Source organism: Flagellimonas profundi, from assembly GCF_017313275.1.
GTDB lineage: Bacteria > Bacteroidota > Bacteroidia > Flavobacteriales > Flavobacteriaceae > Flagellimonas > Flagellimonas profundi.
The window spans coordinates 276932-334602 of record NZ_JAFLNM010000003.1; the positions used below are offsets into that span (position 1 = coordinate 276932).

The 57671-nt window shown below is 41.3% G+C and carries 55 protein-coding genes and 1 riboswitch (2 of these 56 running past the window's edge); of the genes, 15 read left to right on the forward strand and 40 right to left on the reverse strand.

The features are described from left to right. From J0654_RS14700 to J0654_RS14720, 5 genes are all read right to left on the reverse strand, one after another. Window positions 1-1272: the 5' portion of a UDP-N-acetylmuramoyl-L-alanyl-D-glutamate--2,6-diaminopimelate ligase gene (locus J0654_RS14700; protein ID WP_207029868.1), read on the reverse strand. Its footprint begins 192 nt before the window's first position; 1272 of the gene's 1464 nt are visible here — the first part of the coding sequence; it begins with the start codon at window positions 1270-1272; the stop codon falls past the left edge of the window. Next, window positions 1269-3278 (reverse strand): penicillin-binding protein, encoded by a 2010-nt coding sequence (locus J0654_RS14705; RefSeq protein ID WP_207029869.1) that lies wholly within the window; start codon window positions 3276-3278, stop codon window positions 1269-1271. Before J0654_RS14705 ends, J0654_RS14700 begins: the two co-directional genes overlap by 4 nt. Beyond that, window positions 3278-3595, reverse strand: coding sequence for an FtsL-like putative cell division protein (locus tag J0654_RS14710; protein ID WP_207029870.1), 318 nt, complete (start codon window positions 3593-3595; stop codon window positions 3278-3280). Before J0654_RS14710 ends, J0654_RS14705 begins: the two co-directional genes overlap by 1 nt. Before the next feature lie 90 nt (window positions 3596-3685). Continuing rightward, window positions 3686-4588: a 16S rRNA (cytosine(1402)-N(4))-methyltransferase RsmH gene (rsmH, locus tag J0654_RS14715; protein ID WP_207029871.1), complete on the reverse strand. Its 903-nt coding sequence runs from the start codon at window positions 4586-4588 to the stop codon at window positions 3686-3688. Beyond that, complete coding sequence (locus tag J0654_RS14720; RefSeq protein ID WP_207029872.1) at window positions 4581-5036, reverse strand: division/cell wall cluster transcriptional repressor MraZ; 456 nt, start codon at window positions 5034-5036, stop codon at window positions 4581-4583. Before J0654_RS14720 ends, rsmH begins: the two co-directional genes overlap by 8 nt. Before the next feature lie 265 nt (window positions 5037-5301). On the opposite strand from J0654_RS14720, the gene J0654_RS14725 reads away from it, so the two are divergent. The 5 genes from J0654_RS14725 (at window position 5302) to J0654_RS14745 (ending at window position 8985) form a co-directional block, all read left to right on the forward strand. Then, window positions 5302-6066 (forward strand): alpha/beta fold hydrolase, encoded by a 765-nt coding sequence (locus tag J0654_RS14725; RefSeq protein ID WP_207029873.1) that lies wholly within the window; start codon window positions 5302-5304, stop codon window positions 6064-6066. 108 nt (window positions 6067-6174) lie between these two features. Next, window positions 6175-6792 (forward strand): ribosome biogenesis GTP-binding protein YihA/YsxC, encoded by a 618-nt coding sequence (gene yihA, locus J0654_RS14730; protein ID WP_207029874.1) that lies wholly within the window; start codon window positions 6175-6177, stop codon window positions 6790-6792. Window positions 6793-6879: 87 nt separating this feature from the next. After that, window positions 6880-7608 carry a pirin family protein gene (locus J0654_RS14735; RefSeq protein ID WP_207029875.1) on the forward strand — a complete coding sequence of 243 codons (729 nt, stop codon included), beginning with the start codon at window positions 6880-6882 and terminating at the stop codon, window positions 7606-7608. Between the two features lie 132 nt (window positions 7609-7740). Next, window positions 7741-8406: an SH3 domain-containing protein gene (locus J0654_RS14740; protein ID WP_207029876.1), complete on the forward strand. Its 666-nt coding sequence runs from the start codon at window positions 7741-7743 to the stop codon at window positions 8404-8406. Window positions 8407-8505: 99 nt separating this feature from the next. Continuing rightward, entirely contained in the window at window positions 8506-8985 is a 480-nt protein-coding gene (locus J0654_RS14745) for a hypothetical protein (RefSeq protein ID WP_207029877.1), read from the forward strand. Between the two features lie 29 nt (window positions 8986-9014). On the opposite strand, the gene gldC is transcribed toward J0654_RS14745, so the two are convergent. Together gldC and gldB are read right to left on the reverse strand one after the other, a co-directional pair. Further along, the gene (gldC, locus tag J0654_RS14750) at window positions 9015-9350 is read right to left on the reverse strand and encodes a gliding motility protein GldC (RefSeq protein WP_207029878.1); all 336 of its coding nucleotides are present in this window, start codon (window positions 9348-9350) and stop codon (window positions 9015-9017) included. Further along, the gene (gene gldB, locus J0654_RS14755) at window positions 9351-10340 is read right to left on the reverse strand and encodes a gliding motility lipoprotein GldB (protein ID WP_237686013.1); all 990 of its coding nucleotides are present in this window, start codon (window positions 10338-10340) and stop codon (window positions 9351-9353) included. Window positions 10341-10406: 66 nt separating this feature from the next. Here gldB and nadE point away from each other — a divergent pair, with 66 nt between their 5' ends. Next, window positions 10407-11195 (forward strand): NAD(+) synthase, encoded by a 789-nt coding sequence (gene nadE / locus J0654_RS14760; protein WP_207029880.1) that lies wholly within the window; start codon window positions 10407-10409, stop codon window positions 11193-11195. A 157-nt stretch (window positions 11196-11352) separates the two neighbouring features. Further along, window positions 11353-11982 (forward strand): response regulator, encoded by a 630-nt coding sequence (locus J0654_RS14765; protein ID WP_207029881.1) that lies wholly within the window; start codon window positions 11353-11355, stop codon window positions 11980-11982. 65 nt (window positions 11983-12047) lie between these two features. On the opposite strand, the gene dnaG is transcribed toward J0654_RS14765, so the two are convergent. Further along, on the reverse strand, window positions 12048-14021 hold the full coding sequence (gene dnaG, locus J0654_RS14770; RefSeq protein ID WP_207029882.1) for a DNA primase: 1974 nt from the start codon (window positions 14019-14021) through the stop codon (window positions 12048-12050). A 132-nt stretch (window positions 14022-14153) separates the two neighbouring features. Between dnaG and J0654_RS14775 the strand changes: the two genes are divergently transcribed. From J0654_RS14775 to J0654_RS14790, 4 genes are all read left to right on the forward strand, one after another. Next, the gene (locus J0654_RS14775) at window positions 14154-15983 is read left to right on the forward strand and encodes a Xaa-Pro dipeptidyl-peptidase (RefSeq protein WP_207029883.1); all 1830 of its coding nucleotides are present in this window, start codon (window positions 14154-14156) and stop codon (window positions 15981-15983) included. Window positions 15984-15986: 3 nt separating this feature from the next. Continuing rightward, window positions 15987-16694: a hypothetical protein gene (locus J0654_RS14780; RefSeq protein WP_207029884.1), complete on the forward strand. Its 708-nt coding sequence runs from the start codon at window positions 15987-15989 to the stop codon at window positions 16692-16694. Between the two features lie 85 nt (window positions 16695-16779). Beyond that, window positions 16780-17313, forward strand: coding sequence for a flavodoxin domain-containing protein (locus J0654_RS14785; RefSeq protein ID WP_207029885.1), 534 nt, complete (start codon window positions 16780-16782; stop codon window positions 17311-17313). Between the two features lie 8 nt (window positions 17314-17321). Next, window positions 17322-17633: a phosphoribosylpyrophosphate synthetase gene (locus J0654_RS14790; protein WP_207029886.1), complete on the forward strand. Its 312-nt coding sequence runs from the start codon at window positions 17322-17324 to the stop codon at window positions 17631-17633. On the opposite strand, the gene J0654_RS14795 is transcribed toward J0654_RS14790, so the two are convergent. Beyond that, window positions 17634-18263, reverse strand: coding sequence for a 2OG-Fe(II) oxygenase (locus tag J0654_RS14795; protein WP_237686014.1), 630 nt, complete (start codon window positions 18261-18263; stop codon window positions 17634-17636). It lies immediately after the preceding gene. Between the two features lie 105 nt (window positions 18264-18368). Between J0654_RS14795 and J0654_RS14800 the strand changes: the two genes are divergently transcribed. Continuing rightward, window positions 18369-18626: a zinc-ribbon domain-containing protein gene (locus J0654_RS14800; RefSeq protein WP_207029887.1), complete on the forward strand. Its 258-nt coding sequence runs from the start codon at window positions 18369-18371 to the stop codon at window positions 18624-18626. Here the strand turns inward: J0654_RS14800 and J0654_RS14805 are convergent. The 13 genes from J0654_RS14805 to rsgA all read right to left on the reverse strand — a co-directional run bounded on the left by J0654_RS14805 (window position 18600) and on the right by rsgA (window position 33762). Continuing rightward, a complete protein-coding gene (locus J0654_RS14805; protein WP_207029888.1) occupies window positions 18600-19754 on the reverse strand; it encodes a hypothetical protein in 1155 nt (384 codons plus the stop codon). The two genes, J0654_RS14800 and J0654_RS14805, sit on opposite strands and share 27 nt — an antisense overlap. Window positions 19755-19839: 85 nt before the next feature. After that, entirely contained in the window at window positions 19840-20571 is a 732-nt protein-coding gene (locus J0654_RS14810; RefSeq protein ID WP_207029889.1) for a hypothetical protein, read from the reverse strand. Between the two features lie 5 nt (window positions 20572-20576). Then, complete coding sequence (locus J0654_RS14815; protein ID WP_207029890.1) at window positions 20577-21152, reverse strand: RNA polymerase sigma factor; 576 nt, start codon at window positions 21150-21152, stop codon at window positions 20577-20579. A 111-nt stretch (window positions 21153-21263) separates the two neighbouring features. Beyond that, window positions 21264-22238, reverse strand: coding sequence for a polyprenyl synthetase family protein (locus J0654_RS14820; protein WP_207029891.1), 975 nt, complete (start codon window positions 22236-22238; stop codon window positions 21264-21266). A gap of 225 nt (window positions 22239-22463) precedes the next feature. Beyond that, on the reverse strand, window positions 22464-23504 hold the full coding sequence (gene rlmN, locus J0654_RS14825) for a dual-specificity RNA methyltransferase RlmN (RefSeq protein ID WP_207029892.1): 1041 nt from the start codon (window positions 23502-23504) through the stop codon (window positions 22464-22466). 73 nt (window positions 23505-23577) lie between these two features. Further along, window positions 23578-24627 (reverse strand): tRNA preQ1(34) S-adenosylmethionine ribosyltransferase-isomerase QueA, encoded by a 1050-nt coding sequence (queA, locus tag J0654_RS14830; protein ID WP_207029893.1) that lies wholly within the window; start codon window positions 24625-24627, stop codon window positions 23578-23580. Between the two features lie 87 nt (window positions 24628-24714). After that, complete coding sequence (locus J0654_RS14835; RefSeq protein WP_207029894.1) at window positions 24715-25944, reverse strand: 3-phosphoshikimate 1-carboxyvinyltransferase; 1230 nt, start codon at window positions 25942-25944, stop codon at window positions 24715-24717. Window positions 25945-26013: 69 nt separating this feature from the next. Further along, on the reverse strand, window positions 26014-26340 hold the full coding sequence (locus tag J0654_RS14840) for a nucleotide pyrophosphohydrolase (protein WP_090293531.1): 327 nt from the start codon (window positions 26338-26340) through the stop codon (window positions 26014-26016). Between the two features lie 49 nt (window positions 26341-26389). Beyond that, entirely contained in the window at window positions 26390-28300 is a 1911-nt protein-coding gene (locus J0654_RS14845) for a DUF3857 domain-containing protein (RefSeq protein ID WP_207029895.1), read from the reverse strand. Between the two features lie 73 nt (window positions 28301-28373). Further along, entirely contained in the window at window positions 28374-30389 is a 2016-nt protein-coding gene (locus J0654_RS14850) for a transglutaminase family protein (RefSeq protein WP_207029896.1), read from the reverse strand. Then, window positions 30386-32287 (reverse strand): DUF3857 domain-containing protein, encoded by a 1902-nt coding sequence (locus tag J0654_RS14855; RefSeq protein ID WP_207029897.1) that lies wholly within the window; start codon window positions 32285-32287, stop codon window positions 30386-30388. Before J0654_RS14855 ends, J0654_RS14850 begins: the two co-directional genes overlap by 4 nt. A gap of 83 nt (window positions 32288-32370) precedes the next feature. Beyond that, on the reverse strand, window positions 32371-32823 hold the full coding sequence (gene dtd / locus J0654_RS14860; RefSeq protein ID WP_207029898.1) for a D-aminoacyl-tRNA deacylase: 453 nt from the start codon (window positions 32821-32823) through the stop codon (window positions 32371-32373). Then, a complete protein-coding gene (gene rsgA, locus J0654_RS14865; protein ID WP_207029899.1) occupies window positions 32824-33762 on the reverse strand; it encodes a ribosome small subunit-dependent GTPase A in 939 nt (312 codons plus the stop codon). Between the two features lie 94 nt (window positions 33763-33856). On the opposite strand from rsgA, the gene J0654_RS14870 reads away from it, so the two are divergent. After that, entirely contained in the window at window positions 33857-34297 is a 441-nt protein-coding gene (locus J0654_RS14870; protein ID WP_207029900.1) for a hypothetical protein, read from the forward strand. A gap of 73 nt (window positions 34298-34370) precedes the next feature. Here the strand turns inward: J0654_RS14870 and J0654_RS14875 are convergent, their stop codons facing one another. From J0654_RS14875 to J0654_RS14895, 5 genes are all read right to left on the reverse strand, one after another. Next, entirely contained in the window at window positions 34371-35045 is a 675-nt protein-coding gene (locus J0654_RS14875; protein WP_207029901.1) for a head GIN domain-containing protein, read from the reverse strand. A gap of 133 nt (window positions 35046-35178) precedes the next feature. After that, entirely contained in the window at window positions 35179-36261 is a 1083-nt protein-coding gene (locus J0654_RS14880; RefSeq protein ID WP_207029902.1) for a bifunctional 3-deoxy-7-phosphoheptulonate synthase/chorismate mutase type II, read from the reverse strand. Between the two features lie 8 nt (window positions 36262-36269). Beyond that, window positions 36270-37130: a prephenate dehydrogenase gene (locus J0654_RS14885; protein ID WP_207029903.1), complete on the reverse strand. Its 861-nt coding sequence runs from the start codon at window positions 37128-37130 to the stop codon at window positions 36270-36272. Between the two features lie 3 nt (window positions 37131-37133). After that, window positions 37134-38276: a pyridoxal phosphate-dependent aminotransferase gene (locus J0654_RS14890; protein WP_207029904.1), complete on the reverse strand. Its 1143-nt coding sequence runs from the start codon at window positions 38274-38276 to the stop codon at window positions 37134-37136. Further along, on the reverse strand, window positions 38276-39103 hold the full coding sequence (locus tag J0654_RS14895) for a prephenate dehydratase (protein ID WP_207029905.1): 828 nt from the start codon (window positions 39101-39103) through the stop codon (window positions 38276-38278). Before J0654_RS14895 ends, J0654_RS14890 begins: the two co-directional genes overlap by 1 nt. Window positions 39104-39479: 376 nt before the next feature. On the opposite strand from J0654_RS14895, the gene gldA reads away from it, so the two are divergent. Both gldA and J0654_RS14905 read left to right on the forward strand, forming a co-directional pair. Next, window positions 39480-40373, forward strand: a complete 894-nt coding sequence (gldA, locus tag J0654_RS14900) for a gliding motility-associated ABC transporter ATP-binding subunit GldA (protein WP_207029906.1) — start codon at window positions 39480-39482, stop codon at window positions 40371-40373. Window positions 40374-40468: 95 nt separating this feature from the next. After that, a complete protein-coding gene (locus tag J0654_RS14905; protein ID WP_207029907.1) occupies window positions 40469-41920 on the forward strand; it encodes a pyridoxal phosphate-dependent decarboxylase family protein in 1452 nt (483 codons plus the stop codon). On the opposite strand, the gene J0654_RS14910 is transcribed toward J0654_RS14905, so the two are convergent. From J0654_RS14910 to J0654_RS14970, 13 genes are all read right to left on the reverse strand, one after another. Further along, complete coding sequence (locus J0654_RS14910) at window positions 41917-42987, reverse strand: serine hydrolase domain-containing protein (protein ID WP_207029908.1); 1071 nt, start codon at window positions 42985-42987, stop codon at window positions 41917-41919. The two genes, J0654_RS14905 and J0654_RS14910, sit on opposite strands and share 4 nt — an antisense overlap. A 75-nt stretch (window positions 42988-43062) precedes the next feature. Next, window positions 43063-43836, reverse strand: coding sequence for a head GIN domain-containing protein (locus J0654_RS14915; RefSeq protein ID WP_237686015.1), 774 nt, complete (start codon window positions 43834-43836; stop codon window positions 43063-43065). 34 nt (window positions 43837-43870) lie between these two features. Continuing rightward, window positions 43871-44971 (reverse strand): acyloxyacyl hydrolase, encoded by a 1101-nt coding sequence (locus J0654_RS14920; RefSeq protein ID WP_207029910.1) that lies wholly within the window; start codon window positions 44969-44971, stop codon window positions 43871-43873. A 169-nt stretch (window positions 44972-45140) separates the two neighbouring features. Further along, window positions 45141-46094 carry a methylenetetrahydrofolate reductase [NAD(P)H] gene (metF, locus tag J0654_RS14925; protein ID WP_207029911.1) on the reverse strand — a complete coding sequence of 318 codons (954 nt, stop codon included), beginning with the start codon at window positions 46092-46094 and terminating at the stop codon, window positions 45141-45143. 3 nt (window positions 46095-46097) lie between these two features. Next, window positions 46098-48776, reverse strand: coding sequence for a methionine synthase (gene metH / locus J0654_RS14930; protein ID WP_207029912.1), 2679 nt, complete (start codon window positions 48774-48776; stop codon window positions 46098-46100). A gap of 9 nt (window positions 48777-48785) precedes the next feature. Further along, window positions 48786-49787, reverse strand: coding sequence for a homocysteine S-methyltransferase family protein (locus J0654_RS14935; protein WP_207029913.1), 1002 nt, complete (start codon window positions 49785-49787; stop codon window positions 48786-48788). A gap of 70 nt (window positions 49788-49857) precedes the next feature. Then, window positions 49858-49997: riboswitch (SAM riboswitch) on the reverse strand. A gap of 141 nt (window positions 49998-50138) precedes the next feature. Then, window positions 50139-50900: an SDR family NAD(P)-dependent oxidoreductase gene (locus J0654_RS14940; protein WP_207029914.1), complete on the reverse strand. Its 762-nt coding sequence runs from the start codon at window positions 50898-50900 to the stop codon at window positions 50139-50141. Window positions 50901-51038: 138 nt separating this feature from the next. Then, on the reverse strand, window positions 51039-52100 hold the full coding sequence (locus J0654_RS14945; protein WP_207029915.1) for an NAD(P)/FAD-dependent oxidoreductase: 1062 nt from the start codon (window positions 52098-52100) through the stop codon (window positions 51039-51041). Window positions 52101-52148: 48 nt separating this feature from the next. Next, on the reverse strand, window positions 52149-52925 hold the full coding sequence (gene cobA / locus J0654_RS14950) for a uroporphyrinogen-III C-methyltransferase (protein ID WP_207029916.1): 777 nt from the start codon (window positions 52923-52925) through the stop codon (window positions 52149-52151). Then, window positions 52918-55008: a HEPN domain-containing protein gene (locus J0654_RS14955; protein WP_207029917.1), complete on the reverse strand. Its 2091-nt coding sequence runs from the start codon at window positions 55006-55008 to the stop codon at window positions 52918-52920. The genes cobA and J0654_RS14955 overlap by 8 nt, the downstream gene beginning before the upstream one ends. 79 nt (window positions 55009-55087) lie before the next feature. Beyond that, window positions 55088-55711: a phosphoadenosine phosphosulfate reductase domain-containing protein gene (locus tag J0654_RS14960; RefSeq protein ID WP_207029918.1), complete on the reverse strand. Its 624-nt coding sequence runs from the start codon at window positions 55709-55711 to the stop codon at window positions 55088-55090. A 408-nt stretch (window positions 55712-56119) separates the two neighbouring features. Beyond that, complete coding sequence (locus tag J0654_RS14965; RefSeq protein WP_207029997.1) at window positions 56120-56527, reverse strand: RrF2 family transcriptional regulator; 408 nt, start codon at window positions 56525-56527, stop codon at window positions 56120-56122. Between the two features lie 56 nt (window positions 56528-56583). Further along, window positions 56584-57671, reverse strand: the 3' portion of a protein-coding gene (locus J0654_RS14970; protein WP_207029919.1) for a trans-sulfuration enzyme family protein. 79 nt of this gene lie beyond the right edge of the window; only the last 1088 of its 1167 coding nucleotides appear in the window; its start codon lies off the right edge, out of view; its stop codon occupies window positions 56584-56586.

Sequence of the window (57671 nt, forward strand, 5' to 3'; positions counted from 1 at the left end):
TTGAGCCTCCACTCCTGCTTCCATCTCTTCAATAATGGTAGTAGGCGATTCTGTTCTCGGGTTGTCGGATGTAAAAATGGCCTGGTCGCTCATTTCTGAAGCGATATGACCCATAACCGGACGCTTAGACTTGTCACGGTCACCACCACACCCCACTACGGTGATGACGTTTTCATTTCCAGTCCTCAATGCATTGATTGTAACCAATACATTTTTAAGTGCGTCCGGCGTATGGGCATAATCAACAATAGCCGTTATTTTATCTTTTGATATGTAATATTGAAACCTGCCATCCACGTTCTCCAACTCGCTCATCAGTCTGAGGATTTCCATTTTTTCGAGACCCAGAATATCGGCAGTGGCGTAAATGGCTAGTAAATTATAAGCATTAAAATCCCCAATAAGTTTGGTCCACAACTCATTGTCGTCAACCTTTAACAATTGACCGTTGAATTGCTTTTCCAAGATCTGTGCCCTGTAATCAGCAAAGGATTTTAAAGCGTAGGTATATTTTTTGGCCTTAGTGTTCTGTAACATCACCAAACCATTTTTATCGTCTATGTTGACCAAGGCAAAAGCAGTCTTGGGCAATCCATCGAACAATTTTTTCTTGGTATCCCGATATTCGGCAAAGGTTTTATGGTAATCCAAATGATCATGGGATAAATTGGTGAAGATGGCCCCTTCAAAAAATAGTCCTTTTGCTCTTTTTTGATGGATCCCATGCGAACTCACTTCCATAAAACAGAACTCCACCCCAACATCGTTCATGATGGACAAGTATTTATTGATGGTAAGCACATCCGGAGTGGTGTGGGTAGCTTTATATTCTTTATCATCTACCAATACTTTAATTGTAGAGATCAACCCCACTTTAAACCCGGCCTTTTTAAAGAGATTATACAAGAGCGTGGTTACCGTGGTCTTGCCATTGGTACCGGTAACACCAACCAATTTTAGATTTTTGGAAGGGTTATCGTAAAAGTTGGAAGCGATCACAGCCAAGGCACTATTGCAATTATCAACCTGCAAGTAGGTGACCCCATTGACCATAATTTTTGGAAGCTCCTCGCACACAATGGCCCTTGCTCCGGAATCCACTGCTTTTTGGATGAATTTATGTCCATCGGTAACGGTACCACGAATAGCAACGAACACATCATCCATTTCGACCTTCCTGGAATCGAAATGAACATTGTTCACCATTACGTTGGTATCTCCGCTCACCGCTGAGAGACTTACTCCATACAATATGTCCTTCAGTAACTTCATGAAAGCTCCAACACTATTTTTTTGACCTGTTTGATATTGGTCCCTTGGTTTACCGATTGATTTTTAACCTTTCCATTGCCGTGCACCTCCACTTCGATTCCCAAATTTTCCAAAAGGGAAACGGCATCCATTCCACTCATGCCCTTTACATTGGGCACGGTATTATATTTTTTCTGGACTTTGGCATAATACTGCTGGTAGTCTTTATCCAAATCCTTGTCTTCCATAATTCTGCCATCTACCTCATCCACCATTGGTGAAATGGCGTGTATTTTTTGTGCCATGGACTTAAAAACAGGACCGGACACGTCAGCCCCGTAATACCCTTCATCCTTGTCTGGTTCATGAATGACCACTATGCAGGAATATTTGGGGTTATCCGCAGGAAAGTACCCTGCGAACGAGGAGATATAAGCCAATTTATCCGGGTTTTTCTCCACGTAGTTTTTTTGTGTAGTTCCCGTTTTACCTGCCATGGAAAAATTTTTGGAATACATCCTATGCCCCGTACCATAATCCCTCTCCACTACGTCTTTCAACAATTGCTGAGCCTTTTTAACGGTCTCATCGGAACAAATGGAGGGATTCAAAACTTCTTTGCCAAATCGCTTCAATACCTTGTTGCCCTCTCGTACTTCTTGAATCAATCGAGGTTTTACATATTCCCCATCATTGGCTATGGCATTGTAAAAGGCCAAGGTTTGAATCGGTGTCAGCGACACTTCGTAACCGTGCGACATCCAACCCAGAGAAATTCCTGACCAACCTTTATCCCCAGGGTAACGAATTACAGGGTCACCTTCACCAATAATAGGTAGACCTAATTTTTTATGAAGTCCCATATTCATAAGGCGGTTCACAAATTTTTCAGGTTGTTCCTTATAGTTTTCATTGATGATTTTTGCAAAAGCCGTGTTGGATGAAACCGCAAAAGCTTTGGCTACCGTAATTTCACCATAACCGCCCCATTTGGAATCCTTTACAACACCATCATAAATACGGTATCTTCCGTTTTCGGTATCGATGACCGTACTGGTGTCCACAACCTTATCTTCCAAAGCGGCCACCATGGACATCAATTTAAAAGTAGAACCAGGCTCATGGGATTCACCTACCGCATAGTTCAGTTTTTCATAATATTTTCCTTCGGAAGTCCTGCCCAAATTGGAAATCGCCTTAATTTCACCGGTTTCGGTTTCCATCACTACCACACAACCGTGGTCGGCCTTATATCGTTCCAATTGCTTTAACAATTCGTGATGGGCGATATCCTGAATATTGACATCGATGGTCGAAACCACATCCAATCCATCTTGCGGCTCCACTATATTGTCCAGACCTACAGGCTTCCACTGCCCCTTGGCTATTTTCTGCTTTAATCGTTTACCTTCCTTGCCGCGCAAATAAGATTCTCCAAAGGCACCGTCCAATCCTACGCGGGTGTAGTATCCGTTTTCGTCCACACGCTCGTAACCAATGCTTCTGGCGGCCATTTTACCCAAAGGATATTCACGAACCACACGATGTGTTTCAATAAAGCCTCCTTTATAAGGTCCCAGGTTGAACAATGGAAATTGTTTGATCCGTACATAATCCAAATACCCCACATTACGGGCTACCAACTTGTATCGATTACCATTGGCTCTCGCTTTACGGAACAATTGTCTGTAATAGGACGATGGCCTATCGAACAATTTGCCCAAGGAATCGGATAGTGCGGCCACATGGTTCTCAAAGTTTTCCTGAGAAACGGTCTTAGCGTCAAACCTGATTTCATATTTAGGAACGGATGCCGCCAACAAACTACCATCTTCGGAATATAGGTTTCCACGATTGGGCTCAATGGTAAACATCTTTTCGGTCTTGCTCAGCGCAAGCTCCTTATATTTTTCGCCCTGCACCATTTGAATATCCACCAACTTGACCACAACGGCAATGGCCAACATAAGAAGGCCTCCCGCTACGAGGTAAAGTCTGTTCATGATATTTTTTTCGGTAATGGCCACTATTCCGCTGATTTTACTTTTATTTTTTTTGGTGGGTTTTGCGATGGCGTCAATCCTTTTTCGGCGACCACCTCGCGCAGGGTAGATTCGAGTTTCAGTTGCTGTACATTGGAACGAGCCTCAAAAAATTCACTTTTAAGTTTTCGCACTTCTTCGTTCAACTCGGCAATCTCCAAAACTTTTTTATCGGCATTATGGCTGCTGGAAATCATCAGGGCAGCCAAGAAAGAGGCGAACAACAAAAACATCCAGTTCTTGGGAGCATCGCCGCTCACCAAAAACTTTCCTTTTAGTATGTCCAGTAATCCTTTTCTCATTTTGCGTTCCTTTTGTCATTCCCGTGCATTCGGTAATCTATCCTTCAATCATCTTTCGACAGCACTCAAGATGACATTTCAACTACACCTTTATATTTTTTCCGCAATGCGAAGCTTTGCACTTCTTGCCCTATTGTTATTGGCTATTTCTTCTGCTGATGGAACAATCAATCCTCCTACCTTTTTTAAAGGGACATTGATATTCCCATAAAAATCCTTTTCTGGCTCGCCGTCAAACTTACCGGCACGGATAAAGCGTTTAGCCAATCTGTCCTCCAAGGAATGATAACTGATCAAACTCAAACGACCTCCTTCTTTCAACACTTCGGGTACCTGTTCCAAAAATTCCTTGAGCACCTCAATTTCTTGGTTCACCTCTATCCTGATAGCTTGATAGATTTGCGCCAAAATTTTGTTCTCCTTCATTTTTGGCAAAAACTTGCTCAGCACCTTTTTTAGGTCGTCTGTTGTTTTGATGGGCTCTTCCGATCTAGCCGCAACTATTGCCCTGGCCATGGCTTTTGCATTTCGCAATTCACCATACTGAAAAAGAACCGACGCCAAATCTTCTTGGGAATAGGTGTTCACCACCTTATAGGCCGATAATTCGTTTTTTTTGTCCATCCGCATATCCAAATCCGCATTGAAACGAATGGAGAAACCGCGCTCGGCTTCATCGAACTGATGGGAGGAAACCCCAAAATCCGCCAAGATTCCATCAACTTTCCGAATGCCATAGAACTTTAAAAACTGTTTGAGGTAGCGAAAATTCTGATTGATCAACTGAAACCTTTCATCATCCAATGTATTTTGAAGGGCATCCTCATCTTGATCAAATGCGAACAATTTTCCGCCATCACCCAATCTTTTCAAAATTTCTTTGGAGTGCCCACCGCCACCAAAGGTGACATCCACATACACTCCATCTTCTTTTATATTCAACCCATCCACCGACTCTTTCAGCAACACTGGGTTGTGATACGCACTACTCATCGTCATCAAAAATCTCCTCGGCCAGGTCAGCATAATCCTTCTCGCCCTCTGCCAAGACTTTCTCGTACATATCCTTGTTCCAAATCTCGATTTTGTCAAAAACCGCATTCAGAACCACCTCTTTCTCGATCCCAGCAAACTCCACTAAGTTTTTTGGAATCTGCAATCTTCCGGAATCCCCGTCAATGCTGACTTCCTTCATTCCCGCAACAAAATTCCTCACAAAAGCATCGTACTTTCGATTGATTTTGCTTTTCTTCATCACTTTTTGCATAAGAACATCAAACTCAGCTTTGGGGTACAATTCCAAACATTGCTGAAAAACAGACCGCTTGATCACAAACCCATCCTTTAAAACAGGCAAAAGCTGGTTCTTCAAAGAAATGGGCAATAACACCCTTCCTTTGGAGTCCGCTTTACAATCATGTTGTCCTATGATATGGGTCACTAGAAATCAATTGGTTAGTTAATACAACTCAAATATATAGATTTTATTTCCACATTTCTCCACTTAATACCACTTTTGTTAATAAATTATCCACTTTTGGACAAAATCCCGTGGTTTGGACCTCAAAATGGAACTTGAGATCGATGTACCGAGTTGAGACATGATTTGACTCGAATGAAAAAACTTGTACCAGTTATATCAAAACCTGAAATCTTTGTGATATGAAATTCCTATATTTGCGCCTCTTACTACCAACTGACTATAGATGGAAGAGCATTTAATTGAGGATGGCAAATACCGATATATAGAAAAGGGAGATGGCACTCCTATGATCATATTGCACGGTTTGATGGGAGGCTTGAGCAACTTCCAAGGGGTATCCGAATATTTTCCACCTAAAGGATATCAAGTATTGATTCCCGAATTGCCTATTTACGATATGCCATTATTAAAGACCACGGTAAAAAACTTTGCCACGTTCTTGGAAGGGTTTATTGAACACAAGGGTTTGAAGGATGTTATCTTGCTTGGGAATTCCCTGGGCGGACACATTGGACTTTTGCATACCAAAATGTTCCCTGAAATGGTCAAGGCTTTGGTAATCACAGGAAGTTCAGGACTTTATGAGAGCGCTATGGGTGATGGGTATCCGAAGCGCGGTGATTACGAATTCATTAAAAAGAAGGCCGAAGACGTATTTTATGACCCAAAAGTGGCGACCAAAGAAATTGTGGACGAGGTTTTTGCAACGGTCAACGATAGAATGAAGTTGGTAAAGACCCTGGCCATTGCCAAGAGTGCAATTCGCCACAATATGTCCAAAGACCTGCCCCACATGAATACGCCAACATGTATTATTTGGGGAGAAAACGATACGGTAACCCCGCCGAATGTGGCCAAGGAATTCCACGAATTGTTGCCCGACTCCGATTTATATTGGATAGAGAAATGTGGCCATGCCCCTATGATGGAACACCCTAACGACTTTAACCGTATTCTGGAAGCTTGGTTGGAAAAAAGGGGATTTTAGATTCTAGAGTCCCGTATTGGGATAGTGGACCGGAAATTAGTGCATCCATATTTCCATATAAGGATTTAGATAGGACTTCTATAATCTAGCAGCTAACATCTATTTAAAATGAAAATTACCTCAGCAGAATTTGTGATGAGCAACTCGAATGTTGCCAAATGCCCCAACGAGCCCTTACCTGAATATGCATTTATTGGCAGGTCCAACGTAGGGAAATCATCGTTGATCAATATGCTGGTAGAACGAAAAGCGTTGGCCAAAACCTCGGGCAGACCTGGAAAGACGCAACTCATTAACCATTTTAAGATCAACAACAATTGGTTTTTGGTGGATTTGCCCGGTTACGGTTATGCACGGGTTTCCAAAAAAGACAAAAAAACCTTTCAGAAATATATTACGGATTATTTCCAAAAAAGAAAGCAACTGGTATGTGGTTTTGTATTGGTGGATATCCGTCATGATCCACAACCTGTGGACTTGGAGTTTATGGAATGGCTGGGCACAAACCAGATTCCATTCGCTATAATTTTCACCAAAGCGGACAAACTCAAGCCCAACGCCATAGAAAGGCAGACGAACGCCTATCTCCAAAAATTATTGGAAGGTGCCTGGGAGGAAGCTCCTCCACATTTCACCACTTCATCGACCAACCGTATGGGGAGAGAGGAACTTTTAGAATTTATAGATGGTATAAACCAAGAGTTTTTCCAGAGCAATTCCCAATAATTAAGTCCTGCTTTCTTGATCGACTAAAAAGGTAAGGTTATATTGATTTTTACGACTAAAGCAAACCTAAAAACAAAAACCTATAAAATGAAATCTGTATTGCACAAAGCCGCAACTCGAGGACACGCTGACCATGGCTGGTTGAATTCGCACCACACCTTTAGTTTTGCTGGATATCACGATCCTGAACGTATGCATTTTGGAGTATTGCGGGTTCTTAACGATGACCAAGTGGCTCCCGGTAGAGGTTTTGGAACACACCCGCACGACAATATGGAAATTATCTCCATTCCTTTAGAAGGTGATTTGGAGCATAAAGACAGTATGGGCAATACCACAACCATTAAAGAAGGAGATGTACAGGTGATGAGTGCCGGCACCGGTATTCAGCATAGTGAATACAACAAAAACAACGACCAAGAAGTGAAGTTTCTTCAAATTTGGATCTTCCCGAATCAAAGAAACGTGGAACCTAGATATGATCAAATATCCATTCGGGATATTGAAAAGAAAAATGCTTTCTATCAAGTGCTTTCCCCGAATCCCGAGGACGAAGGAGTTTGGGTACATCAAGATGCTTGGTTCCATTTGGGGAAATTTGATGCAGGCGCTTCAGATTCCTATCAAATAAAAAAAGAAGGCAATGGCGTTTACGCCTTTATTTTGGATGGAGAAGTTGAGATTGATGGCCAAAAACTGGAAAAAAGAGATGGTTTTGGTATATGGGATACCGATTCGTTCAACTGTAAAGCAACAACAGCCAGCAGGGTCTTGCTCATGGAAGTCCCCATGAGTCTGGACACTATTGGAAGATAATCCATTCAACTTATTTTCGTTAAAAAAGCCCCGAATCGGGGCTTTTTTATTGCTTAAAGGTCTGTAAAATCAAACGTATCGCATCATGTTATGATTTTAGGTATTTTTAAAACCACTAAACACCATCGACACATGATTAAAAATATCTGTTTGGGAATCCTTTGTTTTATTTCCGTACAACTATCGGCACAAGGAGAATTTTACCCGCCAAAAGTTGAAATATCCGATTATACCCTATCCAGGTTTTTGACCGAACTCACCTTGGCCGTTGGCAAAAAGGACCAGGATTTTATCCTCGAACATTTGGACCCGAACATCCTCAATAGTTTTGGAGGCGATGGAGGTATCGAAGAATTCACGATGTATTGGGACTTTAAATCGGACTCCACTAAATTCTGGGAGGTCATGGAAAATATCCTTTTGATCGGCGGCCCCAGTTTTGATGTTTCAAAAGATAACAACAGCTACTATTTACCCTTTACCTTTACGGATTGGCCAGAACAGTACGATGCTTTTGAACACTACTTGGTTTTGGGCAATAATGTAAATGTAAGGAGCAAACCGACCACCGAAAACTCTGAGGTTCTTGGGCAACTCAGCTATCAAATTGTAAAAATATCCGATCCCGAGGGCGAAATACTTTCAGAAAATAACCACTGGCTCAACATAACTACGGTGGACAATGGGCTTTCGGGATTTGTTTATGGGAAATTCTTGATATCCCCCATTGGCTATCGGTTGGGATTGATCAAAACCGAAAATGGCTGGAAAATTAATATGTTGGTGGCCGGGGATTGATCTGAACATGCACCAATACATCAATTGAAACTCCACATTCGTCAATTACTGATCGTTATAGTGCTTGGCCTTTCATTATTTTGAATAAAACACCACAAAATGAATGATAGCAAAAGTGAAATTTCTGGGTTTTTAAAAAGAATCAACTTGATACATAAAGCCATACTGGTAAGTCCAATTGCTCTTGGTATAGTGTTTTACTTTATGGCAGACAATCCATACCTGTTTATTCTGAATGCCTGGGATACGTTATTGGTAATTGTAATTTCCGCTATTGTTCTTGGTATATTTTTAAGTGACCTGCTCTTTAAAAAAAAACTTTCAGGTATTGCAGCAGAATTATCGCTATCTAAAAAACTTGAGAGATTTCAAACTGCTTTGTTATTGAAGATGGTATTTCTGGAGATACCTGCAATCTTTAGTACAGCAGTTTTTTATTTGACCCAAAACCTACTATACCTTATCATTACCATTGGAATGGTACTTTATATGAACGTGAAAGCACCAAAAAAAGAACGTATAATTCATGCCTTGGATTTACGGGGAGCGGAAAAAGATAAAATGAATCAAGCCCATTAATGGCCCCAATCCAAAGAAGTTTAAAACCTCTATTTCTTCAATTCCAACTTCTCTGCAAAGTAGTCGCAAAAGTCCTTCATGGTAGCGGTCATTTTTTCATCCTGGGTGGCCTTGAAAAAAGTATCCGCCATGGTAACCAATGTCTGATGAAAAAACACCTTCATTTCGTCTACGGGCATATCCTTGGTCCAAAGATCGATTTTTAAGGATTCTTGGTTTTTGCTATCCCAAACGGACAGCATCATGGCTTTGGCCTCTTCTTCATTAATACCACCGTCCTGTGCCGACCATTTTAATTCTTCGGGCACTCGGTTCTCATCCAATCCAACCTTTAAGGTTATCTCCGAAGTGTGTTCTACTGCCATCTATCTTTTTGGTTTGTAATTTGATTGTTTTAAAATTTCATCTGCGGGCATCCCTAACATCTGTTTCAGGCCTGTATCCGTTTTTTCCATAAAGGCCCTCACAATTCGCCAACCCATGTATCGTCCCAATCTTGGAGGTGATTCGTTGTCCAGTTCCAATCCAAACTTGGAAAAAGGCGCTGGATCCAAGAATTTTCTATCTAAGCCTGTGTCTGTACTGTAGAGTAGTTCTCGCTCTACAAAATATTTCCACATTTGCTCTTCGTTGGCCCTTGCCCACTCTATTTCTTCTTCTGAGTATCCGATTTTCTGTGCATCCGTAGCGGAAGGAATCAGTTTGTCTTTTAGGTAAAGTTCTTTTCCAAAGTATACCATACGGGAAAGGAGGGTTCGGTTGCGCGGATAGTTGAGTACTTTTTTGGCAAAGGCACTTGTAACATCGGAAGTCAAAAACTTTTTGTCCAAATTTGATGCAATGTACCTTTGCAGTCCTTCATAAAAATGATGGTCTTCACCCAGGTAATTGTCCAAGCCAATGAGCAACAACGAGTCCGTCAGTATAATTCGATTATCGTACCTAACATCCGAAGTAAGTGTTACCACATGGGGTGTTTTTGTTTCTGGAAAATAATATTTCATATGTTTGAAGAGGGACTCCAAATCCTTAGATTCTTCCTCAAAATCTCCAAAAGCTTTGGCTACCTCTTCCGATAGTTCAACTTGAATGGTGTCCGTAAGCTTGGCGATCCAAACACTATCTGGAAATTGCTCCGGGAACAAGTACGGGTATTTCTCCTTCAAAGCGGGAATGTCATTTGGCGTTGCATTGGCAAATTCCCTATCAAACCTTGAAATCTGTAAATCAACGGCAACCTTATCAATTTCTTCTTCCGTCCTATCCTTTTCCCCACAGGATGAAAGCAACAAAATCATCACTAAAACAAAACTTCTGAACATGGGAATAGTAAAGTATTTGAACAACCACTTCATTTTTAAGGGCACAGGGTTTAAATTTACAGGCCACAAAGGTAATTTATAGAATCTAAATAGTAAGATATGCAAACAGAAAAGGTAATCGACCATATTGTTAAGTGGTTAAAAGAGTATGCCAAAAATGCAAAATGCAAAGGTTTTGTAATTGGTGTTTCTGGCGGAATCGATTCCGCAGTGACCTCAACGCTCTGTGCAAAAACCGGATTGGACCTTTTATGTTTGGAAATGCCGATACATCAGGGCAAAAATCAAGTGACCCGAGCAGACAGGCATATCGATTGGTTGATTGAAAACTTCACAAATGTTTCAAGGCAACCGGTAAATCTAACACCTGTTTTTGATAGCTTGGTGGACGCTTTCCCAAAAGTGGAAAATGAAGAAGATCGTTTTATGTCCCTCGCCAATACAAGGGCCAGACTACGAATGACCACCCTATACTATTTTGCGGCCCTTAAAGGGTATTTGGTGGCCGGAACAGGAAACAAAGTGGAGGATTTCGGGATTGGATTCTATACTAAATATGGGGATGGTGGTGTTGACCTCAGCCCGATTGCCGATTTGGTCAAGACCGAGGTTTATGAATTGGGCAGGGTCCTTGGGGTGAACCAGGACATTATGGATGCGGCACCTACCGATGGGCTATGGGGAGATAGCCGAACCGATGAAGATCAAATAGGCGCCTCTTATCCAGAATTGGAATGGGCCATGGAAATGGATGATCAAGGAAAAAAAGCCGATGATTTTTCTGGCAGGGAAAAAGAAATATTCTCCATATATAAAAGATATAATTCTGCAAACAAACATAAGATGGTTCCCATACCTATTTGTGAGATTCCAGATGGGTTAAAGTAGCGGTTTATCCGAAAAACCCTAGTTGAAGACGAAAAATACCCCAGAAAAACTATGGTTTTAAGAAAAAAGTTAGAGTTTTACATTATTAAATCATTATCTTGCTCGCTATACTTTTAGTATTTAGCAGCTAACCATTAATTAAAATAAAACTAATCAAATGATAAAAGTATTGATTGCTGACAACCATCCTATTGTTAGGCTTGGTATTAGACAGGTACTTGAATCTAGCTCCGAAATTGAAGTTATTGCAGATGTTTCAACTACTGAAGAGCTTTTTAATACATTGAAAACCGTTACTCCCGATGTAGTGATTTTAGAGATGGACATTCCAGAAATAAACGGTATTGCCACCCTTAGAAAAATGAAATTGGAATTTCCAGACATTAAGACCTTAATGTACAGCGGTCAATCCGAAGACGTTTATGCCTTAAGTACCATCCGTGCCGGAGCATTTGGATACTTGTCCAAAACTGCTGACTTGGACTATATCGTTTCTGCGGTCAAAAAAGTAAGCGAAGGCAACATGTTCATCACAAACGAACTGGCCCAACGCCTTGCTTTTGACGAAGGAACACAAAAACCACGCAGGTTCTTTAGAAAACTTTCTTCAAGAGAGGTTGAAGTACTGAAACTTTTGGCCAGTGGAAAAAGAAACAAAGAGGTAGCTGAAGGATTGAATCTAAACGAAAAAACAGTAAGTACCTACAAAGCCCGTTTGATGAAGAAATTAAATGTGGATAATTTGGTGGACTTGCTACAACAGGCCAAAGCCTTGGAACTATATTAGAATACCCAACCAAACCAACTATTGTGGAAACCCCTTTCAACTTCAATTGGAAGGGGTTTTATATGTTAAGAAAGTACACGGTTCAATTTAGCGTTCAGTAATTTATTAAGTTGAAGGTAATTCACTATTTCCTCTAAAACCTCTGTATTGTCCCCCTGGTTATCCTGAGTTCTTTCTTGTAGTTTTTCTATACGGTTTTTGATCAAGTTACATCGCAAGGTTAAAATGGTTTCTCCCACCAGCTGTGCAACACCTATCTGTTTTTCTTTTGGGTAAATGTCCCTTCGCTCCCAATCGTGCAACACATATTGCTCTTCTTCCATCAAAATTGAAGATACCTGCGATACTGTTTCTTGATCCAAATCCGATAAAAAAGTGTTGATCGAAAACTCCGAATCCTCGTTCAACCTCTCGATCAATTTATAATAAATGGTTTTGAACCGCTCATTGGTCAGTTCGATTTCATCATCCTGAAGGTCTAAATACACTTTTTCGTAGACCTTCGCCTCCACGACCTCGGGCTCTAGCACCAGTTCTCCCTCATCATTTTCTTTGAGCACCAGATCCTCAAACTCCTGCTTTTGGTTCCCGTACAGCAAGAGCACCTCAATGATCTTTCGTTCCAATTCATACTGCACATCAACTTTTTCAACTACGGCGTCATTCTTTACCACCTCAAAGGCCTTATGTTCTTTCTTTGCCTTTTTAGAGATATCGGTTTGATGTTTTTTATCGATCTGGGCCAAGGTATTGTACAGTACATCCTCGGAGATCTGCATGATTTTTGCACACTCCTGAACATAGATTTCCTGTCGAATACGATCTGGTATTTTACTGATGCTGTTTACTATATCACGTACCGTATCCGCTCGTTTTATGGGGTCGTTGGCAGCTTCTTGGGCCAATAGGGAAGTCTTGAACTGAATAAAATCCTTGGCATTTTCCCCCAAGTACAGCAACAGGTCTTCGTAGGTATTGTTTTTGGCAAAACTATCGGGGTCTTCGCCTTCTGGAAAGGTACATACCTTAACGTTCATGCCCTGTTCCAAAATAAGGTCGATACCGCGTAAGGACGCACGAAGACCTGCGGCATCGCCATCAAACAGAACCGTAATATTTTTTGTAAGCCGATTAATGAGTCGAATCTGCTCAGGCGTCAAAGCCGTTCCACTCGAGGACACTACATTCTCTACCCCTCGCTGGTACATTTGGATGACATCCGTATAACCTTCTACCAAATAACAGTTATCTTCCTTGGCAATGGCCTGTTTGGCATAGTAAATCCCATACAGCACCTTGCTTTTATGATAGATTTCGCTTTCCGGTGAATTTAGATATTTTGCTGCTTTTTTATCGTTGGTCAATATTCTGCCTCCAAACCCGAGCACCCGACCGCTCATGGAATGGATAGGGAACATGACACGCCCCTTGAACCTATCAAATCTTCGATTTTCGCCACCAGCCTGCTCTTTAACAATGGTGAGACCGGTTTTCTCTAGAAACTCGAGCTTATACCCTTGATCCAAAGCGGTTTTGGTAAAAGCTTCCCACTCGTCCAAACTATAACCAAGCCCAAATTTCTTGATGGTCTCATCAGTAAATCCCCGCTCCTTAAAGTATGTCAGTCCAATGGCTTTTCCGGGTTCAGATTCCCAAAGCGTTTCGGTAAAATACTTTTGGGCATACTCAGAGACCAGATACATGCTCTCACGCTCATTGGCCTGTTCCTTTTGCTCATCTGTTTGCTCGGTTTCCTCTACCTCTATATTGTACTTTTTAGCCAAGTATTTTATGGCTTCGGGATAGGTGAAATGTTCGTGCTCCATCAAAAAAGCAACCACATTCCCCCCTTTACCACTACTAAAATCCTTCCAAATCTGTTTTACCGGAGATACCATAAAACTAGGGGTACGTTCATCCGTAAATGGACTTAGACCCTTAAAGTTGGAACCTGATTTCTTCAACTGAACAAAATCACCGATCACCTCCTCCAAACGGGCGGTTTCATATACTTGGTCTATGGTGGTTTTTGAAATCAAGGCGTTCTGTTAAAATAGCTGTTAAAGGTAAATAAAAACAAAGTTTTGGTGAATTCAAAAACCAAATCCCTATTTAAGATTTAGTATCTTGGGAACTTCTTTACTGCATTTAGAAGAATAAAAAAAGATTTCATGATACAGCGAAAATTTAGACATTATTGGACGCTTGCTACGTTTTTAATAGCTTTTGTGTTTATCGGCCAGGGCCAAATGGCCAAAAAAGCTGGACCGGTCATAGAAAATGGCGAAGCACAAGTGGTCGAGGCATTTTCCGACCCCAGCAAATGGATACGCCATGATCTATGGGTGGAAACCACTTTTGATTCCGATGGTGACGGTAAACCGGACCGTATGCATGTAGATGTTACCCGCCCAGAGCAAACGGACACGGAAAATCTAAAACTTCCGGTGATCTACGAATCCAGCCCGTATTATGCAGGTACCGCTGGATTGGACAAAGGTATTTTTTGGGATGTACAACATGAGCTCGGTAAGCCAGCTAAACCCAGAAAACACCCCGAAGTTACCCGCGTAGGTGAACGCCCCATCATATCCAATTCACAAATTATGACATGGGTTCCACGAGGTTATATTGTAGTACACTCTTCTTCTCCCGGTACTGGACTTTCCGATGGTGCCCCAACGGTCGGAGGCGACAACGAGTCCCTCGCACCAAAAGCCGTAATAGATTGGCTCAATGGAAGAGCAAAAGGGTATACCGAACGAAACGGTGACACAGAGGTCAAAGCTTATTGGTCTACAGGAAAAGTGGGTATGACGGGTACTTCCTATAATGGAACTATCCCCCTGGCAGCAGCTACCACGGGCGTGGATGGCCTTGAAGCCATAATACCCATTGCACCGAACACCTCTTATTATCATTACTATCGTTCCAATGGTCTCGTACGTTCTCCAGGTGGATACTTGGGCGAGGATATTGATGTGCTCTACGATTTTATCCACAGTGGTGATGAATCCAAAAGAGCAAGGAACAATGAGGTTGTTCGTGATACGGAAATGAAGAATGGACAGGATCGTATAACGGGAGATTATAACGATTTTTGGGCCGGAAGGGATTATCTGAACGATATGAAGCCTATGAAAGCCGCCCTTTTAATGTCCCACGGTTTTAATGATTGGAACGTGATGTCCGAACACAGTTATCGCATTTACAAAAAAGCCAAAGAAATGGGACTGCCCGTACGTATTTACTACCATCAAAACGGACATGGTGGCCCACCTCCTATTTCCATGATGAACCGATGGTTTACCCGCTATCTGTATGGCGTGGAAAATGGTGTGGAAAACGAACCAAAAGCGTGGATTGTTCGTGAAAACGACAAAAAAAACAATCCCACACCTTACGAAGATTATCCCAATCCTGATGCAAAGGACATTCAACTTTATCTTAGTACAGGAGCTCCCGCCAAAGGCCAATTGACGACGAGCAAGCCAAAAAAACAAGGAACCGAGACCTTGGTGGACAATTACTCCTTTTCCGGGGCCAGTTTGGCAAAAGCTGAAGCCACAGAACACCGATTGCTTTATGTTACCGCTCCTTTAACCGAAGATGTTCATATTTCAGGAGTACCAAAAATCAAGATTAAACTGGCCAGTAGCAAGCCTGCTGCCAATTTATCGGTTTGGTTGGTATCCCTTCCATGGACAGATGCCCTGAACACTAAAATTACCGACAACATTATCACCCGTGGATGGGCAGATCCCCAAAATCATAGCTCGCTAACAGAGAGCAAACCTTTGGTTCCCAACAAATTTTACGAAATGGAATTTGAGCTGATGCCAGATGATCAAATTATTCCAAAAGGACAACAAATCGGATTAATGATTTTTTCGAGTGATAAAGAATTCACGCTTTGGCCAGAACCAGGAACCGAATTGACAGTGGATTTGGATGGCACTGAACTAACATTACCTGTGGTGGGTGGAGAAATCAAATTCTAAAAAATGACTCGAGGTATCTTATTACTGTGCTGCGCGGTCTTTTTTTCTTGCCAGCCCAAAAAGAAAGACAACAAAGAACAAACCAAAAGCCAGCAGGACACCATTCTAAAAACAATAACGCAAGAAGAACATATTCTCAAGCCTATTTTTGAATCGTTCGATTATCTGATTTTGGGTAAAAAACCAGCAGATATTATGATAATTGGAAGAAGTAAGGCCTCTGATAGCTTTCCCATTTACAATCAATTGGCCAGTTATGGAGATGACATTATCATGGGCAAGGATGTGGCTTACGAAGACGTTAAAATCTATAGAAAGTACACACCAAAATCTTCTTTTGAAGATTTTGCCGTAGATATTTACGAAGATGAATTGGCTGAGCCGGATTTTTCTACAAACCCAGATGCCGAAAACTTTGTTACCCGAATAAAAGAAGGCTGTGCCAAAGGCATCAATTTTGCCGGACATTACACTTTGGTCTCCTGGGGATGTGGATCGCCCTGTCAAAGTGGGGTTATTGTTGACCGAATTACAGGTAAAATATATGATGGCCCTGTAACTTCTTTAGGTTCGGAGTTTAAAAAAGACAGTGAACTCCTCATCAAAAATATTGGAGCACTTGATACGGAGACCAACCTCATAGACGTATGTTCCTACTGCGAAGTCACCCATGAAGTTTGGACCGGGAATTCTTTTAAGGAAGTAGAATAAAAGTCGAGGGCAACTGACCAAAATCATAGAGATTTTCAAATATTTTATGTGACTTTAGGGTGGTTTAACAATCAATCCCATAGTCATGAAAATTTTGATAATCTACGGAACGGTAGAAGGCCAAACCCGAAAGATCGCAAGGTTCATGGAGAATGTTCTCCAAGAGAAAGGTCATCACGTAGTTATAGCAAATGCTGTTGAAGACCCTCCTGCCCCAAATAATTTTGATGCGGTTCTTGTAGGCAGTTCAATACATATTCATGAATACAATACGCTGATCAAGGACTATGTTCAAGAAAATATTGATATATTAAACCAAAAGCCAAGTGCCTTTTTCTCGGTGAGCATGGCGGTAGCATCCGACATTAAGGAAGAGCACGAGGAGGCAGCACAAATTGCAAAGGACTTTTTAAAAGACACTACATGGAACACTAAAACCGTATGGCATATCGCTGGGGCTTTGAAATACACAAAATATAGTTATTTTAAGAAGCTCATAATGCGTTCCATCGCAAAAAAAGAAGGGGGATCTGTTGATACAAGCCAAGATCACGAATACACAGATTGGTCAAAGGTGAAAGAGGATGTCCTTCATTTTATAACTAATTTAAAAATATAAAAACACCTATGGACAAATATAGTTTTGACACGCTTTCCGAGGCAGTGAATACACTTACCCAAGAAGAAGGCTACAAAGAAGATTTTGAAGCGGATGAGACCTGCATAAAGGCATTGTATTCCAAAAAAGAATATCAACCCAGCGAACTTAAGATCATCGATTCATATCGTTTTGAAGGTATGACGAACCCCAGTGATGAATCCATAGTATTTACCATTGAGGCCAAAGATGGCACAAAGGGAACAATGGTGATGTCCTATGGTTCATCCACCGCACAAAATGAGAATCTTATCAAACAGATTGAGCGCAAACAGCAGTGATTACACGAAGAGTTTACCTACTGAAGATGGTTGGTACAACAACCAACCCGTTAAGCTAAACCTACTTTTGTGGGCCTCCAATACTGCATGGGGTACCTCTGCACTTTTGAACATGACACAGCGGGCAGCCAAGGGCTCCACCAACAAACTTGAGCCATCCTTTTCAAAAATTTCAAGTTCCCCTCCATCGCCGGGTTGCCAATCATCATTTAAATAAATGATCATGGAGATCATTCGGTTGTTACGATTTTCGAACTGATCCAAATGCTTATCATAATGTCCCCCCGATGGATAGTGCGCTAAATGAAACTCATATCCCGATAAACTTAAATAGCAATAGCGGTTGAAAATGTGCATGGTCTCGTCAAGCAGATTCCAATAGGAATTTAAATGGGCATCGCGGTTTCTGTCCAACCAATAGGTAAAATCTCCGCGAACAGTGCTGTCTATCAGGTTATCAGAATGGGCACCTATCCCAGCCTCCTTAAAATTGGGCAGCTTGCCAAGAAAAAAAGATTTGATTCCAAAGTAAAGTTCTTCCCGAAGAAAGTTATCGATAATCACATAATCCTTACTGGAGATGTCGTCCATCCAGGACAACCAATCATCCAAACCGTGGTAGGCGTTCAATGTTTCAAAAATGTGGGCGAATGTAGAAAATTTTTAAAAACGAAAATCATTTTTTTCATTCGCCCGTGAAAGCTCTAACTTTGAGATGGATATAATTTACATTAAATGATACTGTTTTTTGGGTCCAGACCCGGTAAAAAAGAAACCAAAGTACTGAACAACGTTACCTGCCCTTACTGCAACCAAACAGGCACCTTGACCGCAGTGGCGCAACCCAACTATGCCCATTTGTTCTGGATTCCGCTTTTTACCATCAACAATATCCGTTACGCGGAATGTTCCCATTGTAAAAAAGTGTACCACAAAGAGGATTTCACCCCGGAAATGGAGCGGGCATTACAGCTCAAATCTCACTCCCATTGATATATTATTGCGCTTTTTGGATGTTATTTGTCCTTCTCCTGTGTAATATTGTGTTTCTGGAAAATTAGGGGTCAGGTCATATTTAATATAAAATGTACTGTTCCCACGTCCAGCATAGGCACTTAATCCAACAAAAGATTTTCTTCTTGCTCCTGAATTTTTAAAATAAACCCTTTCTAAATTCTCCGCTCCCCCGTCTTCACTTGGATTAAAGTCGTTTCCAAATTTTATTTTTTGTACTGTTTCCAAATTAATGCCAAAATACCCACCAATCCCTATTTTAAAATTGTTCTTGGTCGAATACCTTACATAGTCACCATACTCACGTTTCTTAGATGCACCAAATTCAAAATGAATTGGAAATATAAGGTCAGTTTGTCTAAATTTTGATTTTTTCAATTTACCTGTGGGGCTCCCATATACCTCATTGGCGTTTGCCAGTACAACAATAGGTGGGTCAGTTTGAGTATTGACCTGTTCAGTATCTCGCACAAATAACTGGTTATTTGTCTTTAACCCATTGGATTGAAAAGATATACCATAGGTAAACCGCAACCAGTTACTGTATTTAAAAACACGTGTTTTCCAAACAAGGCCAAGTTCCAAAGATTTACTTCCTAATATTTGATGAGGCAGTTCCAAGATTGGTTTATCTTCAATAATAGTATTCAAAGCACCTATGGCAAAAACAAGCTTTGAATATGTTCTTCTGTCCCTTCTTGGAAGATCAGACCTACGGTACCGAAGTCCCAACAAATCCTGTTCCTCTCCAAAAAATTCTCTCTGATTGTCAAAAAAATCATCGGTAACAACCAAAAACGATTCATTCCTTTCCAAAAGTGCAATCTGGTTTTCTAAAATGTTCACTTTGTTTTCAATATTCAACGCCCTTTTTTCAGCAGCCTCTTTTTTTAATTCTTCCGCTTCTGCCTCTGTGATTTCACCTTTTCTTAGCCGTGTGTTTATTTCTTTAACTTCATCTTTTAAAGCGCTTTTTTCGTAGTCTATTACACGTTGTTTTTCAATTTTTAAGGTCTCTATTTTCTTTTGATAGTCCTCTTGCCCAAACGATACTTGGGAAACCAAGAACAAGAATAAAACTGCTGAATAAAATGTAATTGTTTTCATGATTGTTTTGGATTATAAACCTCCCTCCTTCCTGCCCTTGTGGAACAGGAAGTTGTAGAAGGTTTGTCTTGATTGATGAATAATTTTATTGATTTCTGTCTGCCACGGCGGTACGTAGTTTAAGGTAACCTGATTTTAAGGCATCAAAGATTTGGTCACGGAACGATTCGTCCAGCTCATCTTCAACTTCGGCCAACAGTGACATGGCATCCACGGAACCACCATCGGCGAATAACTTATCGGTCAAAATCTGTCGTTGAGCCGCCCGTAAAAGGGAATCCACTTCAGCATCGGTAACATCCTGCTTTGCATTTTCCATTAGCTGCACCTGTGCTACTACTTCTTCCACCTTTTGTGCTATAAGTTGATCCGAATTTATTTTGATCTCGTCCTGCAATGGTTCCTTTACTTCTTGTTCGGCAACTACTGTATTGGAAACTTGAGGCTCTGTACTGAACTCTCGAGTTTGTTCCGGCACAATGGATTCAGATTTGGTTTCTGCAACCTCAGTTTGATTTTGCTTCACCGACTTTTCAAACACCTTGGCCTCGGACTGATTTTGTGTTTCTTTATCTATTGTATTCTCGGTTTCTACCATTTGCATCTGTTCTACTTCCGGATCACCCTTGGTAAAAAAGAAGACCGATACCAGTACGATCCCCACCACGCTGGCAGCTATGGCATAAGGAAACCATGTATTTCTTCTTCGTGGTGCTGGCTCCTTTATCTGCGAAGCGATTTTGTCCCAAGCTCCTTTTGATGGGGCAATGGTACGCTCCTCCAACTTCTCCTTGATGTGTTTTTCCAGTTTATCCATACCCTCTATTTTTTGCTCGCCGATTGTGATTTGGGCGACATTCCTTTTAAACTTAAATTCTCTTGGAGCATCTTTCGAGCCTTGAACAATTGCGATTTTGAAGTTCCTTCGGATATTTCCAACAACTCCGCAATCTCTTTATGGCCGTAACCTTCGATGGCATAAAGCAAGAACACCGCTTTATAGCCCTCGGGAAGTTCATCGATCAGATGTTGCACATATTCAACATCCAAAAGTCCATCGTCGAAAGTTGAAACCTCTCGGTTTACTTCCATAGCTTCGTCATCGTAGACCACAAACTGCCTTTTGCGCAAATACGAAATACTTTCCCGTACCATTATAGTCCTGATCCAACCTTCAAAGCTCCCTTTATGCTTATAGGAACCCAAGTAGTTAAAAACCTTCACGAAACCGTTGATCATCACATCCTCCGCAAAATGAAGATCTTTGATGTACTGCCTACAAACCCCCAACATCTTCGGCGAAAATTTATCGTACAATAAGCGTTGGGCCTGTTGGTCCCCTTTGATCGATTTTTTGATCAATTGTTTTTCGTTGCTATGTAGCGTGATGATCTTCAAAAAGTTTGGTTTGCAAAAGTGCTTCTATTTAAATAGACGGAATCTAAACACAAAGAGTTGCCTGAAAATAAAAATTTTCAGTAGTATATTGATATTCAAGTTTTTAAATTTCTATTTTTTACGATCCACCACGTAGTTGACCATAAGCGTGAGGGCGCTTTTGTATTCTGAATCGGGATAATTGTCCAAAATGGCCAGAGCTTCGTCCTTAAACTCCAACATTTTGACTACGGCATAATCTAGTCCGCCCTTTTCCTTGACGTAGGCAATAACTTCCTTAACCCGTTTTTTGTTCTTGTTGTGTTTTTTGATGGAGTTGATCAACCACTTTTTCTTTTCCTTGTCGCTATTGTTCAAGGCGTAGATCAACGGAAGGGTCATTTTCTGTTCCTTTATATCGATTCCCGTCGGCTTTCCGATTTTTTCCGCACCATAATCAAAAAGGTCGTCCTTAATTTGAAAGGCCATTCCACAGAGCTCGCCGAACTTCCTAAAAATTTCCACCTCTTCCGAATCGGGTCTAACAGAACAAGCACCCATACTGCAACAGGCGGCTATTAAGGTTGCTGTTTTTTGTCGGATGATGTCGTAGTACACCTCTTCTGTGATATCCAACAATCGCGCTTTTTCAATCTGAAGCAATTCCCCTTCGCTCATATCACGGACCGCATTGGAAATAATATGAAGCAAATCATAATCCTTGTTTTCCAAGGAAACCAAAAGTCCTTTGGAGAAAAGGAAATCGCCTACCAAAACGGCAATTTTATTCTTCCACAAGGCATTGATGGAGAAAAAGCCCCTGCGCTTGTTACTGTCGTCCACCACATCATCATGCACCAAACTGGCGGTATGTATCAATTCGATGATGGAAGCTCCCGTATAGGTCCGTTCATTGACCTCCCCGTTCAATAATTTGGCGGTCAAGAAAACGAACATAGGGCGCATTTGCTTACCCTTTCGGTTAACAATGTAGTAGGTGATCCTGTTGAACAATGCGACTTTGGAGGACATGGACTTGAGGAATTTTTCCTCAAAAAGCTGCATCTCATTTTCTATGGGCTCCCTTATCTGCGAAACGATTTTCAACGTAACGGTGTGGTGTTTGGTTTTGAAACCCTAAAAGTAGGGAAAATGCAAGAGTTGTTGGAATGAAATCGAAGTTTTAAGATACAGTCCTAAAAGTATCGATGATTTGCAGGGGATGGTATGCTGGTGAAGTGTTAAGGGTCAAGGGTCAAGGGTGAAAGGTCAAGGGTGAAGGGTGAAGGGTGGATTATAAAACTGTATATTGCTAATTGAACTTTGAAAAACCTAGCTTTTGTTGGCCAGCTGACCACATGCGGCATCAATATCCTTTCCGCGAGATCTACGTATGGTCACCGTAATGCCATTTCGCTCCAAAGTTTTCTGATACATTTCAATAGCACTATTTGAGGCTTGCTGAAACTCACCGTCATCAATAGGGTTGTACTCAATAATATTGACCTTTGACGGGGCAAACCTGCAAAACTTGACCAAGGCATCGGCAGCTTCTTGTGTATCGTTGATGCCTTTCCAAACCACGTATTCGTAGGTGATCCTGTTCTTGGTCTTGCTGTACCAATATTCCAGCGCCTCACGAAGGTCTTTTAATGGAAATGTGGAATTAAACGGCATTATGGAAGTACGCACCTCATCTATAGCGGAGTGAAGGGACACGGCCAAACCGAACTTCACTTCCTCATCAGCCATTTTTTTTATGATCTTGGGCACTCCAGAAGTGGACACCACAATTCTTTTGGGAGACATCCCCAATCCTTCGGGAGAGGTAATCTTATCGATGGCCTTCAGCACATTGTTGTAGTTCATCAAAGGTTCGCCCATACCCATAAAAACAATATTGCTCAACGGTCTGTCAAAATACAAACGGCTCTCATTGTCAATGGCGACCACTTGATCATAAATCTCATCCGGATTCAAGTTTCGCATACGCTTTAAGCGGGCGGTAGCACAAAATCTACAGTCCAAACTACACCCTACCTGACTGGACACACAGGCAGTTGTTCTGGTTTCCGTGGGAATCAAAACGGATTCAACGACCAAACCATCGTGCAATCGAACGGCATTTTTAATGGTACCATCCGAGCTACGTTGCATTTGATCTACGCGAATATGGTTGATCACAAAGTTATCTTCCAACATTTTTCGGGTTTCCTTGGAAATGTTGGTCATGGCATCAAAATCGTGGGCAGATTTCTGCCACAACCATTCGTATACTTGGTTTCCACGAAATGCCTTATCGCCCTGCTCCACAAAAAAATTACGAAGCTGTTCCTTTGTCAATGCCCGTATGTCCTTTTTTTTGATTTCCACTTCTTAAAGATAAGCAAGAAAAAATCCCGCTGGCCATAAAGCGAACGGGATTCTTTTTCTATGTGATTTTGTTTTATAGAATCAGCATGGCATCCCCGTAGGAATAGAAGCGATAGCCTTCCAAAATGGCCTGCTTGTATGCTTTTTTGATCAAATCGTGACCTGCAAACGCAGAGACCATCATCAATAATGTTGATTTTGGCAGGTGAAAGTTTGTGATCATACAGTTTGCAATACTGAACTCATATGGAGGGAAGATGAACTTGTTGGTCCAACCCTCGAAGGTGTTCAATGTATGCTCGGAAGATACCGCACTTTCCAATCCTCTCATTACCGTTGTACCCACGGCACATACTTTTCTTTTATTTGCCTTGGCCGTATTTACGATCTCGGTGGCTTTCTCATCGATCACCAACTCTTCGCTGTCCATTTTGTGCTTGGACAAGTCCTCTACCTCAACAGGATTAAAGGTTCCCAAACCAACATGAAGTGTTACCTCTGCGAAATTGATTCCTTTAATTTCCAAACGTTTCAACAAATGCTTGGAAAAGTGGAGACCAGCAGTGGGGGCCGCTACGGCACCTTCGTGCTTTGCATAAATAGTCTGGTAACGTTCCTCATCTTCAGGGGTAACTTCCCTTTTTATGTATTTTGGAAGCGGTGTTTCCCCCAATTCTCTTAGTTTTCTTCTAAAATCGGTGTAGGAACCATCGTAAAGAAAACGCAATGTTCTCCCTCTTGAGGTTGTGTTGTCTATAACCTCTGCAACCAAGCTTTCGTCTTCACCAAAATAAAGTTTGTTTCCTATTCGGATTTTTCTTGCCGGATCTACCAACACATCCCAAAGACGCTGTTCTTGGTTAAGTTCCCTCAATAGGAAAACTTCGATTCTAGCACCGGTTTTTTCCTTGTTACCAAAAAGTCTTGCAGGAAATACCTTGGTATTGTTCAAGACCATTACATCGTCTTCATCAAAGTAATCAACAAGGTCTTTGAACATTTTATGTTCAATTTTTCCAGTATCCCTATGAACCACCATTAATTTGGATTCATCCCTGTGTTCCGCAGGATATTCTGCCAATAGTTCCTTGGGCAATTCAAAATTGAAGTTCGATAATTTCATGTGGACTTTTTTTCGGTTTTTTTAAAGAATGGCAAATATACAACCTCGTGATAGCGGATGTCAAGTAATTTGATGATTAAATGTGGTTTACAGTTCCTCAACGCCAAATCCCAGGATTTTGAGGTCCTCCCAAAAATCGGGATAGGATTTGGAGACCACTTCGGCATCGTTCACTATAAAGTTTGCTTTGAGGGCCAATGGTCCAAAGGCCATTGCCATTCTGTGGTCGTTATAAGTATCTACGGAGACTCCGGTATTTAAAGTCGGCCAGGCTTTAAGCGTCAAACTTTCGACATCAATATCCACTGTAGCCCCGAACTTGCCCAACTCGGTTTGCAATGCGGCCAAGCGGTCGGTTTCCTTGATTGGCAGGGTATGCAGTCCTGTAAGATGACATCCTATGCCCAAACCAAGACATGTAACAGCAATGGTCTGTGCAATATCGGGGGCATTGGAAAGCTCGTACTCCAAGTGGGTTGACTTAACACCATTGGTTTTTTTGAGAAGAATGGTATTATTTGAAAACTTGGTTTCCACACCAAAATCTTTATAGATTTCGGCCAAAACACTATCCCCTTGCAAGGAATTTTGCTTGTAAGAGGACAATTGTATCTCCGTACCCGCTTCGCACATGGCTACGATGCTGTAAAAATAGCTGGCCGAGCTCCAATCGGATTCTACGATCAAAGTGGTATCTGCTACAGCTTTTTTTGGAGAAACCTTGATGTTGTTTCCTTCAAAGGAAGTTTGCACCCCAATCTGTTCCAATAGGGCCAGGGTCATTTTTATATAGGGAACAGAAGTGATTTTTCCGATCAGTTCCAATTCAAGACCATTTTCCAAACTGGGTGCCACTAACAGTAAGGCAGATATATACTGGCTACTGATATTGGCCGGAAGAGAGACCTGGCTCTTATTCAGTTTTTTTCCTTTAATTTTTAACGGTGGGTACCCTTCCGCTTTTTCATATTGAATATCTGCACCTAACGATCGTAGTGCTTCCACCAATACTTTTATGGGCCGTTCCTGCATACGCTGCGACCCTGTAAGCACAACTTCCTTTCCTTCTTGAGAAGCAAAATAGGCTGTTAAAAACCGCATGGCAGTACCTGCATGGTGAATATCCACCTCTCCCGTTGATTTGGCCAAACCCTTTTGCATTACTTCGCCATCATCGGAATTGGAAAGGTTTTCTATTTTGATGTTAGGGAACAGTGCCCGTAACAACAATGAGCGATTGGTTTCACTTTTGGAACCTGTGATCGCTATTGTTTTTTGGATTTTACTATCGTTGGGCGAGGAAAGCTGGAGTCTCAATTCTTTAGGGTTTGAATGAATTGTCAAAACTAGAAAAAACAGCCCTAATGTCCCTTTACGAAGACAACTTTATTTAAGCTTTTTGTTATTTTGATGGCGGTCGTGGTCGCGTTTGGTCTTTAGGTCCAGTTTTTTGTCGAACGCTTCCTGTAAATCAATTCCGGTTTGGTTGGCCAAACAGAGCACCACAAAAACCACATCGGCGAGTTCTTCACCCAAGTCCTTGGCTTTATCGGATTCTTTTTCGCTCTGCTCTCCATAACGTCTAGCGATAATGCGGGCCACCTCCCCTACCTCCTCTGTAAGCTGGGCCATATTGGTGAGTTCGTTAAAATAACGGACCCCGTGGTTCTTGATCCATTCGTCAACGGCCTTTTGTGCGTTTTCTATGTTCACCTTTTCTTATTTTATGTCCTTATTGACCACAAAGGTAAGAACAACCTGATTATATCTTTTCAAAAACCAAATAGCTGTTATTTTGGACATTCACGGCATTTTCAAACAACTTTTTCACATAGGCATATCCCTCACTGGCATATTGAGTGTATTTTAATTGCAGGGCAAATTGAACCATAATCTGTCCCTTTGATTCCATGCAATTAAAATGCAAGGTCCCACTATTGCCCGGCAAACCAACATTTATTGAAGAAGGAAGTTCTTTTACCCTGTACCCTTTGGGAACTGTGAAGTTTGCATAATACCTATAGGTTCTTAAATAACCAAAATCCACAGGGTAATGCCTTGTTTCCGATTCGAAAGGGTTCTTTTTAAAATACTGAACAGTAAATGGGTTTACCAAAATCGTTTCACCATTATTAACACTTTCCACAGTGAACTCATAATGTTCCACCAATTGCTTTTCGTTCGATTTATCTTGATCTATTTGGTAATTATCTATCCTGAAATCACCCGCTCCGCTTTTCTCAATTTGATCCAAGTATTCCACTTCTGTCATTGAGGATAGGTTCCTTCTTTTAAAATAGGCTTCATAACCTCTTGATATTTCATCAAAAACCCCGGTACAGGTGTCGGACTCAAAATCCAAATCAACTTGAAGCCTTATTGATCTAATATTTAATTTTTCCGGTTCAATATCCAACCAATAACTGCCCTCATCCATATCCATTACCCGGCCATAATAATTAAGGCATCTATATGGAAGCATCCCAAAAGCTAAATTCTTTTCCGTGGCATCCAACAAATAAGTTGTTCCGTCAATATCAACTTTGGCCACCAAATAATTAAAATCGGTCATCACTGGATGGCTCCTTTTAGGTAATCCGTGCGCCCGTGTGGACAACAACATCGCATCGGTTTCAATATCCGCGGCATTGAGCAAATTGATCAAGGTAATATTGATTTCTGCCACATTGCCTGATTTTTCATCAAAGGCCTGTTTCACCCTATTGTCCCAAAGCACTCCAAATTCATCGTTCCAGGTGTAGTAGGACTGCACAAATTTGTAGATGTTCTTTGCCTTGGTAAGTTTATCTTCGCTCCCCGCAAGAATATCCAAGGGTATATTTCTTTCGAAATAATTCTTCTTCCTTAATTGACCACCCACATCCGTATCTCCCCGCAGTTTACGATCCACATCCCTCCATGATTTTGTATACTTAGTATCTATACCATCAAATCCCAATTCTTCAGACAATTCAAATTCGAGTTTTGACTTATAGTTACTGGCCCCAAGCATGTATTCCTCATTTTCCTTAAAGGCTGGAACATCTTGCATCACATATTTGAGTACCTCACAGTCCGCAGGTCTATCTCTCCTATGAGGTAAATAGAAACATCTTTTCGTTAGGGTTGCTTCATTTACATCTAGTTTAAGTTCCCCAATCAAGGTGCGGTTGTATATATAGTTTCCGGGAATCTTAGCGTTATATTCCGAATGCACTTTTGGAATACCGTCTTGAAAATTCCATCCACTGAGATTATAGAGAAAGGGTGATTGAATTTCATAGGTATATTCCAACACCGACCCTTCCTGAACATTGGGAAACGTGAACCTTTTCTCTGACCAACGTTCATTGATGTCCACGTCATAAATGTTATTTTGGACCAAACTGAACTTTACTTTGCCGTTGTGTGTGATTGCCTTAATATTACTGACTTTTTCAGTGGTATTTTCGGAATGATAATAGGGAATTTTAATTTCGGCCTCCGAAAACCCTTTTTTATTAAAAATTTTCTTTTTGGCGTAGTATTTTGTGATCAACATGACGTATCCATTACGGACCTCAAAATAATTTTCCCCTTTTTCATACAGATATACAGCGTGAGCCGTAGTATCTTTTTCATATGATTCAAGTTCTAACTCAAAAATGGAGAGTTCGCCGAAACCTAAATCCATTTGCCCGTAGGATATTAGACACTGGAAAAGTATTATTGAAGATATGAGCTTTTTTGCCATTCCCTGCTATTGTTTATGTTTTGGTCAAAACAATCTTTTCGGACTCTTTTTCGACTATGTGACGATACAATTCTTTTAAATCTTGATAATATCGGGCAGGCAAAATCCCACTGTTGATATCCACCTTTACATCAACGCTGACCAAATTTTGATTCACTGTAATATTATATATAAACTTCCCTAAATTATCTGGAAGTGCTACTGCAATAGGTTCAGGATAAGACTCTACGACATAGCCATCCGGAATATTTATATTGACAATATATCTATCCTCCCAAGGGAAGCCGTAATCAATGGGAAACTCTCGTTTATCCGCTTTGAACGGGTTTTCCAACGTAGCAAGATGAAAAAGTGGTGAAACATACAATTTACCGGAAATAGCTTCAAAAGCACCCTCTTTTACAAAACCAAAAGATTGAACAACAGGTTTTGACAGATTGCCCTTGTTTTGAATCTCGTAATCGGATATTTCAATATCCCCTTGTTTTTTCTCCAAGGATTCCAAAAACGAGTCCTCACTTACACTGAAATATCGGTTACGGAAACTAAATGCATTATATACGGTAAATTGCTCTCTAATTTCACCTGAAATGACCCCATCTTCCTGTATATCGACGTTCATCATGGTTACATCCAATGATTTCTTTTTGGGCATTAAGCCAACTTGAGCTGAACTTCCATCTTCTCGAATTAGCCTACCGGTCCAGTTTAAAGCCCTTAAGGGCATAATATTCGGAAGGCTGTTTTTCTCGGTCGCATCGAACAGAAGAACATGGTCTTGCATTTCCAATGCAGCAACCACATAGTTAAAACCATCACTTGTTGGAAATAAAGGGATTCCATGAGATCTAGTACTTATTAAAACAGGATTTGCCTTAAGGCCTGCATACCTAAACATAGAGGTCAGCATTAAGTTTATTTCTGCCGCATTCCCTGTTTCTTCTTTGTACGCCTTTCGTACACCCCCCGACTCACATGTAACTCCAACATAGTTGTTCCAGTTCATCTTGGCTTTTACGAATTCAAAAATTGCAATGGCCTTTTCTTCATCACTGCCCAATCCCTCTAGCAAGTTTTCCAAATCTTCCTTGAAATAATTGGTTTTGTCCAACTCATTACCAAAATCATCATAATCGTAGATGGACTTGGCCACTCCTTCCCAGGTTAAACTATAATTTTTATAGGGACTATTTGGAAATCGGGTCGCTGCAAGCTCAAACTTAATTGATGTACGATAGTTATCTATATTACTTGTATACTTTTCATCCAATAGTGCTGGAATATTATCGGTTATCACATGGTGGATATTCTCCATAAATTCCACTTTGCCAGTATGCTTGGTGGTACCCCTTCCAATATACCTGGCCCCCTGGTCCTTGGTTGTATAAGATACGTTGATAGACCTATTCTCCTTACTTTGATTCACCTCAATCGGATGTGAGCCCTTTCCATATTTTCGAAAAATGAAATATTCTGGAATTTCCAATTTTATTTCTACATGATCTAAAGGGATTTGATATTGTAGCTTAAATTCATCCATATACCAATATATTGGTGATGAAACCCTGTACTCAATATCCAAAACACTTCCCTCTTTCACATTGGGCATTGTAATGGAAGCCTTGTTTCTGTATTTATTCACCTCTTCTTCGAAAATCCCATCTTTTTTAAGTTTTTCACTTACCAGTTTATCTCCCTCCATATTGAAAGTATAGCCTTTGATGGACGAGATATTTTCCTCCATACCACTAGCGGCATATAATGGCACCCCTAAAGTTGCCCATTCAAACCCATCCTTATTATAAATTTTAATCCGATAATTTACTTCCCGAACAAGACTCCACCCCACATTGTTGTCGTAAGTATAATGCACCCATTCCTTTTTAAATAAAATGGCCGCATTGGCCTCTGGATCAAGATGGTGTTCCTTGGCCATCACTTCTTCTTTACTGACCTTTCCAAACTTAAATTCGTTTGCAAAGCCAAACTGGACTACAATTAGGAACAAAAGGATAAATCTTATTTTCATTTCAATGGTTTGTTTAGTATGATTTTAGCATTATCGTTACGGGCTACTTTTCTACGAAAATCCCGATAAAGTTTATAGTCTTCCTTGGAGTACCTTCCTGATTTGATCAGCAATTTTCTTTTGTATTTCAACACACCTGGTTCCACTTGCTCCAAGGATGCATAATAAGAACCAAACTTGCTCTCAACCTCAATGGGATCCAGCAAATTTTCCGGACTAACGCCTTCAGGTAAGTAAATCACGAATTCATCTTCGTCCAAATACCCTCTCGAAATAACCATTTCCATTGATCGATTCCTAACCCTGGTCGGTACCAGCAAATTCCTGTTAAAGGCGTTTGGGGCTAGTATTAACTGCTCATTTGCAATAGACAAGTAATTCTGGGCCTTTAATTGAACTTTTTCAGTAAATTCTATCTTGTGCTTATCATCTGTAAAAGTGATATCCCCCAGTGTTACATTATTTATATAGTCCCAATAGTTTTTATAGAATTCATCCTGATCCTTTCTGGATTCATTCTTTATCCGATATTTTTGATCGTATTGCGTTCCTTTTGAAAGAATTTCCACTTCACCTTCAATATTCCTTTCATTGGTTATATAATATTTACCAGTGGTTTTTTGATAATTTTCCTCATCGGGATTTGCTCTGGTTTTAATCAGTTCCCCTCCTTCAGGCGTAATCTTTAAAACGTTCCGATTGTCAGTGAACATACCTAAATGGTTCATGGGTGTGGTTTGACTTGTGCACTCTAACCAAACATCCTCTCCATTTATTGGAACATTAAGAAATACATGGTTTCCCTGCATGGAAGGAAAATCACTGTCCAAACTCCTTACTCGACTGCCTCCATATACCACAGTATAATACGAATCCACACCTATGGCACTCAATAAAGCTTTGGTATAATTGGTCAACCCTTTACAGTCACCATATTTTACCCTATCCACATCCTGTGCACTTATGGGCATCCATCCTCCTATTCCCAATTGTACGCTTATATAGCGTGTGTTACTCTGAACATATTCATAAACCAATCTTGTTTTTTCATATGGGTCTTCTACCCCCTTAACCATATTATTGACCTTTGTAATGGTATTTTGATCCAACTCACCTCTGCCAACAAGTAACCTTTCATAAATCCATTTACCGAGTTCCTGCCAAGTATTGGCGGATCCATTTATACCTTCCAAGTGAAAATTGCTCAATGCCACCTTAATTCCTGGTGCGAATTCTCTAAAGGCAGGCGACATGGGTTCTCTTTTTATGGCAACAATATTCTTTGCGGTATAATGCAATCTACTTTTGGTATTTTCCGATTCAATATTATGCCCTTCAAAATTTGATTCTTTATATCTGATATCAATATCACAGTCGACGGCATATGTGAATTCACTTTTTTCAGTGCTCACTCCATAATCATCTAAAAAATACCAGGTGGGAGAGAAGGCAGTATTGGGAGTGGAATATGTTTTGGTAAATTCAATTGTATAAGGATACTCGGTCGGTGTATATTTAAGGTAAAGGACCCTAGAATCGGAATAAAGTGTTCCACCGCTAATCGCACTTTGGTCCAAAAAATCCTTTTTCTTGAACTTTCTGATTAACTCACCGTTCAAATTATAAACAAGGGCCTCAATTTTGGAGATCTTATCATTTTTCTCATAGAAGGCGTAGGCATGAACATCATCATTTCCTGCATCGTTATAAACAGTCACCACCCGCTTGGAAGTAATCTCCATTTGATCCTGAGCGGTCACTAAGACGTTCATTTTATCCAAACGAACAACCGCATCGGCACCTGGCAAAAGGTCCTTGGGAATTGATGTTACACTGTAGTTTTGGGAATAAATAAAATTGAAAAAAAGACAAAAAAGGATAGGCGCAAGAAATCGCATTAAGTATAGTTACGGTTAGGTTAGTTAACGCTAATGTGATGAATTTCTTACAAAAAGTCAAAAAATATGATACAAAAAAAATATTATTCCTTGTTTTTTGTATCCATTGTTATGGTGACGGGACCATCGTTAAGGAGTCCAACTTTCATGTCGGCACCAAAAATTCCAGTGCCTACTTTTTTACCCAGTTTTTGTTCCAAAACCTGAACGAATTTCTCGTACATGGGCACAGCGATATCGGGTTTCGCTGCCTTAATGTAAGATGGCCGATTACCTTTTTTTGTGAGCGCATGCAACGTAAACTGACTAACCACGATGATATCTCCATCAACATCCTGCACGGAGCGGTTCATTACATCATTTTCATCATTAAAAATGCGAAGATTTAGAATTTTATTGGTCAACCAATCAATATCCTCTTGTGTATCGGCATCCTCAATACCCAACAACACCAATAGGCCCTTACCAATAGATGAAACAACATTATCATCTACCGTTACACTCGCATTTGTAACTCGTTGTAGTACTGTTCTCATTTATCTTTCCCTATATGGATTATCCTCTTCCCCCGTCAACATCTGCACGTAGCTGCGATAGCGGCTTGCGGCAATCCCATTATTCTCCAAAGCCTCTTTTACCGCACATTTGGGCTCATCCAGATGGAGGCAATTATTGAATTTGCATTCCGATTTCAAAGCAAAAAACTCCGGAAAATAGTCTCCGATTTCATGCTTATCCATATCCACAATACCAAATCCCTTTATTCCAGGAGTATCTATAATCCGTGCATCAAAAGAAAGGTCGTACATCTCGGCAAAAGTGGTGGTGTGCTGCCCTTGCATGTGTTGCTCCGAAATTTCGGCGGTTTTTAACTTGAGGCCCGGTTCCAAGGCATTTACCAAAGTTGACTTACCAACGCCTGAATGTCCCGCGAACATACTTGTGTTGCCTAGCATCAGTTCTTTTATCTTGTCCACATTCTTGCCTTTCTTAGCTTCAATTTGAATGCAGGTATAACCTATTTTGGTATATAAGTCCACTAAATGCTCAACTTCAGACTTTTCCTTTTCACTATAAACATCCATTTTATTGAAAAGAAGTACTACAGGAATATCGTAGGCCTCTGCAGTTACCAAAAATCGATCTATAAAACTGGTAAACGTAGGGGGGTTGTTCAAGGTGACGAGCAGAAAAACCTGATCTAGGTTGGCCGCTATGATATGGGTTTGTTTGGAAAGTTTGACCGACCTACGGACAATATAGTTCTTGCGATCTCCAATTTTAGAAATAACACCAACCGTTTCGTCCCCAATATTTTCCAAATGGAACTCCACATGGTCCCCTACGGCAACCGGATTGGTACTTTTAATACCCTGTGTTCGGAACTTGCCCTTGATGCGACACTCGTAAAATTCTCCTTCCGAGGACTTTACGGTATACCAGCTCCCAGTTGATTTATAAACAGTTCCGTTCACTATTTGTTCATATTTTGATTACAAAGAAACAATATTCCTGCTTTTTCGTCGTATATCTTTGTTAACAGTTTTAACGATCATTAACATTTTAATCATGAAAAAAATCATTTTGGCTGCCGTGGTAGTGCTTGCAGCAACATTCACCATGAGTGCGCAACAGTACCATGTAGTAACCAGCGTTGAGTCAATCGTACCAAACGGACTGGGAAGATCTCGAATTATAAATGCCTTGGAAGACAAGGATTACAAAGAATTCACAAGTGTCCAAACTGAGGATGACAATACAAGAAACAAATCCAAAAGAAATGAAATCCGTGTAAAGAATTTTGAAGAAACCAAGCTTTTGAACTTTTATAACATTGGAGGTATCCGTTTCCAAAATATTGCGGCCAACGATGCCTTGATCACTTCCATGATCAACGACATGGTTTCCAATGGATGGGAACTGGCCTTTGTGGTAAGTGGTGTTGAAAGTGAAGGTGGAAAAGGTGACGGACAAGGTATTTTCATTACCCGTTACATCTTCAAAAAGTAAACGTGCCAAAATATTAATCACAAATAAAAAAAGCCCTCCATTATGGGGGGCTTTTTCGTGGCAACAAGTTTCATTAATCCTTTATGTAGATTCTTCCGCCCACAAAGGTTTTTTTATGCACCCTTTCCGGGTTTCCGTACACATAAACATCACCACCGGCCTTTACATTGATATCCACTAATTCCGAAGCAAACACATCAGCCTCACCGCCAGCGGAAATTTTCACATCTGTCGTAGCGGTCCTTAGTTCCCTTCCTTCAAAAATACCCCCGGTATTAATAACAATTGATTGGTTTTTTGCCAAACCAGAAGCTTGGACAATGCCACCCGTCACCGCTCGGATATCGGCATAGTCCACATCCATTCCAATATGGATGGCCGCTCCTTCCTGGGCCCGGAGCTCAATTCTACTTTTTTGCACCATTTCGTTACAGGTAATCTGGGCACCTTCATTGCCGTCGATTACATCCAGATCGGTGTAGTAGACTTCTATCATGGTATCCTCGCCCTGAAACTTTTTATCCAATTGCATGCGTAGTTTCAAGACTCCATTTTTGTTTGTCCACTTAATGTCATCAACATTCCAGCCTTTGATCATGATCTTGTTCTCATCGGATTGGATCAAGTTGACCTCGATCAAATCAAAAACTTTGATTTTGTTGAATTCCCCAACTTCCGTATCAATGATTCGTTGCGAAAACATAACCAAGGGAAGTAACAAAAGACTTAGTGTGTATATTTTTTTCATGATTGAGTGTTTTTACTTCTGAAAGATGACCTGTTCACTCTTTTGTTACAGTTTAAAACAAAAAAACTATTTGCAGCCTCGAAATACATCAAGGCCACAAATAGTTCTTGGATCAACCTGATTGAAAATCAGTTTAGGCGTTGATGATTTTTTCTTGGTGGTTAATGGACTCCTGGTGGATTGCCTTGAACATTTTTAAAACAAATTCCTCGCTCAATCCTCTTTGCTCACCTTCCAAGATCATATTGCCCAAAATAGCGTTCCAACGATTGCTCTGTAGCACGGCAACGTTCTTTTGCTTTTTAAGTTCTCCTATTCCGTCGGAAACTTTCATTCTTTTTCCCAAAAGATCGATCAATTGGTTGTCCAATACATCAATCTGAGCCCTTAGGTTGCTCAAATTGTTCTTGTATTCGGCTTCCTCGTCTGTTTCTTTTCTAATGCGTAGGTCTTTCATGATCTGAACCAATGTTTTTGGGGTTACCTGCTGAGCGGCATCACTCCATGCATTGTCCGGATCGTAATGCGTTTCGATCATCAAACCATCAAAGTTCAAATCCAAAGCCGTTTGCGATACATCAAAAATCATATCTCGCTTACCGGTAATGTGGCTTGGATCATTGATGATGGGCAAATCAGGAAATTTGGTCTGCAACTCAATGGCCAACTGCCATTCTGGAATATTACGGTATTTGGTTTTTTCGTAGGTAGAGAAACCTCTGTGAATTACCCCTAACTTTTCGATATTGGCAGAGTGCAAACGCTCCACGGCTCCCAACCAAAGCGATAGGTCTGGGTTTACCGGGTTCTTGACCAAAACAATCTTATCGGTCCCTTCCAAGGCATCGGCAATTTCCTGGACAATAAACGGGCTTACGGTAGAGCGCGCTCCGATCCACAACAAATCCACATCGTGCTCCAAAGCTAAATCAACGTGTGTTCTGTTTGCAACCTCGGTAGCGGTTTTTAGTCCAGTCTCTTCTTTTACCTTTTGCAACCACTTTAATCCAATTGCCCCTACCCCTTCAAAGTTTCCTGGGCGAGTTCTTGGTTTCCAGATTCCGGCACGGTAATAGCTCACGTCGGTATCTTTAAGATCGTGGGCTATTTTCAGCACTTGGTCTTCGGTTTCCGCACTGCACGGACCTGCTACTACCAAGGGATGACCCAAATTCATGTCATCCAACCATTTCCTCATTTCCTTTTTGTTTTCCATAATACTCTCTATTTTTTTGTAAGTGGTATTCCTTTTAGTATTTGTTTTATTTTATTGGTATTACTCATTTCTTGGTGGACATTCTCAAAATCGTTGTCCAATATCAGTTGTTTAAACGTGGTTAGGTTCTGTATGTATTCTTCCAACGTTTCCACAACATTGTCCTTGTTCTGTTCAAAAATGGGTGTCCACATATCGGGCGAACTTTTTGCCAAGCGGACGGTACTCTCAAAACCACTTCCCGCCATGTCAAAAATATCACGCTCATTTTTTTCTTTCTCAATAACTGTCTTTCCCAACATAAAAGAGCTAATGTGTGATAAATGGGATACATAGGCAATGTGCCTGTCGTGCGCTTCGGGGTTCATGTACCGGATTCGCATCCCGATATCCTGAAAAATGGCCAATGCTTTTTCCTGAAGCTTGAAGGCTGTTTTCTCTACTTCGCAGATGATCATGGTTTTACCCGAATACAACCCTTCCAAAGCCGCCGTTGGCCCTGAAAACTCGGTACCAGCAATCGGGTGGCAGGCCATAAAGTTTCTTCGATTGGGATGGTCGGCAACTTGCTCACAAATCAATCGCTTGGTGGACCCGGCATCCATTACCACGGTCTCCTCACCGACCGCATCCAATATTTTGGGCAATTCCGTAACCAACACATTTACCGGGATTCCCACATAAACCATATCCGCGGTTGCCAAAACTCCGTAGTCTCCTTTTTTATCAATGATCTGAAGTTGCAACGCTTCCTCCAAATGCGCATCACTTTTGTCCACCCCAACGATTTCCGCTTCGGGATGTAACTTTTTTACATCCTTGGCAAAAGAACCGCCTATCAATCCAACTCCTATAATGACTACTTTCATAATCTAAAATCTTTCAATGGCTTCTTCAATCTTTTCTTCCTTTACACAAAGGGAAAAACGAATATAGCCTTCTCCATTGCTCCCGAATATGGTTCCTGGGGCAATGAAGATATCTTTGTCGTACAATACCTTATCTATAAACTCCTCTGAGGGTTCGGCACCTTCGGGCAACTTACACCAAACAAACATTCCCACCGCATTTTTATCGTAGGTGCATCCCAATTTATCCGCCAATTGAAACATCAACTCTCTCCGTTTGGTATACACCTTGTCCAATGCTTCGAACCATTCGGGCCCGCTTTGCAAGGCTGCGATTGCCCCTTTTTGTATGCCATAGAACATTCCTGAGTCCATATTGCTCTTCACCTTCAGCACTGCGGTGATATGTTCTGCACTACCCAGCACCATTCCCACTCGCCAGCCTGCCATGTTGAAGGTCTTGCTTAAACTATTCAGTTCCAGAGTGCAATCTTTTGCCCCTTCGATGGACAAAATACTGGTAGGATTGCTGGACAGGACAAAACTATAAGGGTTATCGTTCACCAAAAGGATTTCGTTTTCCTTGGCAAATTTCACCAAAGACTCCAATTGTTCCTTGGTCGCCGTAGCTCCTGTCGGCATATGCGGATAGCTGATCCACATTACCTTTACTTTGGACAAGTCTTTTTTGGAAAGTTCCTCCAAATCCGGGAACCACCCGTTTTCAGCTTTCAAGTCATAACTAACGGGTGCTCCACCTACTAAATTGGTTACGGATGTATAGGTAGGATACCCAGGATTGGGCAACAGCACCTTATCCCCTTCATTTAAAAAGGCCATACTAATGTGCATAATGCCTTCCTTGGAACCCATTAAGGGTAAAATTTCGGAAGATGGGTCTACGGTCACCTCAAATTTTTGCTGATAGAAATCCGCAATGGCCTCCCGGAGTTGTGGCAATCCTTGATAGCTTTGGTATTGATGTGCACCCGCCTCGATAATGGAATCCCGAAGGGTTTCCAATACCTGCGGTGATGGTGCCAAATCCGGGCTGCCAATGCCCATGTTGATAATGGGCTTGCCTTCGGCCATCAATCCCCTGACCTCTCTCAATTTCTTGGAGAAGTAATATTCCTGTATGCTATTTAACCTATCTGCTGTTATCATTACAACAATGCATTTTTATATTCACCCAACACCTTAAAATCCTCGGCCATAATCTGCATCAACGATTTGGTTTTGGCAAAGTGCTCGTATTTATCAAAGGTTACATCCACAAAAAAGGCATACTTCCACGGGGTCTCTATCACGGGTAGGGACTGAATCTTGGTCATATTCATATTACAGTCGCTCATTACATTCAATACCGTTGCCAAACTTCCTCTTTTGTGATCGGTTATAAACCGCAAAGAGGCCTTGTTGATTTCCTCTTCCGGCAGCACCTTATTTTGTTTTTTAAGAACAATGAACCTAGTCGAATTATTAACAATGGTCTGGATGTTATCCGCTATAATTTCGAGATCGTACAATTCGGCTGCCTTTTTAGGGGCAATCGCAGCTATATGCCCAAGTTCTTCCTCCTTGATTCTTTTTGCCGTCTCGGCCGTATCCACACTTTCCACCAATTTGATCTGCGGGTGCGTTTTGAAAAACTCTTTACATTGTAACAATGCCATTGGGTGCGAATGTACCTCTTGGATATCATCGAAAGTTTTTCCTTTCATGACCATAAGGTTATGGTGGATGTTCAGGTAGTGCTCCCCGATCACGTGGATATTATTATGGTACACCAAGTTGTAATTGGGAATAATGGACCCTGCAATGGAGTTCTCAATGGCCATAATGCCCTTGTCGGCTTCACCCATCAATAAGCTATCGATAACGGCATCAAAAGAGCTACACTCGATCAACTCAATGTTATCTCCAAAAAAATCGGCGGCCACCTGATGGTGGTTGGAACCCTTTATTCCTTGTATGGCAACTTTTAATTCCATTGCAAAAAAAAAGTCCCGATGTATCGGGACTTTATAAATTGGTTATACTTAAAACGTATCTATAATAGTCCCGCTCCTCTCTCAAAAAAGAAGTAAAAATAAAAACGGTTCCAGAAATACGTGTTTGTCATCTCGTTGTTAATTGTCGGCTAATTTAGGTATTCAATTGGAAACACACAGACATTCCTAAATTTTTTTTGAATTTTCTCAAAAAAGGCATTTTTGCTGCACATTATTTTACAGAAATGATACTTTTTTACGAATTCTCATCTTGCCAATAATTTTGAAAAGATTCATAGAATAAAATCCTTGCTTTTGAAACTGAAGGATTAAAGCATCTAAAAGTGTATTTTTGGAATCATTAAATTTATCTTGAATGTCCATCACCGTACAAAACATCACAAAAAGCTTTGGCTCCCAAAAAGCATTGAACAATGTTTCGTTCACCATCAACAAAGGTGAAGTGGTCGGTTTTTTAGGTCCCAACGGCGCAGGAAAGTCCACTATGATGCGGATTTTGACCACTTACTACAAAGCAGATGAAGGTGAAGCCGCTGTAAATGGTTTTGATGTGTTGAGCGCGGAAAAGAACGTTCAAAAAAGCATTGGTTACCTGCCAGAGCACAATCCGTTGTATTTGGAGATGTACGTTAAGGAATACTTGACCTTTAATGCCGATGTTTATAAAGTGGACAAGTCCAAAATAAATGATGTCATCGAACAAACAGGACTGTCTCCCGAGGCCCACAAAAAAATTGGGCAGTTATCCAAAGGCTATCGCCAGCGGGTTGGACTTGCGGCGGCCCTGTTGCACAATCCGGAAGTTTTGATTCTCGATGAGCCCACTACGGGACTCGATCCCAACCAATTGATCGAAATACGAAAACTGATCCGTGAAATAGGAAAAGAAAAAACCATTTTACTTTCCACACATATCATGAAAGAAGTGGAAGCCGTTTGCGACCGGGTAATCATCATCAACAAAGGAGAATTGGTGGCCGATAAAAAACTGGAGGAACTCCGTGAAGCCGAGGAGCAAATCATTGAGGTGGAATTTGATTATCGCGTAGAAGAACAATTACTGCAACAAATGCCCAATGTTTCCAAAGTAAAAAATACAGGTGGTTTTGTCTACGAAATCACTTTTGGCACTTCCAAAGACATGCGGCCCGCTGTATTCGATTTTGCACACGACAACAAACTTAAGACGCTTCAGCTCAGCAGAAAGAACAAAAATCTGGAGAGCTTGTTCACAGAACTTACTTCCTAACTTTCCTTTTATCCAAACAGATGGAACAACCATCCGAAATGGATGGAAAACCGTTTCAAATATGGTACTTTTGCAGTTCAGAAGTAAACGGCCCTATGAAAAAGAACAACGCCAGATTGGAACTTTCCAAAGAAGAAATGAAAAGTTATGGGTATCAAGTTGTTGATGCCATAGTGGAACACCATGCCAACCAACACGAAAAATTACCTGTAGCCCTTGGCTCTCGGGAGGAAATGGACTCTTTGTTCTTGGAAGAGGCACCTGAAAAAGGTTCCGACCCGACCCATGTACTCGATTTTGTTTTGGAAAAGGTGATGACCAACAGCGCCAATTTGGCCCACCCTCGGTCCTTTTCTTTTGTTCCTGGCCCTAGCAACTATGTTAGTGTAATGGCTGATGCTTTGGCCACAGGTTACAACATCTTCTCCGGTGGATGGGCTGCCAGTCCCGCTGCGGCAGAATTGGAGATCGTGACCATTCAATGGTTGTTGAAGATCTTTGGTTTCCCAAAGAGAAAAGGGGGAGGCATTTTTACCAGTGGAGGATCCATGGCCAACCTTACCGCTGTGGCAACCGCCCGAAGGATAAAGTGTGGTGATGATTTCTCCAAGGCCGTTATTTATCTATCCGATCAAGCGCACTCATCCAACATTAAGGCCATTCGCGTGCTGGGCTTTAAAAAAGAACAGATCAGGATCATTCCTACGGATAGCGAGCTCAAGTTTTCGGTAAACAAATTAAAAAACTGTATTGCCAAGGATAGATTGGAAGGACTTTACCCCCTCTGTTTGATTGCCACTGCCGGAACCACTAATACAGGCACAGTGGACCCATTGGTGGAATTGGGAAAAATATGCAAGAAAGAGGATATCTGGTTCCATATTGATGGTGCCTATGGCGGAGCCGCTATTTTATCCCAAAAAGGCAAACAGGCAATGAAAGGCATTGAAAAAGCCGATTCACTGACCGTGGACCCACATAAATGGTTCTTCCAGCCGTACGAAATGGGTTGCCTTTTGGTGCGAAACCACAAAAACTTGAGCCATACCTTTACTGAAAAACCTGAATATTTAAGGGATATCGAAGGAAATACCTCGGAAATCAACTTTTACGATCATGGGATACAATTAACCCGAAGGTTTAGAGCGCTGAAGTTTTACATGTCTCTAAAAACCTTTGGTTTAAAGGAGTTCCGTGATGCCATTACATATAATATTGATTTGGCCGAAGAAGTGGAAACAATGCTTCGGGGCAGCAAAAGTTGGGAGGTGGTGTATCCAGCTACCTTGGCGGTTATCAACTTCAGGTACCATCCCATCAACAAAAAATACTCGGAGAAAGAACTGGACAAGATTAACCAGTACATTTCGGGAAAAGTTATGGATTCACGTAAAGCCATGCTGGTGACCACTATTTTAAATGGACAGATCGTGCTTCGGATGTGCCTCATCAATCCAAGAACAACCATGAAGGACATTACCGACACCTTTGACCTTTGCAAAAAGTATGCACTCGAAATTGAGGAGCAATTGGCTAGCAAAGTCTAAGACATAACTTCAAAAAGAGCATCAATGGCCTCATCCAAAATTGGTTTCACCTTTGGGTCGGTGCAATTGATCAGGATAGCTACAACTTTTTTCTGTCCAGGGTACACAAAAAGATTGGTGTAAGCTCCTACACTGTTACCAACGTGACCAACAAACGGCCTACCCTTTGAATCCTGACTCACCTGAAACCCAAGACCATAATATATCGGTTTGCCATCTATGGTTTGGGAAGTAAGCAACTGTTCGTAGGTTTCGTTCTTGAGTAATTTTCGCTCTAAAATAGCTTGCCCCAGTGTAGCCACATTGTCGCAAGTGGACAAATACCCTCCTCCGGCCAACTTATAAGTATTGTTAACCTGAACAGCCTCTTGAAAATACAAAGAGCGTTTGGTATAGAACCGTGTTTTCGAACTGAAATCCAAACCCTCTGGGGAAAAGGTGTATTTTAATCCCAAGGGTGTCAAAATATGCTCTTTAACATAGTCCGGGAATGGAGTGCCACTTGCCTCTTGCATGGCCAGGGACAGCAATACAAAATCAAAGCTGTTGTAGAGGTAGCTTTTGCCAGGTTCAAAAAACAAGGGGTCATTTTTAAAGACTTCTATTCCTTCTTTGATGGAGTATTCTTGATTCAAAGCGTATTCCTTTCCACGATATCCCCGAATTCCCGCAGTGTGACTAGCCAATTGACGCAGGGTAAAGTCGTATTTCTTTTTGGGGTAATAAGGTACATAGGTATAAAGAGATTCGTCCAAATCCACAATACCATCCTCTACCATTTTACCTAGGGCCAATCCCGTGATACATTTGGAAATACTTGCGATGCGAAAAACCGTATCCTTGGGATGTACCTTAATTCTATTATCAATATCAGCAAAACCATATCCTTTTTGAAGTAATATTTCTCCTTTATCCAAAATGGTCACAGCCAGACCGGGCACTTTTTTTTCTGCCACAAGATTGTTGAAAAGAACATTGGCTTTTTCCACACCGTGCAATCCTTCCAAAGATTTCACCTTTGGCAACGGGGCAAACAAGTTTCTGATATATGTAAAAAAACTACCCAAATATTCGATTTTAACTTCGAAATTAATGAGAAATATGAAAGGGTCTGAGGATTTATGTCATAGTTTGAAGCAACATCAATCTTGGAATATCAATCTACCATTGAACAATTCCTCAACTGCTACTTCCGAAGGTCGATTTACGCTTATCACATCTCCTGTTCCACGAATTATACCACTTAAACTTTGTTGTGGGTTGACAATCGCATCATTGGAGCCCCTGTGGTTGATGATCACATTTTCTGCGACCAATTCTTCCGCTTCAATCCTAGAGTCCCCAGCGGCCACCGTTACGTTAAAGTTTTCGGTGGTTCCTTTAAGCTTGAAATAAGCGATTCCATTGACCACTATTCGAACTGTGGAAGTATTCAAATTCAAATCAAAGGACCCGTCCGTAGTCTCTGCTTCAGGATTATTAAAGCTTTCCGATACCAAACTTAGACTGGGATAATTAAGGACACCATCGCTGGTAATGGGCAATCCAGTACTACTGCGTATTTCGGAAATATTGGGGGAGGTAACATACACCGTAGTCAAACCATAATCCCGAACATAATTGCAGCTATTTTCATTTCTAAGTACAAGGCGATTGTCCTCCACCACAGCTGAAACATCTTTCAAGAGGTATTCTCCTGTTTCCACCTCAACCATCTGATTATCGCCTTGCTTTAAAACTACATTCAGGTTTTCAAAAACTGTAATGGAATTAAACTGTGAAACATCCACTGGACGGCGAACCATCTCACCTGCATTTTGAAAACAATCGGGCACGTTATCACCATTGCAGGCAACCAGCAATAGCAAAATAGCCAACGAAAAGTACCTCTCGACTGCGCTCGATATGCTATTCAATCTATATAAATTTCCATCTTCTAACATCTTTACACTATAATCTTACACCTATTCCAAATTCAATGGCCTCTGCCTTGGCTCCATGCGATTTTAAGGTTACGGCCCCGAATATCTTATCACCAAAATATCGCTTTAGTCCGATTCGGTTATAGACCTTACCTTCAAAATCGAAAGGATAATAGACATAATATCCCAGTTGGGCAATTACGCTCAAATTGTTCACAAAGAGTTCATGTCCCAAAAATACCCCTACCCTTTTATAATCCGTATCGGGTGCCACATCCAATTCAGGAAACGATGTTGCTTGATATCTAATCAATTCCTTTAGAAAGTTAGAGAAGAAAATATCCGTTCCCAATTGAATCGCACTTCGTTTTCCCAAACGCTTATCCGCATAGGCAGAAACAATGGCAAAACCATATCGCCCCATATTGATCACATCGCTTTCGTTAGCTCCACCCCTAAGCACTAAATTATAACGGATGGGTTCCTTGATTTTTTCTTTAGGTTCTGGTTTTACATACTCATAAGCTGCATACTTATCAAGATTATAGGTCAAGCCCACATTAAATGCAAATGTATTGGTAGAGGTGTTGGGTGCCTTAAAATTAGCATTGGAATAGTGGATTAAAGACAATCCGGCATTCACTCCCAGACCGGCAAAGAGGTTTTCCTTATGATAGTTCATCATCAATAAGGTGCTGCTTAAAATATGGCTCCCGTAGGCATTGTTTCGAAAATTTTCATCCTTATGATAGGGATTGGTACTGTAAGCCAATCCTTGTGCTATTCTAAGTTGAAAGTTTCGGTTAAAAAAATAAAAATTGTAATGGCCATATACACCGTAAAGCTCTCCTAATGTAGCGTTATTGGTGTTTTGATAGACAAAAGTGTAGCCCGTATCCGGATATCCAAAATCGGCTTCCCACTCTTTATGTCCATAGGTTTTTCTGCTAACCCCTAATATAATTCCTCCAGGGTGGTCCGTAATCAAATGGGAAATATCCGGGTTGTGCAAAAGTATGGAACCGTAAAACTGATTCACATCCAGCACAAAATCTTTTGGAGCATCCGTAGTTTGGGACCTCCCAAAAAATGCAGTCAAAAACAGGAATAGGCTAAGTAGGTACCTCATGGGGCACTAAAGTAGGAAATTAAAAACACCTGCACTCATCTTAAAAAAGCAAAAAGGATTAATTTTTTGTCATTCTGAACGCAGTGAAGAATCTATTCTATCTAGTACAGGTCTACTGTATAATTTTTTTGAGATTCTTCGGTTGCCACGCTCCCTCAGAATGGCATCTTTAAAAAAGTTCCTTGGCTATTGCCTTTATATTATCTGATTTTCCCATGGAATAATAATGCAATACGGGCACACCTGCTTCTCGTAATTCCTTAGATTGTTGAATGGCCCATTCCACTCCTACCTGACGTACTTCTTTGTTGTTTTCACAGGCCTCAACAGCATCAATCAAATCTTGTGGAAGGTCTACCCGGAACACTTGTGGCAACAGCTGCAAATGGCGCTTTACGGCTATCGGTTTAATCCCGGGAATAATCGGGACATTGATGCCCATATCGCGGGCTGCCTTAACAAAATCGAAAAATTTTTGGTTGTCGAAAAACATTTGGGTTACCACGTAATCGGCTCCCAGGTCCACTTTTTGCTTTAAGCGTTTTAGGTCGGATTGCAAGGATGGGGCTTCCATATGTTTTTCGGGATAGCCTGCCACACCGATGCAAAAACTACTTAATTCATTTGATTCTATAGTATCGTGCAGATAGTTGCCCTCGTTAATATCCTGTATTTGCTTTACCAATTCGGTGGCATATTGATGTCCACCTTTGGTGGGGGTAAAATACTTCTCCTCTTTTCGGGCGTCCCCGCGAAGTGCCATTACATTTTCTATTTCCAAATATTGGCAGTCCACCAGAAGATACTCGGTCTCCTCTTTCGTAAATCCACCACAAAGCACATGGGGCACGGTATCAACATCGTATTTATGCTTTAAGGAAGCACAAATACCCAACGTACCAGGACGTGTTCGTGTCAATTTTTTGTCCAAGAGCCCATCTTTTTCCTTGTAGACATATTCCTCTCGAGAAGTAGTCACATCAATAAACGGAGGTTTGAACTCCATCAAAGGGTCGATGTTATTGTACAACTCCTGAATGCTCTTCCCTTTTACGGGAGGCACGATTTCAAAACTGAACAGGGTTTCTCCGTTGGCTTTTTTTATGTGATCGGTAATTTTCATCGCTTATTCATCAACAATATTGGGAGCAAGCCACTTTTGGGCTTCCTCCAGTTTTATATTTTTTCGCTCGGCAAAATCCTGAACTTGGTCTTGTTTTATTTTACCGAGTCCAAAATACTTGGCCTCTGGATGACCAAAATAGTATCCGCTAACACTGGCAGCTGGCCACATGGCCAAACTATCCGTGAGCTTAACACCAATTTTTTCCTCTACCTGCATCATTTCCCAAATGGTAAGTTTCTCCAAATGGTCGGGACAAGCGGGATAGCCGGGCGCGGGTCGGATTCCGCGATACTTTTCCTTGATCAATGCATCATTGTCCAAGTTTTCGTCAATGGCGTAACCCCAGAATTTTGTCCGTACCTCTTTGTGCAGGTACTCTGCAAAAGCTTCTGCGAATCGGTCCGCCAAGGCTTTGATCATAATCGCATTATAATCGTCGTGGTTCTTTTCAAATTCAGCAGCCAATTCTTGCGTACCGAATCCCGTGCTTACACAAAAACAGCCGATGTAATCCTGAATTCCAGAATCCTTTGGTGCAATAAAATCGGCCAAGGCAATATTGGGGACTCCTTCGCGCTTTTTCAATTGTTGGCGAAGCGTTCTAAAAATAAAGGTTTTTCCTTTCTTGTCCACTTCAATATCATCTTCATTAATTTGATTGGCAGGAAACAACCCGAATATGGCTTTGGCCTTCAGTAGTTTTTCATCCAAAATACGTTTTAAAAGTACTTGGGCATCCCCAAACAGTTCTTTGGCTTGCTCTCCGACCACTTCATCGGTCAAAATATCCGGATACTTACCATGCAAGTCCCAACTACGGAAGAAAGGGGACCAATCTATAAATGCTTCCAATTTGTTCAAATCAAAATCTTCCCAGACCTCAATGCCGAGCTGATTCGGTATTTTAATATCGGATGGATCCCAATCGATTTGATGTTTGTTTTTCCTTGCTTCCTCCAAGGTCAGGTACTCCTTTTGTTTTCCACGCTTTAAAAACTTATCCCTAAAGCTCTCGTAATCCAACTTGATGGATTTTTTATACTTGACCGAAGTCTCATCCTGAAGCAAATTGCCAACTACCGTTACCGCTCTAGACGCATCGTTGACGTGCACTACGGAATTACTGTACTGTGGATCTATTTTAACCGCTGTATGCGCCTTACTTGTTGTTGCACCACCGATTAAAAGAGGTACTTCAAAGTTTTGACGCTCCATTTCCTTGGCCAAAAACACCATTTCATCCAACGATGGGGTTATCAATCCGCTCAAACCAATAATATCCACTTGCTCTTCCTTGGCCTTATTGATGATTTTTTCGGGGGGTACCATCACTCCCAAATCCACAATTTCGTAGTTGTTACAGGCCAGAACCACGCTCACGATATTTTTCCCGATATCGTGCACATCTCCTTTAACGGTAGCCATCAGTATTTTTCCCGCTGCCTTGGTGTTTTTGTCTTTTGATGCCTCAATATAGGGGGTCAGGTAGGCCACGGCCTTTTTCATTACCCGCGCAGATTTCACTACTTGTGGTAAAAACATTTTTCCACTTCCGAACAAATCTCCGACCACATTCATTCCTGTCATCAAGTTGCCCTCGATCACTTGCAAAGGTTTGGCAGCCTGTTGACGAGCTTCTTCAACATCCTCAATAATATATTGGTCAATACCTTTCACCAAAGCTCTGGTAATACGGTCCTGAAGCGGTTCTTCCCTCCAAGACAGATCAACCTTACTTTCTTTAGCCGTTCCCACAACGGTCTCTGCAAATTCCAGTAAGCGCTCGGTAGCATCATCACGCCTATTGAGCAGCACATCTTCTACGTGTTCCAACAAATCCTTGGGAATATCGTCGTATACTTCCAACATGGTAGGGTTTACGATTCCCATGTTCATACCCGCTTTAATGGCGTGGAACAGGAAGGCTGAATGCATGGCCTCACGAACGGGATTGTTTCCCCTAAATGAAAAAGAAACATTGCTCACACCTCCACTAACACTACAATAGGGCAGGTTTTTACGTACCCAACGGGTTGCCTCGATAAAATCGATGGCATTATTTTTATGCTCGTCCATTCCTGTGGCCACAGGAAAAATATTGAGGTCAAAAATGATATCCTCGGGAGGGAAATTTACTTCGTTGACCAAAATATCGTAGGAACGCTTAGCAATTTCAATACGGCGTTCGTAGGTATCTGCTTGTCCTACCTCGTCGAAGGCCATTACAATCACTGCAGCACCATATCGCTTGATCAATTTGGCATGGTGTACAAACTCTTCTTTCCCTTCTTTTAAGCTGATGGAGTTGACCACACATTTTCCTTGCACTACTTGCAACCCCGCCTCAATGATCTCCCATTTGGAACTATCAATCATAATGGGAACCCTGGCGATATCGGGTTCTGAAACGATCAGGTTAAGAAATCTGACCATGGCCTCCTTGCCATCGATCAGACCATCGTCCATATTAATGTCGATGATCTGGGCGCCACCTTCCACTTGTTCGCGGGCAATGTCCAGTGCTTCATCAAACTTTTCTTCCTTTATCAGCCGTAAAAACCGTTTGGAACCTGCCACATTGGTACGCTCCCCCACATTAATGAAATTGCTTTCCGGGGTTACGATCAAGGGTTCGAGGCCCGAGAGTTTTAGATATCGTTGTTCGTTGTTCGTTGCCATAAACTTAAACTATGCTGGGGCCAGAAGTTTTCTAGGTTCATAATCCTTTACCACATTGGCAATGGCCTTAATATGTTCTGGAGTGGTGCCGCAACATCCTCCAACAATGTTCACTAATCCTTTTTCTGCATATTCTTTAATCTGCACAGCCATTTGCTCAGGTGTTTCATCATACTCGCCAAAGGCGTTGGGCAGTCCCGCATTAGGGTGAGCAGAAACTGCAAATTCCGACTTTGCTGAAACCACTTCCAAATGGGGTACCAACTGTTTGGCTCCCAAGGCGCAATTGAAACCTACGGACAAAATCGGGATATGGGAAATGGAAATCAAAAAGGCTTCGGCGGTCTGCCCGGACAACGTTCTTCCCGATGCATCGGTAATGGTACCGCTGACCATCACGGGCACTTTAATATTTCGTTCTTCTTTTACCTCTTCAATAGCGAAAAGTGCGGCTTTGGCATTAAGTGTGTCAAATATGGTCTCCACCAATAAAATATCTGCACCGCCATCGAGCAGGGCCTCCACTTGCTGTTTGTAGGCGATACGCAGTTCGTCAAAAGAAATGGCACGGAAACCTGGATCGTTAACGTCGGGGGACATACTGGCGGTCTTATTGGTCGGACCAATACTACCAGCCACAAATCTTGGTTTGCTTGGATTCTTTTGTGTGAATTCTTCGGCTACTTGCTTTGCAATCTTCGCGGATTCGTAATTCAGTTCATACACCAATTCTTCCATGCCGTAGTCTGCCATGGCTATGGTAGTACCCGAAAAGGTATTGGTTTCGATGATGTCCGCCCCGGCTTCCAAAAACTTCCGATGGACTTCTTTTACGGCCTCGGGTTGCGTTAAGGACAACAAATCGTTGTTCCCTTGCAGGTCACTTGGCCAATCCTTGAATCGCTCTCCCCTAAAATCCTCTTCCTTGAATTTATAGCGCTGCAGCATGGTGCCCATGGCTCCATCCAGCACTAAAATCCGTTTCTTCAATATGTCCTCAATTTTTTCCATAGTACAATTTCCCTTCAAAAAAGGATGTAGTAAGATCAAGAAAGGTGTGTGGATACGGTACTGTATTCGTTCGTTATCCTTCCCCTTACAGGTTAAACTTCCTAAAGGTCTTGAAAAAATTCAAGACAAGGGTAGAATGTAGCACCTTCTCGAAGTCGAGGGTTGCTAAGGCTTCACAGGGTCCAATCCCTCCACCTTTCTTGATAACACTTTCAATTTATAAATGAACTGAACTGCAAAGAAACGGCACTCCTGAGTCAAAAGCAAAAAAAGCCCCTGAATTTTTAGAAAACCAACAATAAAAATTGGATTTATCGCTCAGTCAATTTTTAGTTTGATTATGTGATTTTTTTAAATCATGATACCACCCGATACTTCGATACGCTGTGCATTGATCCATTTGGCATCTTCCGTGCACAAGAAAGCGACCACACCGCCGATATCATCCGGCTCACCGACCCTTCCCAGTGCCGTAAAATTGGTTACGGCTTTACGCTTGGCCTCGTTGGTCTTGTTCTCTCCTCCTCCAAAATCGGTTGCCACAGCACCTGGTGCGACCACGTTAGCCCTTATTTTTCTATCGGCCAGCTCCTTGGCCAAATATCTGGTGAACACTTCCACCCCTCCCTTCATGGCTCCATAGGCCGACGAATTTGGAAGGCTGAACCTTGCCAATCCCGAAGATATATTGATGATCCTGGCCTCATCATTTAGGTACGGAAGTGATTTCTGTGTGAGGAAATAAACACCTTTTAAATGAATGTTCATCATCTCATCAAATTGTTTTTCAGTAGTTGAAACAAATGGTTCATAGATTCCCGTTCCCGCATTGTTGACAAGAAAGTCAAATTTGGAAGTTCCCATCACCTCTTTGAGGCCCTTTGCCAATCGCTCATAAAAAGCATCAAAAGTTGTAACGTTCGATGTATCCAATTGTAGGGCCAGTGCCTTTTGTCCCAATTTTTGGATATTCGCCACTACATCTTCGGCCATTTCTTTGTTGGTATGATAAGTAAGGACCACATCAATTCCCTTGTTTGCAATCTTCAAGGCCATGTCCTTGCCCAGACCACGGCTGCCTCCCGTGATCAAAGCAATCTTTGTTGTTGTCATTTCCCAAATATTTTGATTTTAAACAAATGTAATGGTTAGTCTCGCTTTTTTAAGGTTTAGGATGATATTTCCCTAAATCAAAAAACACCCTCCAAAATTACTTCTGGAAGGTGTTTCAGCTTCTAAAAACAACTTATATCAATTGATGCTCTGTACGACTTCTTTTTTTGCTTCTTTCTTGGAACCATCGAATCCCTGTACACCTCCTACGGTGGTATACTTCATTACAAACCGTTTATCCGGGTTGATGATTTGATAGGCATACTGGCACATAACGGCCGCCTCGTGAAATCCGGACAGAATCAACTTTAGTTTACCTGGGTAGGTGTTGACATCACCAATGGCAAACACCCCTGGAAGATTGGTCTGGTAATCCTTGGCATTGTTTACCTTGATGGCGTTTTTCTCGATTTCCAGGCCCCAGTTACCCAGTGGTCCCAATTTTGGGGACAATCCGAACAGAGGAATAAAGTAATCTGTCTCTACATATGTTTGTTCCTTCTCTTCATCATTGTATTTTATTACAACTGCATGAAGGTCTTCTTTACCGTGTATTTCCTTTACTTCTGCTTTGGTATACAATTGAATCTTACCCAACTTGGCCAATTCACGTGCCTTTTCGACAGAATCCAAAGCTCCACGGAACTCATTTCTACGGTGCACCAAAGAAACTTCGGAAGCCACATCGGCCAAAAAGATTGCCCAATCCAACGCCGAGTCGCCTCCGCCAGAGATCACTACTTTTCTATCGCGGAACTGTTCCGGGTCTTTGATCATATATTCCACTCCCTTGCTTTCAAAAAGGCCGATATTCGGAATCATAGGTTTTCTTGGTTCAAAAGAACCGAGTCCGCCTGCAATTACTACCACAGGGGCATGATGTTGTGTTCCTTTATTGGTGGTCACAATATAGGACCCGTCTTCTTGTTTATCCAAAGTTTCGGCACGTTCCCCCAAGGTGAATCCTGGTTCAAACGGCTTGATCTGCTCCATAAGGTTATCAACCAAAGTACCCGCTAAAATTTCTGGGTAAGCTGGAATATCGTAAATGGGTTTCTTTGGATATATTTCTGAACATTGTCCTCCAGGCTGTGGCAAAGCATCAATTAAATGACACTTGAGTTTGAGTAATCCCGCTTCGAAAACGGTGAACAATCCTGTTGGGCCTGCTCCGATTATAATGATGTCTGTTTTTATCATAATTCTCCTTTTAATTGCTCTCGACTACGCTCGAGCTGACATTTTTGATTAAACTTTCTCTAGCAATTCTTTTCCCTGATTTTGATATTTCTTTTGAACATCCAAGAGTTGTTGGCGATGGTTCACCACCTCTCCTATGATTATTATGGCAGGATTGGATAACTGCTGCTCCCTTGCCTTGTCCTCAATAGAAGCAACAGTGCTAACTCCAATCTTTTCGTAATCGGTTGTGCCATTTTGAATGATGGCCACTGGTGTATCTTCTTTCCCTTCTTTCTTGAAAAGTTCCATAATTTCTCCAAGCTTGGACATCCCCATAAGAATGATAACTGTTGCGTTGGATTTTGCGGCCAATGCCACATCGGTTGAAAGCTTGTGTTCCTTGGTTGTTCCAGTAATCACCCAAAAACTTTCGGCAGCACCTCTTTTGGTCACCGGAATGTTTTGTGATGCTGGTACCGATACCGAGGATGAAATCCCTGGCACTACGGCCACTTCCACTCCATATGCTGCGGCATATTCCATCTCTTCCGCTCCTCTTCCAAATACAAAAGGATCTCCGCCCTTTAAACGAACCACACACAATCCTTGGGTAGCCCGCTCAACAATCAAATCGTTGATTTGATTTTGTTGATAGGAATAGCACCCCTTGCGTTTACCAACAAAAATTTTCTCCGCTTTCGGCGCATATTCCAGTAGCTCTGGAGACACCAAAGCATCATACAGAACAACATCCGCATTTTGTAGGGTTTTGATTCCTTTTAGGGTTATCAAATCCACATCGCCCGGGCCTGCACCCACAACTGTCAATTTTCCTCTATACATGTTCCAATTCTAACTTTCTGAACGTTTCCAACCGTTCCAAAACGGTTTTGGCATCTTTCAAATAGCTTTTGGCAAAAGCTTCGGATGGTTCGTTCTTATTTATTTGAAGGGCTACTTCTCCAAACCCACCCTCAAAGGCTATTTTTCCTTCTTCCACATAAAGCTTATCAAAATCCTTGATGATGCTTGCATGGGTATTGGTCTTTACTTTTTCAGCCGTCAGTAATGCTTTGGCTGAATTCACAATGGATTGATAGGAATAATAGATACTTGCTGCCCATTTTCCCTCTTTAATGGCTTCCTCAGCATTTTCTATTTTCTCTTGGCTTTCAAAGAACAAGGTTGCCACCAGATCTACAATGACACCAGCACATTCTCCGATACCTATCTCTTTTTTATACTTTTCCTCGTTACCCCAGTCGATAAAATCGTCTTGGGTCAAATTATCCACATCGGTCAAAGGTTTAAGGAAGTCGTAGAAATAATGTTGTCCTTTTTCCTCGTAATAATCGGTAAAGGATGCTCCATTTCCGTTGGCTTCAAAATCGTCCAAAATTAGGCGTAATGCCCGTGGACCTCTTTTACTTGGAATCTTGGCCACTTTATCTGCAAATCTTGCTCGTCCGTCACCATAATTTCCACCTCCCAACAATACTTGAAGGGCGGGAGCTACCAACTTATCCTTGGTTCTTACGGACATTCCCTGAAAGCCGATGTGTGCCATATTGTGCTGCCCACAAGCGTTCATGCAGCCACTGATTTTGATAACCACATCCGTATTATTGATATACTGTGGGTATTCCGCCTTGATAACCCTTTCCAACTCATCTGCAATTCCCGTACTACTGGCAATACCAAGATTACAGGTGTCCGTTCCTGGACAAGCTGTAATGTCGAGAGCCTTGTTATACCCAGCTTCGGCAAAGCCCAGCTTTTTGAGTTCCTGGTAAAAGAAAGGAACCAGTTCCTCCTTGACATAGGGTATCAATATGTTTTGCCTAAGTGACAACCGAATCTCACCTGCGGCATAATCTTGTACCAGTTTGGCCAACTCACGAGCTTTATCCGTGTAGAAATCCCCTAATAGTACTTTGATTCCGATGGCAACATAACCTTCTTGCTTTTGAGGCACCAAGTTGGTTGACTTCCATTGATCAAAAGCTTCTTGATCTTTGATTGAAACCTCTGGGATTTCAACCTCCGCCACTTTAACTTTTGGGTAGTTTTCGAAATTGATGGGATAGTTTTGGTGGGGAACCGCTGTTTGTTCTTCTTCCAACAATTGTTTAAACCCATCTAAACCAATATCCTTCAACAAAAATTTCATTCTGGCCTTGGCCCTACTCTTACGCTCCCCGTATCTATCGAATACACGGATTACGCCTTCCATCAATGGAATAATTTTATCTGTCGGCAAAAAGCTATAAAGCTCATCGGCGTGGCGCGGTTGTGAACCAAGACCACCGGCCAACATTACTTTAAATCCTCTTTCACCATTACTTTCTTTGGCAATAAAACCAAGATCGTGCATATAGGAAAGTCCTGTATCCGCATCACTGGCGGAGAAAGAAACCTTGAACTTTCTTCCCATTTCCTGTCCGATCGGATTTCGCAGGAAATATTCGAAGACCGCTTGGGCATAAGGGGACACATCAAATGGTTCGTCCACATCGATTCCAGCAGTTTCGCTAGCGGTTACGTTTCGAACAGTGTTCCCACAGGCTTCACGAAGGGTTACCTCGTCCTTTTCAAGCTGTGCCCACAGCTCAGGTGTACGTTCCAAATCAACATAATGAATCTGGATATCCTGACGTGTGGTGATATGCAATCGTCCCCTGGAATATTCGTCGGAAACATCGGCGATTCGAAGCAATTGATTGGAGGTAACCTTTCCATAGGGCAACTTAATACGAATCATCTGCACGCCCTGTTGACGCTGTCCATAAACTCCACGTGCCAATCGTAGACTTCGGAATTTTTCCTCATCTATATTTCCACCTTTGAACTGGCGAATTTTTTTCTCCAATTCGATGATGTCTTTTTCTACAATCGGGTTTTCTATTTCTGTTCTAAAACTTTGCATAATCTAGTTTTCCTATCGTTTTTATAGATAATAATAATATGAATCATCTTAAGTTATTTCATCCATCTACTTCATTTATCTATTGAAGATGAATGCCACACTCTCTGCTTTCTAAAGCTTTTACAGGATCAAAATATGTGCTGTTCTTAGGCAAATTATGTTCTTCCAAATAGCCATCCAAGTCTTCATCTGTCCAATAATAAAAAGGGCTGATTTTAAGAATACCGTCTTTACTATAACTCAAAATATCCTTTGAGCTTCTTAATTCCGTTTGTCGTATTCTAATGTTGGAAAACCAAATATCCGGTTTAAAATCTACCAAAGCTCTGCGGAAGGGCTCAAGTTTAACAATCTCAGAAAATTCGGCATGTTCGGGCTGGTCTACTGAAGGAAAGCCTAAACGATGTTCTGTAAAGGCCCTTGTTTCTTTAGGGACGTAGGTGTTAAGATTAAGATTGAGCAAATTTGTCAAATATGCAGCATGCTCATAGGTTTCTGGCAAATTATAACCCGTATCACACCAAACCACATTGATATCAGGGTCTTCCATACTGAATGTATTCAGAAGCACCGCAGAGTATTTACCAAAGCTTGTTGTTACTATTCTTCTGTTTGACAATTGCAATGCCCAACTGATAATCTCTTCAGGGGGTATCCCTCTAAATTGCTTATTGTAATATTCCAAATCAATATTGAACGCCATAAAATATATAATCTATAGTTTTACTAGAGTTTTCAAAAATAAAATTAATTTTAGAACAAAAAGTAAAATAAACTATAAACTCACTTTTATCCTATAGTTTTAGTAGATTAATAAAAAAATCCATTGCATTTTAAAATTTTGATAAAGATATAAGTCTGTTTAACCAAAAATCAAATAGAGAATTAGTAGTAAAAGAGCAAATAATAGAAAACCAACTATTCCATTCCAAAAATCATTATTTGTATTGGCGATATGATTTTTTGGTTTTTCCTTTAAGAATGAATCAAAATCTTTTTTCTTTTTTTCAAACAATAAGCTGACAAACTTGAAGAACAGATAACGGACATAGGCTCCTGAAATTTCCAAAAAAGCAGTAAACATTTTTAAATCCTTTAAGAATTAAGAGTGTCAGAGCAAATCTGCCAAAGTATTGTTTCGATACACCTCTAGAGCACTGTCCCTTACTTGAAGCATCAATTTATGAACAGAGCACTCCTCTTCATCCGGGCAGTCATCACATTTTTCGTAGAAATTAAGACTAACGCATGGCACCATGGCAATGGGACCTTCCAAAATGCGCATTACAGTAGTCATAAGAATGTCTTTGGGTTCCTTTATAAGGTAATATCCTCCACCTTTTCCTTTTTTGGACCCCAAAAGACCATTTCTTCGAAGGGTGAGCAAAATACTTTCCAAAAACTTCTGGGATATATTCTCATGCTTAGCTATTTCAGCAATTTGAATGGGTTCCCTATCCCTTACTTTGGCAAGAAAAGTAAGCGCCTTTAAACCGTATTTTGTCTTCTTTGAGAGCATCATACGAATATAGGGAAAATTAACAATCCATCCCTCAAATCTAGAGGCTATAAACATTATTCCAAAGCCTGTTCAATATCCGCGATAATGTCGTCAATATGCTCCAAACCAACGGACACCCGCACCATACCATCGGAAATACCAACGGCATTGCGTTCCTCTGTTGTCAGTTTGCTGTGGGTGGTAGAGGCAGGATGTGTCACGATACTTCGGGCATCCCCCAAATTGGCGGATAAAGACAATAGTTGAATACTATCAAAAAATTCGCGACCTGCTTCCAGCCCCCCTTTTACCTCAAAGGCAACCACACAGCCACCTGCTTTCATCTGCTTTTTGGCAATTTCATGTTTCGGGTGTGATTTTAAGAACGGATATTTCACCCACTCAATTTTATCGTGACCTTCAAGGTAGGACGCCAACTTTAAGGCGTTTTCACAATGCCTATCCACTCGAATGGCCAAAGTTTCCAAACTTCTGGATAATACCCAAGCATTAAAGGGCGACAATGCTGGACCTGTAATCCTCGAAAAACGATATACTTTATCCATTAGTTCGCCACTACCTACCGTGATTCCTGCCAGAACCCGTCCTTGTCCGTCCATTAACTTGGTTCCAGAGTGAATAACCAAGTCCGCACCAAATTTTATGGGCTGTTGCAAATAAGGTGTTGCAAAGCAGTTATCGACCACAAAAATAAGATCATGCTTTTTGGCAATGGTTGCCAACACTTCCAAATCCAACACATCTACCCCTGGATTGGTCGGGGTTTCTGCATAAAGTATTTTAGTGTTTGGCCGTATCAACCCTTCAATTGTTGATAGGTCATTGGCATCAAAATAACTGGTTTCGATATTCCATTTCGGAAAAAACTGTGTGAACAAGGTATGTGTAGATCCAAAAATACTTTTTGATGAAACCACATGGTCACCAGCATCGAGCAATGCGGCCAAAGTTGAAAAAACAGCAGCCATACCCGAGGCATAGGCAAAACCATTCTCCGCTCCTTCCATCTTACATACTTTTTCAATGAGTTCGTTCGAATTGGGATTGGAATATCTGGAATAAATATTACGTTGCTTCTCTTCCGCAAAGGATGCACGCATGTCCTCCGCATCTTCAAAAACAAAGCTTGAAGTCATATAAA

Coding starts and splice junctions, on each gene's coding strand:
- J0654_RS14710 (WP_207029870.1), bottom strand. CDS start 3,595: ATGAGAAAAGGATTACTGGACATACTAAAAGGAAAGTTTTTGGTGAGC.
- rsmH (WP_207029871.1), bottom strand. CDS start 4,588: ATGAGTAGTGCGTATCACAACCCAGTGTTGCTGAAAGAGTCGGTGGAT.
- J0654_RS14725 (WP_207029873.1), top strand. CDS start 5,302: ATGGAAGAGCATTTAATTGAGGATGGCAAATACCGATATATAGAAAAG.
- yihA (WP_207029874.1), top strand. CDS start 6,175: ATGAAAATTACCTCAGCAGAATTTGTGATGAGCAACTCGAATGTTGCC.
- J0654_RS14735 (WP_207029875.1), top strand. CDS start 6,880: ATGAAATCTGTATTGCACAAAGCCGCAACTCGAGGACACGCTGACCAT.
- J0654_RS14740 (WP_207029876.1), top strand. CDS start 7,741: ATGATTAAAAATATCTGTTTGGGAATCCTTTGTTTTATTTCCGTACAA.
- J0654_RS14745 (WP_207029877.1), top strand. CDS start 8,506: ATGAATGATAGCAAAAGTGAAATTTCTGGGTTTTTAAAAAGAATCAAC.
- gldC (WP_207029878.1), bottom strand. CDS start 9,350: ATGGCAGTAGAACACACTTCGGAGATAACCTTAAAGGTTGGATTGGAT.
- gldB (WP_237686013.1), bottom strand. CDS start 10,340: ATGAAGTGGTTGTTCAAATACTTTACTATTCCCATGTTCAGAAGTTTT.
- nadE (WP_207029880.1), top strand. CDS start 10,407: ATGCAAACAGAAAAGGTAATCGACCATATTGTTAAGTGGTTAAAAGAG.
- J0654_RS14765 (WP_207029881.1), top strand. CDS start 11,353: ATGATAAAAGTATTGATTGCTGACAACCATCCTATTGTTAGGCTTGGT.
- J0654_RS14775 (WP_207029883.1), top strand. CDS start 14,154: ATGATACAGCGAAAATTTAGACATTATTGGACGCTTGCTACGTTTTTA.
- J0654_RS14780 (WP_207029884.1), top strand. CDS start 15,987: ATGACTCGAGGTATCTTATTACTGTGCTGCGCGGTCTTTTTTTCTTGC.
- J0654_RS14785 (WP_207029885.1), top strand. CDS start 16,780: ATGAAAATTTTGATAATCTACGGAACGGTAGAAGGCCAAACCCGAAAG.
- J0654_RS14790 (WP_207029886.1), top strand. CDS start 17,322: ATGGACAAATATAGTTTTGACACGCTTTCCGAGGCAGTGAATACACTT.
- J0654_RS14800 (WP_207029887.1), top strand. CDS start 18,369: ATGATACTGTTTTTTGGGTCCAGACCCGGTAAAAAAGAAACCAAAGTA.
- J0654_RS14805 (WP_207029888.1), bottom strand. CDS start 19,754: ATGAAAACAATTACATTTTATTCAGCAGTTTTATTCTTGTTCTTGGTT.
- J0654_RS14810 (WP_207029889.1), bottom strand. CDS start 20,571: ATGGATAAACTGGAAAAACACATCAAGGAGAAGTTGGAGGAGCGTACC.
- queA (WP_207029893.1), bottom strand. CDS start 24,627: ATGAAATTATCGAACTTCAATTTTGAATTGCCCAAGGAACTATTGGCA.
- J0654_RS14845 (WP_207029895.1), bottom strand. CDS start 28,300: ATGGATTTAGGTTTCGGCGAACTCTCCATTTTTGAGTTAGAACTTGAA.
- J0654_RS14850 (WP_207029896.1), bottom strand. CDS start 30,389: ATGAAAATAAGATTTATCCTTTTGTTCCTAATTGTAGTCCAGTTTGGC.
- J0654_RS14855 (WP_207029897.1), bottom strand. CDS start 32,287: ATGCGATTTCTTGCGCCTATCCTTTTTTGTCTTTTTTTCAATTTTATT.
- dtd (WP_207029898.1), bottom strand. CDS start 32,823: ATGAGAACAGTACTACAACGAGTTACAAATGCGAGTGTAACGGTAGAT.
- J0654_RS14870 (WP_207029900.1), top strand. CDS start 33,857: ATGAAAAAAATCATTTTGGCTGCCGTGGTAGTGCTTGCAGCAACATTC.
- J0654_RS14875 (WP_207029901.1), bottom strand. CDS start 35,045: ATGAAAAAAATATACACACTAAGTCTTTTGTTACTTCCCTTGGTTATG.
- J0654_RS14880 (WP_207029902.1), bottom strand. CDS start 36,261: ATGGAAAACAAAAAGGAAATGAGGAAATGGTTGGATGACATGAATTTG.
- J0654_RS14885 (WP_207029903.1), bottom strand. CDS start 37,130: ATGAAAGTAGTCATTATAGGAGTTGGATTGATAGGCGGTTCTTTTGCC.
- J0654_RS14890 (WP_207029904.1), bottom strand. CDS start 38,276: ATGATAACAGCAGATAGGTTAAATAGCATACAGGAATATTACTTCTCC.
- J0654_RS14895 (WP_207029905.1), bottom strand. CDS start 39,103: ATGGAATTAAAAGTTGCCATACAAGGAATAAAGGGTTCCAACCACCAT.
- gldA (WP_207029906.1), top strand. CDS start 39,480: ATGTCCATCACCGTACAAAACATCACAAAAAGCTTTGGCTCCCAAAAA.
- J0654_RS14905 (WP_207029907.1), top strand. CDS start 40,469: ATGAAAAAGAACAACGCCAGATTGGAACTTTCCAAAGAAGAAATGAAA.
- J0654_RS14920 (WP_207029910.1), bottom strand. CDS start 44,971: ATGAGGTACCTACTTAGCCTATTCCTGTTTTTGACTGCATTTTTTGGG.
- metF (WP_207029911.1), bottom strand. CDS start 46,094: ATGAAAATTACCGATCACATAAAAAAAGCCAACGGAGAAACCCTGTTC.
- metH (WP_207029912.1), bottom strand. CDS start 48,776: ATGGCAACGAACAACGAACAACGATATCTAAAACTCTCGGGCCTCGAA.
- J0654_RS14935 (WP_207029913.1), bottom strand. CDS start 49,787: ATGGAAAAAATTGAGGACATATTGAAGAAACGGATTTTAGTGCTGGAT.
- J0654_RS14940 (WP_207029914.1), bottom strand. CDS start 50,900: ATGACAACAACAAAGATTGCTTTGATCACGGGAGGCAGCCGTGGTCTG.
- J0654_RS14945 (WP_207029915.1), bottom strand. CDS start 52,100: ATGATAAAAACAGACATCATTATAATCGGAGCAGGCCCAACAGGATTG.
- cobA (WP_207029916.1), bottom strand. CDS start 52,925: ATGTATAGAGGAAAATTGACAGTTGTGGGTGCAGGCCCGGGCGATGTG.
- J0654_RS14955 (WP_207029917.1), bottom strand. CDS start 55,008: ATGCAAAGTTTTAGAACAGAAATAGAAAACCCGATTGTAGAAAAAGAC.
- J0654_RS14960 (WP_207029918.1), bottom strand. CDS start 55,711: ATGGCGTTCAATATTGATTTGGAATATTACAATAAGCAATTTAGAGGG.
- J0654_RS14965 (WP_207029997.1), bottom strand. CDS start 56,527: ATGCTCTCAAAGAAGACAAAATACGGTTTAAAGGCGCTTACTTTTCTT.